Annotated in this window: 56 protein-coding genes (2 of these 56 only partly in view); 34 read left to right on the plus strand and 22 right to left on the minus strand. The window is 63.8% G+C overall.

Features of this window, described 5'->3' with window-relative positions; translation table 11 throughout:
• Both ACVJGD_RS03740 and ACVJGD_RS03745 read right to left on the minus strand, forming a co-directional pair.
• Positions 1–1146, minus strand: partial view of a DUF2865 domain-containing protein gene (locus tag ACVJGD_RS03740; RefSeq protein ID WP_456633096.1) — the 5' portion only. Its footprint begins 36 nt before the window's first position; the window shows 1146 of its 1182 coding nt (coding positions 1–1146); the start codon lies at positions 1144–1146; its stop codon lies beyond the left edge, outside the window.
• A gap of 158 nt (positions 1147–1304) precedes the next feature.
• Entirely contained in the window at positions 1305–1610 is a 306-nt protein-coding gene (locus tag ACVJGD_RS03745; RefSeq protein WP_456633097.1) for a hypothetical protein, read from the minus strand.
• 290 nt (positions 1611–1900) lie between these two features.
• Here ACVJGD_RS03745 and cysS point away from each other — a divergent pair, with 290 nt between their 5' ends.
• Genes cysS through ACVJGD_RS03765 form a run of 4 tightly spaced genes read left to right on the plus strand, consistent with a single transcriptional unit; the run spans position 1901 to position 6050 of the window.
• On the plus strand, positions 1901–3550 hold the full coding sequence (gene cysS / locus ACVJGD_RS03750) for a cysteine--tRNA ligase (RefSeq protein ID WP_456633098.1): 1650 nt from the start codon (positions 1901–1903) through the stop codon (positions 3548–3550).
• Positions 3550–4062 (plus strand): GNAT family N-acetyltransferase, encoded by a 513-nt coding sequence (locus tag ACVJGD_RS03755; RefSeq protein ID WP_456640154.1) that lies wholly within the window; start codon positions 3550–3552, stop codon positions 4060–4062. Before cysS ends, ACVJGD_RS03755 begins: the two co-directional genes overlap by 1 nt.
• Positions 4059–5657 (plus strand): citramalate synthase, encoded by a 1599-nt coding sequence (gene cimA, locus ACVJGD_RS03760; protein WP_456633099.1) that lies wholly within the window; start codon positions 4059–4061, stop codon positions 5655–5657. The genes ACVJGD_RS03755 and cimA overlap by 4 nt, the downstream gene beginning before the upstream one ends.
• 15 nt (positions 5658–5672) lie before the next feature.
• Positions 5673–6050: a VOC family protein gene (locus ACVJGD_RS03765; protein WP_456633100.1), complete on the plus strand. Its 378-nt coding sequence runs from the start codon at positions 5673–5675 to the stop codon at positions 6048–6050.
• A gap of 4 nt (positions 6051–6054) precedes the next feature.
• Here the strand turns inward: ACVJGD_RS03765 and ACVJGD_RS03770 are convergent, their stop codons facing one another.
• Positions 6055–6660: an LOG family protein gene (locus ACVJGD_RS03770; RefSeq protein ID WP_028166512.1), complete on the minus strand. Its 606-nt coding sequence runs from the start codon at positions 6658–6660 to the stop codon at positions 6055–6057.
• Between the two features lie 212 nt (positions 6661–6872).
• Here ACVJGD_RS03770 and ACVJGD_RS03775 point away from each other — a divergent pair, with 212 nt between their 5' ends.
• The 4 genes from ACVJGD_RS03775 (at position 6873) to ACVJGD_RS03790 (ending at position 11504) form a co-directional block, all read left to right on the plus strand.
• Positions 6873–8846 carry an ABCB family ABC transporter ATP-binding protein/permease gene (locus tag ACVJGD_RS03775; protein ID WP_456633101.1) on the plus strand — a complete coding sequence of 658 codons (1974 nt, stop codon included), beginning with the start codon at positions 6873–6875 and terminating at the stop codon, positions 8844–8846.
• Positions 8847–8889: 43 nt separating this feature from the next.
• A complete protein-coding gene (locus ACVJGD_RS03780; protein ID WP_456633102.1) occupies positions 8890–9588 on the plus strand; it encodes a phosphatidylserine decarboxylase in 699 nt (232 codons plus the stop codon).
• Between the two features lie 76 nt (positions 9589–9664).
• On the plus strand, positions 9665–10546 hold the full coding sequence (locus ACVJGD_RS03785) for a CDP-alcohol phosphatidyltransferase family protein (protein WP_456640155.1): 882 nt from the start codon (positions 9665–9667) through the stop codon (positions 10544–10546).
• A gap of 238 nt (positions 10547–10784) precedes the next feature.
• Positions 10785–11504 (plus strand): RraA family protein, encoded by a 720-nt coding sequence (locus tag ACVJGD_RS03790; protein WP_456633103.1) that lies wholly within the window; start codon positions 10785–10787, stop codon positions 11502–11504.
• Between the two features lie 11 nt (positions 11505–11515).
• Here the strand turns inward: ACVJGD_RS03790 and ACVJGD_RS03795 are convergent, their stop codons facing one another.
• Positions 11516–12136 carry a TerC family protein gene (locus ACVJGD_RS03795; protein ID WP_456633104.1) on the minus strand — a complete coding sequence of 207 codons (621 nt, stop codon included), beginning with the start codon at positions 12134–12136 and terminating at the stop codon, positions 11516–11518.
• 270 nt (positions 12137–12406) lie between these two features.
• Entirely contained in the window at positions 12407–12700 is a 294-nt protein-coding gene (locus ACVJGD_RS03800) for a hypothetical protein (RefSeq protein ID WP_456633105.1), read from the minus strand.
• 252 nt (positions 12701–12952) lie between these two features.
• On the opposite strand from ACVJGD_RS03800, the gene ACVJGD_RS03805 reads away from it, so the two are divergent.
• The 10 genes from ACVJGD_RS03805 (at position 12953) to ACVJGD_RS03850 (ending at position 23345) form a co-directional block, all read left to right on the plus strand.
• Positions 12953–13783, plus strand: coding sequence for an SDR family NAD(P)-dependent oxidoreductase (locus ACVJGD_RS03805; protein WP_456633106.1), 831 nt, complete (start codon positions 12953–12955; stop codon positions 13781–13783).
• Between the two features lie 206 nt (positions 13784–13989).
• Entirely contained in the window at positions 13990–14763 is a 774-nt protein-coding gene (locus tag ACVJGD_RS03810; RefSeq protein ID WP_456633107.1) for a motility protein A, read from the plus strand.
• Between the two features lie 33 nt (positions 14764–14796).
• A complete protein-coding gene (locus tag ACVJGD_RS03815; RefSeq protein ID WP_456633108.1) occupies positions 14797–15627 on the plus strand; it encodes a flagellar motor protein MotB in 831 nt (276 codons plus the stop codon).
• A gap of 131 nt (positions 15628–15758) precedes the next feature.
• A complete protein-coding gene (locus tag ACVJGD_RS03820) occupies positions 15759–17657 on the plus strand; it encodes a potassium transporter Kup (protein WP_456633109.1) in 1899 nt (632 codons plus the stop codon).
• A gap of 148 nt (positions 17658–17805) precedes the next feature.
• On the plus strand, positions 17806–19731 hold the full coding sequence (locus tag ACVJGD_RS03825) for a potassium transporter Kup (protein WP_456633110.1): 1926 nt from the start codon (positions 17806–17808) through the stop codon (positions 19729–19731).
• A 162-nt stretch (positions 19732–19893) separates the two neighbouring features.
• Complete coding sequence (locus ACVJGD_RS03830) at positions 19894–20136, plus strand: hypothetical protein (protein ID WP_456633111.1); 243 nt, start codon at positions 19894–19896, stop codon at positions 20134–20136.
• 7 nt (positions 20137–20143) lie between these two features.
• Positions 20144–20614 carry a hypothetical protein gene (locus ACVJGD_RS03835; protein WP_456633112.1) on the plus strand — a complete coding sequence of 157 codons (471 nt, stop codon included), beginning with the start codon at positions 20144–20146 and terminating at the stop codon, positions 20612–20614.
• Positions 20615–20724: 110 nt separating this feature from the next.
• Positions 20725–21054 (plus strand): rhodanese-like domain-containing protein, encoded by a 330-nt coding sequence (locus ACVJGD_RS03840; protein ID WP_456633113.1) that lies wholly within the window; start codon positions 20725–20727, stop codon positions 21052–21054.
• Positions 21055–21061: 7 nt separating this feature from the next.
• Entirely contained in the window at positions 21062–22231 is a 1170-nt protein-coding gene (locus ACVJGD_RS03845) for an aminotransferase (RefSeq protein WP_456633114.1), read from the plus strand.
• 4 nt (positions 22232–22235) lie between these two features.
• Positions 22236–23345: a polyamine ABC transporter substrate-binding protein gene (locus ACVJGD_RS03850; RefSeq protein WP_456633115.1), complete on the plus strand. Its 1110-nt coding sequence runs from the start codon at positions 22236–22238 to the stop codon at positions 23343–23345.
• Between the two features lie 119 nt (positions 23346–23464).
• Here the strand turns inward: ACVJGD_RS03850 and ACVJGD_RS03855 are convergent, their stop codons facing one another.
• The 6 genes from ACVJGD_RS03855 to ACVJGD_RS03880 form a co-directional block, all read right to left on the minus strand.
• Positions 23465–24400, minus strand: coding sequence for a lipid A biosynthesis lauroyl acyltransferase (locus ACVJGD_RS03855; RefSeq protein WP_456633116.1), 936 nt, complete (start codon positions 24398–24400; stop codon positions 23465–23467).
• A gap of 74 nt (positions 24401–24474) precedes the next feature.
• Entirely contained in the window at positions 24475–25752 is a 1278-nt protein-coding gene (locus ACVJGD_RS03860; RefSeq protein ID WP_456633117.1) for a beta-ketoacyl-ACP synthase, read from the minus strand.
• Positions 25753–25866: 114 nt separating this feature from the next.
• On the minus strand, positions 25867–27054 hold the full coding sequence (locus tag ACVJGD_RS03865) for a beta-ketoacyl-ACP synthase (protein WP_456633118.1): 1188 nt from the start codon (positions 27052–27054) through the stop codon (positions 25867–25869).
• Positions 27047–27520 carry a 3-hydroxyacyl-ACP dehydratase FabZ family protein gene (locus ACVJGD_RS03870; protein ID WP_456633119.1) on the minus strand — a complete coding sequence of 158 codons (474 nt, stop codon included), beginning with the start codon at positions 27518–27520 and terminating at the stop codon, positions 27047–27049. Before ACVJGD_RS03870 ends, ACVJGD_RS03865 begins: the two co-directional genes overlap by 8 nt.
• A gap of 11 nt (positions 27521–27531) precedes the next feature.
• Complete coding sequence (locus tag ACVJGD_RS03875) at positions 27532–27837, minus strand: acyl carrier protein (protein ID WP_456633120.1); 306 nt, start codon at positions 27835–27837, stop codon at positions 27532–27534.
• 193 nt (positions 27838–28030) lie between these two features.
• On the minus strand, positions 28031–28372 hold the full coding sequence (locus tag ACVJGD_RS03880; RefSeq protein ID WP_456640156.1) for a hypothetical protein: 342 nt from the start codon (positions 28370–28372) through the stop codon (positions 28031–28033).
• Between the two features lie 294 nt (positions 28373–28666).
• On the opposite strand from ACVJGD_RS03880, the gene ACVJGD_RS03885 reads away from it, so the two are divergent.
• Positions 28667–29293, plus strand: a complete 627-nt coding sequence (locus ACVJGD_RS03885; RefSeq protein WP_456633121.1) for a ParB-like protein — start codon at positions 28667–28669, stop codon at positions 29291–29293.
• 98 nt (positions 29294–29391) lie between these two features.
• On the opposite strand, the gene ACVJGD_RS03890 is transcribed toward ACVJGD_RS03885, so the two are convergent.
• From ACVJGD_RS03890 to ACVJGD_RS03905, 4 genes are all read right to left on the minus strand, one after another.
• The gene (locus ACVJGD_RS03890) at positions 29392–29892 is read right to left on the minus strand and encodes an MgtC/SapB family protein (protein ID WP_456633122.1); all 501 of its coding nucleotides are present in this window, start codon (positions 29890–29892) and stop codon (positions 29392–29394) included.
• 21 nt (positions 29893–29913) lie between these two features.
• A complete protein-coding gene (locus ACVJGD_RS03895; RefSeq protein ID WP_456633123.1) occupies positions 29914–30492 on the minus strand; it encodes a peroxidase-related enzyme in 579 nt (192 codons plus the stop codon).
• Positions 30493–30577: 85 nt separating this feature from the next.
• Positions 30578–32314 carry an ATP-binding protein gene (locus ACVJGD_RS03900; protein ID WP_456633124.1) on the minus strand — a complete coding sequence of 579 codons (1737 nt, stop codon included), beginning with the start codon at positions 32312–32314 and terminating at the stop codon, positions 30578–30580.
• Positions 32315–32543: 229 nt separating this feature from the next.
• Positions 32544–33044: an SRPBCC family protein gene (locus ACVJGD_RS03905; RefSeq protein ID WP_456633125.1), complete on the minus strand. Its 501-nt coding sequence runs from the start codon at positions 33042–33044 to the stop codon at positions 32544–32546.
• A 173-nt stretch (positions 33045–33217) separates the two neighbouring features.
• Here ACVJGD_RS03905 and ACVJGD_RS03910 point away from each other — a divergent pair, with 173 nt between their 5' ends.
• The 4 genes from ACVJGD_RS03910 to ACVJGD_RS03925 all read left to right on the plus strand — a co-directional run bounded on the left by ACVJGD_RS03910 (position 33218) and on the right by ACVJGD_RS03925 (position 37896).
• Positions 33218–34426 carry a cytochrome P450 gene (locus tag ACVJGD_RS03910; RefSeq protein WP_456633126.1) on the plus strand — a complete coding sequence of 403 codons (1209 nt, stop codon included), beginning with the start codon at positions 33218–33220 and terminating at the stop codon, positions 34424–34426.
• Between the two features lie 66 nt (positions 34427–34492).
• A complete protein-coding gene (locus ACVJGD_RS03915; protein WP_456633127.1) occupies positions 34493–35980 on the plus strand; it encodes an amino acid permease in 1488 nt (495 codons plus the stop codon).
• 106 nt (positions 35981–36086) lie between these two features.
• Entirely contained in the window at positions 36087–37370 is a 1284-nt protein-coding gene (gene soxC / locus ACVJGD_RS03920; RefSeq protein ID WP_456633128.1) for a sulfite dehydrogenase, read from the plus strand.
• On the plus strand, positions 37357–37896 hold the full coding sequence (locus ACVJGD_RS03925; protein ID WP_456633129.1) for a c-type cytochrome: 540 nt from the start codon (positions 37357–37359) through the stop codon (positions 37894–37896). The genes soxC and ACVJGD_RS03925 overlap by 14 nt, the downstream gene beginning before the upstream one ends.
• Before the next feature lie 10 nt (positions 37897–37906).
• On the opposite strand, the gene ACVJGD_RS03930 is transcribed toward ACVJGD_RS03925, so the two are convergent.
• Entirely contained in the window at positions 37907–39169 is a 1263-nt protein-coding gene (locus ACVJGD_RS03930) for an acyltransferase family protein (RefSeq protein WP_456633130.1), read from the minus strand.
• Between the two features lie 226 nt (positions 39170–39395).
• Here ACVJGD_RS03930 and ACVJGD_RS03935 point away from each other — a divergent pair, with 226 nt between their 5' ends.
• Positions 39396–40571, plus strand: a complete 1176-nt coding sequence (locus ACVJGD_RS03935; protein WP_456632918.1) for an IS110 family RNA-guided transposase — start codon at positions 39396–39398, stop codon at positions 40569–40571.
• A 1285-nt stretch (positions 40572–41856) separates the two neighbouring features.
• Here the strand turns inward: ACVJGD_RS03935 and ACVJGD_RS03940 are convergent.
• The gene (locus ACVJGD_RS03940; RefSeq protein ID WP_456633131.1) at positions 41857–42816 is read right to left on the minus strand and encodes a LysR family transcriptional regulator; all 960 of its coding nucleotides are present in this window, start codon (positions 42814–42816) and stop codon (positions 41857–41859) included.
• 103 nt (positions 42817–42919) lie between these two features.
• Here ACVJGD_RS03940 and ACVJGD_RS03945 point away from each other — a divergent pair, with 103 nt between their 5' ends.
• Positions 42920–44101: an MFS transporter gene (locus tag ACVJGD_RS03945; protein WP_456633132.1), complete on the plus strand. Its 1182-nt coding sequence runs from the start codon at positions 42920–42922 to the stop codon at positions 44099–44101.
• Positions 44102–44132: 31 nt separating this feature from the next.
• On the opposite strand, the gene ACVJGD_RS03950 is transcribed toward ACVJGD_RS03945, so the two are convergent.
• The 5 genes from ACVJGD_RS03950 to ACVJGD_RS03970 form a co-directional block, all read right to left on the minus strand.
• A complete protein-coding gene (locus ACVJGD_RS03950; protein ID WP_456633133.1) occupies positions 44133–44408 on the minus strand; it encodes a DUF2158 domain-containing protein in 276 nt (91 codons plus the stop codon).
• Positions 44409–44469: 61 nt separating this feature from the next.
• Positions 44470–45390: an RNA polymerase factor sigma-32 gene (locus ACVJGD_RS03955; RefSeq protein WP_456633134.1), complete on the minus strand. Its 921-nt coding sequence runs from the start codon at positions 45388–45390 to the stop codon at positions 44470–44472.
• A 144-nt stretch (positions 45391–45534) separates the two neighbouring features.
• On the minus strand, positions 45535–45966 hold the full coding sequence (locus ACVJGD_RS03960; protein ID WP_456633135.1) for a cupin domain-containing protein: 432 nt from the start codon (positions 45964–45966) through the stop codon (positions 45535–45537).
• A 315-nt stretch (positions 45967–46281) separates the two neighbouring features.
• A complete protein-coding gene (locus ACVJGD_RS03965) occupies positions 46282–47595 on the minus strand; it encodes a PQQ-dependent sugar dehydrogenase (protein ID WP_456640157.1) in 1314 nt (437 codons plus the stop codon).
• 50 nt (positions 47596–47645) lie between these two features.
• Positions 47646–48116, minus strand: a complete 471-nt coding sequence (locus ACVJGD_RS03970; RefSeq protein WP_456633136.1) for a DUF2231 domain-containing protein — start codon at positions 48114–48116, stop codon at positions 47646–47648.
• Between the two features lie 573 nt (positions 48117–48689).
• Here ACVJGD_RS03970 and ACVJGD_RS03975 point away from each other — a divergent pair.
• The 9 genes from ACVJGD_RS03975 to ACVJGD_RS04015 form a co-directional block, all read left to right on the plus strand.
• Positions 48690–49289 carry an STN domain-containing protein gene (locus ACVJGD_RS03975; protein ID WP_456633137.1) on the plus strand — a complete coding sequence of 200 codons (600 nt, stop codon included), beginning with the start codon at positions 48690–48692 and terminating at the stop codon, positions 49287–49289.
• Positions 49290–49568: 279 nt separating this feature from the next.
• A complete protein-coding gene (locus ACVJGD_RS03980) occupies positions 49569–50120 on the plus strand; it encodes an RNA polymerase sigma factor (protein WP_456633138.1) in 552 nt (183 codons plus the stop codon).
• Positions 50121–50386: 266 nt separating this feature from the next.
• Entirely contained in the window at positions 50387–51385 is a 999-nt protein-coding gene (locus ACVJGD_RS03985) for a FecR family protein (protein WP_456633139.1), read from the plus strand.
• Between the two features lie 93 nt (positions 51386–51478).
• The gene (locus tag ACVJGD_RS03990) at positions 51479–52237 is read left to right on the plus strand and encodes a S1 family peptidase (RefSeq protein WP_456633140.1); all 759 of its coding nucleotides are present in this window, start codon (positions 51479–51481) and stop codon (positions 52235–52237) included.
• A gap of 10 nt (positions 52238–52247) precedes the next feature.
• Entirely contained in the window at positions 52248–52694 is a 447-nt protein-coding gene (locus ACVJGD_RS03995; RefSeq protein ID WP_456633141.1) for a hypothetical protein, read from the plus strand.
• 173 nt (positions 52695–52867) lie between these two features.
• Positions 52868–54595 (plus strand): ShlB/FhaC/HecB family hemolysin secretion/activation protein, encoded by a 1728-nt coding sequence (locus tag ACVJGD_RS04000; RefSeq protein WP_456633142.1) that lies wholly within the window; start codon positions 52868–52870, stop codon positions 54593–54595.
• Positions 54595–56631 (plus strand): DUF2341 domain-containing protein, encoded by a 2037-nt coding sequence (locus ACVJGD_RS04005; protein WP_456633143.1) that lies wholly within the window; start codon positions 54595–54597, stop codon positions 56629–56631. Before ACVJGD_RS04000 ends, ACVJGD_RS04005 begins: the two co-directional genes overlap by 1 nt.
• Positions 56632–56636: 5 nt before the next feature.
• Positions 56637–57041 (plus strand): ExbD/TolR family protein, encoded by a 405-nt coding sequence (locus ACVJGD_RS04010; protein WP_456633144.1) that lies wholly within the window; start codon positions 56637–56639, stop codon positions 57039–57041.
• Between the two features lie 167 nt (positions 57042–57208).
• Positions 57209–57244, plus strand: the beginning of a protein-coding gene (locus ACVJGD_RS04015) for a hypothetical protein (protein ID WP_456633145.1). 297 nt of this gene lie beyond the right edge of the window; the window shows 36 of its 333 coding nt (coding positions 1–36); its start codon is at positions 57209–57211; its stop codon lies off the right edge, out of view.

A 57244-nucleotide genomic window follows, 5' to 3' on the forward strand; every position in this document is an offset into this window, starting at 1 on the left:
GGTGCGGATCGGCCGATCTCCCGGCGGGGTTTGATCAAGCGGCGGCGCCGGTGCGTCGGGTGCAGGCGCCGCATTCGCCGACGTCGCGCCCTTCTTGCCGGCCGGCGCCTGTTTCGTCGCCTGCTGCTGCGCGCGTTGCTGCATCCTCCGCGCGCTCTCCTCGGTGACGATGATGTCGCCCTGCTGCTCGACGGCGGCCTTGTCGTCGACCGATTTCAGCGCCTCCGACCAGGTCTGCCCCGCCGGCTTGCAGGAGCAGGACGGGTTGAACTCGGTACGGAACTTGAACGCGTTCGGCAGCGACGTATAGGGCTGGCCGTTGATCGACACCGCCTGGTTGATGTCCTCGCCGGGATTGCGATAGGCGAACAGGGTCGCTTCCGCTGCCGGACACTGCGCCTTGCAGGTCCTCTCGTCATCGGCAAAGCGCCCCTGCACCGTCGCGAACGAGATCGGGAAATAGGCGCCGTCGCAGCTTCGCACGCAGACCGTGCGGTAGGTGCCGGATTGCGGGCCGAGCTCGGCGGCCGGCGGCGCAATGGTCACGTTGCTGTCGTTGTGGTTGCCGAAGAGATTGTCGAGGAAATTGCCGGGACCCCGCACGGCATTGGCATATTGCGGGCCGCAATTGTTCTGCGCCAGCGCTGTCAACACCGAGCGGCGCTGGTTCTCGCGGTCGGCACCGCCGAGCCCACCGCTGCGCATCCGCTCCAGGCTCGTCGTCATCTGATCGAGATTGCCGCGCATCTGCTGGATCTGGGTGTTGATCGGACCGCATTGCGCCGAGTTGTTGTTGAACAGCGAGAAGAAGCCGGAAGAGTCGCAGCCCATGCGCCGTGCCTGCGCGGTCACGCGGTCCAGTTCGGCCTGCTGTCTCGAGGCGGCGTCCTGGTAGCGGCGGATCTGCTCGTCCCTGATCGAATCGCCGCCGCCGCCGCGATCGATGGTCGCAAGCTGGCCCTCGAGCCGGATGCAGATCGGGTTGGACGACCCGTCCTGTTGCGGAGGCGGCGCCTCCTGAGACATCTGCGCGTAGGCATCGTCGGGCGTCTGCGCCAAGGCTTCAGCGCCCGGCACGGCAGCGCCGAGCAGGAGGGCGCACGTCAAAATCCACGGGGAGAAGCAAGAGTTCAGGCGATCGGGCATGTCCAGTCACAGAATGACGCCGCGCGGCGGGCAAGCCCAAGAGGCGCAGCCAAGGCCCGCTGCAATAGCCGTTTCTCGGGGCAGCGTCACGTCGTTTCCGGGGCCCGGATGTGGCAAAAGCCCGTGAGAATACCGGCCCTTGGAGAGTGCAGACCGGGTCAGCGCTGGCAGGTGATGGCGATATATTCGCCGCAGGCGCCGCCGCTGCAGTTCTCCCCGGCCTTCGGAACGGCGCCGGTAATTTCGTCGGGGTCGACGCGGCGATAGGCGGTGGCCTGCGCAAAATCGCGTGACTGGCAATAGGAGCGGGCGGCGTGCGCCCCGCATTTGTCGCCTCGCGCGAGGCATTCGTCGACACCATAGCCGTCGTCGTGGTTGGCGATGATGAAGACGCGGCTGTCGGCCAATGCAGCGGAGGCGGCGAAAAGGAATGTGCAGGCAAGAAATGCGGATCGAAATAGCATGGAGCACCAAGCGGGGAAGGGAACCAGTGCCTATCCGATTACGCCCAAGGCGTTAATAATGATTAACCATGCCATCCTTGGAATCATCACAGTGGCCAAAATCGCCCTCAAAACGGGCGCAAACAGGCCTTGACGGCGTCCCCCGGATGGCGCCATGGTGGAACCATGAACGGCCACCTCGCCATCTGCAGCATTTGCCGCGAGATTATTAGCTAGCGATTCGCTGGCTGAGGCCGTCTTTTCTCACATCGAGATCACGCGACGCCCCGGCCACAAGGGACGGGTATTCCATGCAATTGCGTCTGTACGATACGTTGACCCGGGAAAAGCGGCCCTTCGTGCCGCTCGATCCCAACAATGTGCGCATGTATGTCTGCGGGCCGACGGTCTATGACTTCGCCCATATCGGCAACGCGCGCCCGGTGATCGTCTTCGACGTGCTGTTCCGCCTGTTGCGGCACGTCTATGGCGAAAACCGCGTCAAATATGTCCGCAACGTCACCGACGTCGACGACAAGATCAACGACCGCGCCGCGCGAGATTATCCCGGCCTGCCGCTGAACGATGCGATCCGTAAGGTCACCGAGCAGACGGAGCGCCAGTTTCACGAGGACGTCGACGCGCTCGGCGCGCTGCGCCCCACGGTCGAGCCGCGCGCGACCGAGCACATCGCGGAGATGCGCGTGCTCATCGAAAAGCTGGTCACGGATGGTTTTGCCTACGTCGCCGAAGACCACGTGCTGTTCTCGCCGCAGGCGATGAACGCGGCCAACGGCGTGCTGCCGCGCTACGGCGCACTCGCCAACCGCTCGCTGGACGAGATGATCGCAGGCGCCCGCGTCGACGTCGCTCCCTACAAGCGCGACAACACCGATTTCGTGCTGTGGAAGCCGTCGAAGCCCGGCGAGCCGTCCTGGCCGTCGCCATCAGGCATCGCGGTGCCGGGGCGTCCGGGCTGGCACATCGAATGCTCGGCGATGGCCTGGAAACACCTTGGCGAGCAGTTCGACATTCATGGCGGCGGCATCGACCTCGTGTTCCCGCATCACGAGAACGAGCTCGCGCAAAGCTGCTGCGCCTTCCATGAAGCGCGCATGGCGAACACCTGGATGCACAACGGCTTCCTGCAGGTCGAAGGCGAGAAGATGTCGAAGTCACTCGGCAACTTCGTCACGATCAGGGAATTGCTGCGAGGATGGAAGGGGCAATCATGGTCGGGAGACGTCGTCAAATGGGCGATGTTGCAAACACACTATCGTCAGCCAATTGATTGGACATTTGACAACTTGCGCGCGGCCGCGAGTGAACTTGCTGAAATGTATCTATACTTTCGGATGCTCGAATATGATCACGTGAATTTCGGTGAAAATTTATGGAACAAAGCCTCTCAGCTAGAACCCACCCATGATTTGGTTGAAGCGCTAAGTGATGATCTAAACTTTCCGGGCGCAATCGCGGTGTTGAGAGGAAGCAAGGCAAATTGGAGCAAGCGTCAAGATGCGCAACTTCAACTGCTTCGTGACCTGCAATTCCTAGGAGTCGTTCGAAATGAAACTAGATACGTCTTCAGATTGGATTCGGTCGGCGCCAATTGGCCGGCAGAGTTGGCTCCGCAAATCGCGAAGATCACTCATGATTTCCGGGTCGGAAAAGCCAACGGCGATGAAGCATTCGTTGAGCAAGTCTTGAGCGAGGCGGCCGGTTTGGGGATGGCCATCGAAAGCCGCGGGCCGCTGTCGCTGCAACTGAATTTCTTGTCGGAATGGAAGGTGCCCGGGAAAACCGTGGAGGAACTGGTTGCCGCCCGCACGGCAGCCCGCGCGCGTAAGGACTTTAAGGAATCCGATCGCATCCGCGATGAACTCGCAGCGAAAGGTATTGTGCTTAAGGATGGTAAGGATGCTGACGGCAAACCGGTAACCACGTGGGAACTGGCATGATGGCACAGGCACTCCCGCAATCCGCGCTGCGACCGTTCCTGCCGGCGGATACGCCGATGCTGGCGGCGATCTTCGTGGCTGCGATCCAGGAACTGACCGGAGACGACTACAGCGAGAACCAGCAGGAAGCCTGGGCAGCCGTGGCCGATGACGAGGTGGCCTTCGGCAACAAGCTCGCGGGCGAGTTGACGCTGATCGCGACCATCCAGAATTCACCGGTCGGCTTTGCTTCGCTGAAGAACAACAACTACATCGACATGCTGTATGTGCATCCGAGCGTGGCGGGGCAGGGCGTCGGCGCGATGCTGTGCGATGCGCTGGAAAAGCTCGCCGGTGCGCGCGGCACCAAGACGCTTTCGGTCGATGCCAGCGACAACGCGCTCGATTTCTTCCGCAAGCGCGGCTACGTCGCCCAGCAGCGCAACAGCGTGACAATCCAGGACGAGTGGCTGGCCAACACCACGATGCAGAAAAGCCTGGCCAATGGCACTGCCGCGGGGGGCGCATCGTGAGCCGCGAGCGCCTCTATCTTTTCGACACCACCTTGCGCGACGGCGCACAGACCAATGGCGTCGATTTCACCCTGCAGGACAAGCAGGTCATCGCGCAGATGCTGGACGAACTCGGCATCGACTATGTCGAGGGCGGTTATCCCGGCGCCAACCCGACCGACACGGAATTCTTCTCGACAAAGCCGAAATTCGACCACGCGCGCTTCACCGCCTTCGGCATGACGCGGCGTCCGGGCCGCTCGGTGTCCAACGATCCCGGATTGGTGGCGATCCTGGAGGCGAAGGCGGACGCGATCTGCTTCGTCGCCAAATCGAGCGCCTATCAGGTGCGTGTCGCGCTGGAGACCACGAATGAGGAGAACCTCGCTTCAATCCGTGAGAGCGTCGCCGCGGCGAAGGCTGCCGGGCGCGAGGTAATGGTCGATTGCGAGCATTTCTTCGACGGTTACAAGGAGAATGCCGAGTTCGCGCTGTCGTGCGCCAAGGCCGCCTATGAGGCCGGCGCGCGCTGGGTGGTGTTGTGCGACACCAACGGCGGCACCATGCCGCACGAGGTTGAGACCATCGTCGGCGATGTCGTGCGGCACATTCCCGGCAGCCACGTCGGCATCCACGCCCATAACGATACCGAGCAGGCGGTGGCGAACTCGCTTGCCGCGGTGCGCGCCGGCGCCCGCCAGATCCAGGGCACGCTGAACGGGTTAGGGGAACGCTGCGGCAACGCCAATCTCTGCTCGCTGATCCCGACGCTGCGGCTGAAGCAGGAGTTCTCCGAGAATTTCGAGATCGGCGTCACGCCGGAGAAGATGACGACGCTCATGAAGGTGTCGCGCACGCTCGACGACATGCTCAACCGCGCGCCGAACCGACACGCAGCTTATGTCGGCGAGAGTGCCTTCGTCACCAAGACCGGCATCCATGCTTCCGCCGTGCTGAAGGATCCGCAGACCTACGAGCACGTGCCGCCGGAAGCCGTCGGCAATCATCGCAAGGTGCTGGTGTCAGACCAGGCCGGACGCTCCAACGTCATTGCCGAACTCGACCGGGCCGGCATCCCCTATGAGAAGAATGATCCGAAGCTCACGCGGCTCGTTGCTGAGCTGAAGGAGCGCGAGGCCGCAGGATTCGCCTATGAATCCGCCAACGCCTCGTTCGAACTGCTGGCGCGGCGCACGCTCGGAAAGGTGCCGGAATATTTCAAGGTCGAGCAGTTCGACGTCAATGTCGAGCAGCGCTACAACGCGGTCGGCCAGCGCGTCACGGTCGCGCTCGCGGTGGTGAAGGTCGACGTCGCCGGCGAGCGGCTGATTTCGGCTGCCGAAGGCAACGGCCCGGTGAACGCGCTCGACGTCGCCTTGCGCAAGGATCTCGGCAAGTATCAGAAGTACATCGAGGGACTGAAGCTGATCGATTACCGCGTGCGTATCCTCAATGGAGGTACGGAGGCGGTGACGCGTGTGCTGATCGAGAGCGAGGATGAGACCGGTGAAAGCTGGACCACGGTCGGCGTGTCGCCGAACATCATCGATGCCTCGTTCCAGGCACTGATGGATTCGGTGTTCTACAAACTGGTGAAATCAGGCGCTCCGGGTTGAAGAGAGCGGCAACGCATGATCGACCATATCTCCGTCGGTGTCAGCGATCTCGAACGTTCTGCGCGCTTCTATGAGGCAACGCTGGCGCCGCTTGGCCTGTCGCGCCTCGTCACCCGTCCGGCCACGATCGGGTTCGGCAAGAGCTATCCCGAGTTCTGGATCAACCTGCGCGTTGGCTTAAAGCCGGTCGCGTCCGACAGCGGTAACCACATCTGCCTGCGGGCAAAATCAACCGCCGACGTCGATGCCTTCCATGCCGCGGCTCTGAGCGCGGGCGGCCGTTCCGACGGCGCGCCTGGTTTGCGTCCGCACGACCGTATCAGGTACTACGCGGCCTTCGTCACCGATCCCGACGGCAATCGTATCGAGGCGGTGACGTTTCCGGGCGAATGAATCTTTACAGCCGCCGCGCCACGTCAGGCGCGAGTTCCTTGCCGGCCTCGGGCGCACGGGCGGCAGCGGCGCGCAGGCGTGGCACGATGTCCTCCACGCGGTCGGCCGTCAGCACCTCGAGCGGCAGCGTCGGGCGGATGAAGGCCGTCGAGCGCATGTGGTCGAGCAGCGCGAGCAGCGGCTCCCAGAAACCGTCGATATTGGCGAGCAGCACCGGCTTCGTGTGCCGGCCGAGCTGCTGCCAGGTGAGCTGCTCGACCAGCTCCTCCAGCGTGCCGATGCCGCCAGGCAGCGCCACGAAAGCATCCGAACGCTCGAACATCAGCCGTTTGCGCTCGTGCATGTCCGGTGTGACGATCATCTCCTGGACGCGGGTAAGCGCGTTCTCGCGGGCGCGGAGGAAATCCGGGATGATGCCGGTGACCTTGCCGCCGTGGTCAAGCGTGGAGGTTGCGACCGCGCCCATCAGCCCGATCGAGCCGCCGCCATAGACGAGGCGGATATCGCTCTCGGCGAAAATCCTTCCGAGCGCGTTGGCTGCTTCGACAAAGCTGGGGCTGGTGCCGGGTCCGGAGCCGCAGTAGACGCAGACGGTCTTGATCTGGTTCATAGGTCTGATTTGGTGCATTCGCTCATGTGGCACTGCAACGAAAAAAACGTCAAGCCCGGCATTTCACCTGGCGTGGCGTAAAAGTGGCGTAAATCGCTGAAAATCGTGAAAGATCCACTCCATGAGGGTTTCCGCGAGATCAAAATCGCCTATATGACGGGCAGAATGCGGATCCATGCAAATCACGTGACAGCGAACCGGCGCGCGGGTCAATGTCGTCCCAACCCGAGCTACGCCTGAGCGATATGTCATCTCCCGACAGAAGCGGGGCCGAGAAGGCGACCCTGATCGGCACGCTCGCGCATCTGTGGCCCTATATCTGGCCTGGCGACCGCGCCGACCTGAAGATGCGCGTACTGTGGTCGATGGTGCTCCTGCTCATCGCCAAGCTCTCGACGTTGTCCGTGCCCTTCACCTTCAAATGGGCGATCGACGCGCTGAACGGCACGCCCAGCGCGCCGGTGCAACCATCGAACTGGACGATGTGGCTGATCGCCTCGCCGCTCCTGATGACGGCGGGCTACGGCGCCGTGCGTGTCCTGATGGCGGTGCTGACGCAATGGCGCGACGGCATCTTTGCCCGCGTCGCGATGCACGCGGTGCGGCGGCTCGCTTATCTCACCTTCGTGCACATGCACGAATTGTCGCTGCGCTTTCACCTGGAACGCAAGACCGGCGGGCTGACGCGTATCCTCGAACGCGGCCGCACCGGCATCGAGACCATCGTGCGGATGGTGATCCTGCAATTGATCCCGACCGTGGTCGAGGTTGCGCTGCTGACGGCCGTGCTGCTGTGGCAGTTCGACTGGCGCTATGTCGGCGTCGTCCTGATCACCGTCGCCGCGTTCATGTACTACACCTATGTCGCGACCGAATGGCGGATCGAGATCCGCCGCAAGATGAACGACTCCGACACCGAGGCGAACACCAAGGCGATCGACTCGCTGCTCAACTACGAGACCGTGAAATATTTCGGCGCCGAGGCGCGCGAGGCCGAGCGTTACGACCGCTCGATGGAGCGCTACGAGCACGCCAGCATCAAGACCTATACGTCGCTGGCGATCCTCAACGCCGGGCAGGCGGTCATCTTCACTGCCGGCCTGACGGCGATCATGCTGCTGTGCGCGATCGGCATACGCAACGGCAGCAACACGGTCGGCGATTTCGTGCTGGTCAACGCCATGATGATCCAGCTCTACCAGCCGCTCAACTTCATGGGCATGGTCTATCGGGAGATCAAGCAGGCGATCATCGACATCGAGAAGATGTTTGGCGTGCTGGCGCGCAAGCCGGAGGTCAAGGACGCGGCCGACGCCAGGCCGCTGGTGGTGACGGCGGGCGGCGTGCGCTTCGAGGATGTGCGGTTCGCCTATGAGCCTGATCGCCCGATCCTGAAAGGCCTCTCCTTCGAGGTGCCGGCCGGCAAGACGGTCGCGATCGTCGGCCCCTCCGGCGCCGGCAAGTCGACGATCTCGCGATTGTTGTTCCGTCTCTACGACGTCTCCGGCGGCAGGATCCTGGTCGACGGCCAGGACGTCCGCAACGTCACGCAGGCCTCGTTGCGCGCCTCGATCGGCATGGTGCCGCAGGACACCGTGCTGTTCAACGACACCATCCGCTACAACATCCGATATGGCCGCTGGGATGCCGATGATACCGAGGTGGAGGAGGCGGCCAAGCTCGCGCAGATCGATGCCTTCATCCGGATGTCGCCGAAGGGCTACGAGACCCAGGTGGGTGAGCGCGGCCTGAAACTGTCGGGCGGCGAGAAGCAGCGGGTGGCGATCGCGCGCACCGTGCTGAAGGCGCCGCCGATCCTGGTGCTGGACGAGGCGACATCGGCGCTCGACAGCCACACCGAGCACGAGATCCAGGCCGCGCTCGAGCGCGTCTCGCGCAACCGCACCTCGCTGGTGATCGCACACCGGCTTTCGACCATCGTCGGCGCCGACGAGATCATCGTCCTCGACCAGGGCCGCATTGCCGAGCGCGGAACCCATCCGCGGCTTTTGGCGCAGGGCGGGCTTTATGCCAGTATGTGGAACAGGCAGCGCGAGGCGGAGGAGGCGCGGGAGAAGCTGGCGATGGTCGACGACGGCATGGAGGCGCCGAACCGCGAGCCGCCGCCGGTCGACGAACCCGAGCCTGAGCCGGTCGAGAAACCCTTGCCGACGGCTGCGGAATAGGCTCCATCTCCGTCCCCAGACGTGGGAAACCGAGTGAGATTCGATGTCGATCGCCAATTCCATCCGCGCGCAGATTCCGCCCATTCATCCCGAGGGCTACCCGTTCATCGGCGGCTTTGCGCTGGCGAGCCTGATCCTGTTCTGGATCTGGACGCCGCTGGGCTGGATCGGCACCGTGCTGACGATCTGGTGCGCGCTGTTCTTCCGCGATCCCGTGCGGGTGACGCCGGTGCGGGACGGGCTCGTGGTCGCGCCCGCCGACGGGCGTGTCTCGATGATCATCCAAGCCCTGCCGCCGGCCGAACTCGGGCTCGGCGACAGGCCGCTGCCGCGGGTCTCGATCTTCATGAGCGTGTTCAACTGCCACGTGAACCGCAGCCCGGTCGCCGGACGGATCGACCGCATCGCCTACCGGCCGGGCGCCTTCATCAATGCCGAACTCGACAAGGCCAGCGAGGACAATGAGCGCAACTCGCTCGTGATCTCGACGCCCAACGGCCGCATCGGCGTGGTCCAGATCGCGGGCCTGGTGGCGCGGCGCATCGTCTCGTTCGTGCGCGAAGGCCAGTCGATCGGCGCCGGGGAGCGGTTTGGCCTGATCCGGTTCGGCTCGCGGCTCGATGTCTACCTGCCCGAGGGCACCAGGCCGCTGGTTTCCGAGGGCCAGACCGCGATCGCCGGCGAGACAGTCCTGGCCGATTTCCGTACCCCCGAACCGGGGTGGACCTACCGGGCCGATTAACCACTCGGCATGGCCAGTTGCGGCGCCTTGCCGCTATAATGGCGGAGAGGGCCCGCGCTTGTTATATTCGCGAGACATGATGCCGATCGATTCCAAATATCCGGAACTGCGCCGCCGGCGGTTTCGCCAGATTCCGGTGCGGATGCTGGTGCCCAACGTCATCACGCTGCTCGCGATCTGCGCCGGCCTGACCGCGATCCGCCTGTCGACCGAAGGGCGGATGGAGCTTGCGGTCGCCGCGATCGTGTTTGCCGCGGCGCTTGACGGCATCGACGGCCGTATTGCGCGCCTGATCAAGGGCCAGTCGAAATTCGGCGCCGAGCTCGACAGCCTCGCGGACTTCGTCAATTTCGGCGTTGCGCCGGGTCTGATCCTCTATTTCTGGCAGCTCCACGAATTGGGCAATGGCGGCTGGATCGCGGCCATGGTGTTCGCGATCAGCGGCGGGCTGCGGCTCGCGCGCTTCAACGCTTCGATCGACGATCCGAGCAAGCCGGCGTTCGCGGCGAACTATTTCACTGGCGTACCGGCGCCGGCCGGCGCCATCACGGTGCTGCTGCCGGTCTATCTGGCGTTCCTGGGCGTCACCTCGCCGCCGGCAATGCTGACCGCGTTCTATACGCTTCTGATCGCGTTCCTGATGGTATCGCGCCTGCCGGTGTTTTCCGGCAAAACGGCGCGTATGCGCGTGCCGCCGGAAATGCTGCTGCCGGTGTTCGTCTCGGTGGTGTTCTTCATCGCGCTATTGGTCAGCTATCCCTGGCACATCCTCTCCGCGGGCTCGGTGCTCTACCTCATCAGCCTGCCATGGGGCTGGAAAACGTATCGCGACCATGCTCGCGCCGCCGACGTACTGGCGGCTGTGCCGGCCGAGGCCTCGACGTCGCCAACTCCGCCGCCGAGCTATCCGGGCGTCACCGACGCCGACCAGGGCAACCGTCCGGCCCGCCTTAATTGAATAATGCTCGCCCTCATGGTGAGGAGCGCGCAGCGCGTCTCGAACCATGAGGCCCCATCTGTGGCCTCATCCTTCGAGACGCGCTTCGCGCTCCTCACCATGAGGGTCCGATACCGAAACTCCAGGTCCCAAATATCAGCCATGAGCGGAAGCTTGGTTGGGTTCGCGGCCGATCTCGGCTATAGGCTTGGACCAAGATCGTCTCGCCAAGAAGCGTCCACCTGCCAGGAGAAACGCCGTGAACAAAGCCGTCACCGCCCCGCTGCCCGCGTCCGTGCTCGAAGCCTTGGCGCGCTATGACACGCCGACGATCTGCAACGCGATGGAGATCGTCGCCCCGGACCGGCGGTTGATCGGCTACACGACCAAGCCGCTGGTCTGCCCGTTCCCGGACCTGCCGCCGATCGTCGGCTATGCCCGCACTGTGACGATCCGCTCCGTCCTTCAATCCGGTCTGCCGGCGGCCGAGCAGGCCAAGCGCCGCATCGAATATTACGAATATGTCGGCACCGGCTTTGGTCCGCGCATCGCCGTGATCCAGGATATCGATGGCGCGGATGTCGGCTATGGCGCGTTCTGGGGCGAGGTGCAGAGCAACGTGCACAAGGCGCTCGGCTGTCTCGGCGTGATCACCGACGGCTCGATCCGCGACATCCCCCAATGGGCGCCGGGTTTCCAGGCGCTCGCCGGATCGATCGGTCCGTCACATGCCTGGGTGCATGCCGAGAGCTTTGGCAGCGAGGTGCGGGTTGCCGGCATGACCGTGCGCTCCGACGATCTCATCCACGCCGACCAACACGGCGCGATCGTGATCCCGATCGATATCGCCGCGAAGCTGCCGGATGCCGCCGAGCTCTGCGGTCGCCGCGAGACGCCGATCCTGGAGATCGCGCGCAGCCCGGACTTCTCGCTCGAGAAGCTGAAGGAGGCTCTGAAGCGCTCGGCCGAGATTCACTGATCGGGCCGCCGTCAGGTCGGCGCGACTTTGGCGACGTCGTGGGCGCCGCGAATGACCATGTCGACGGCGACATAGAGGATGACGGCCAGGCCGACATAGGCGATCCAGCGGTGCTTCTGCAGCAGCCGCGCGATGAAGGACGCGGCTGCTCCCATCAATGCGATGGAGAGGATCAGGCCGAAGATCAGCACCACCGGATGCTCGCGGGCGGCTCCCGCGACGGCCAGGACGTTATCGAGCGACATCGAGACGTCGGCGACGATGATCTGCGTCGTGGCCTGGAAGAGGGTCTTCCTGGGCGCGCTCTCGCCGTCAACCTCTGCGCCGCCCGCTTCCTCCTTCGCGGTGGCGCGCAGCTCGCGCCACATCTTCCAGCACACCCACAACAGCAGGATTCCGCCTGCGAGCAGCAGGCCGACGATCTGCATGATCTGGGTCGCCACCACGGCAAACAGGATGCGCAGCGCGGTGGCGGCGAGAATGCCGATCAGGATCGCCTTGCTGCGCTGCTTCTCGGGCAGGCCGGCTGCGGCGAGGCCGATCACGACAGCGTTGTCGCCGGCGAGCACCAGGTCGATCAGGACCACCTGCAACAGCGCGGCGAGGAATTCAAAACCGAGAAATTCGGACACGGGTCATGCTCCCCTTCTGGTCGGGAGAGTGACCCCGGATTAGATGCAGGCCTGATAGCGACGCACGTCCTCGGTGAGGAATTCACCGATACGTCCGCGATCCAATGCCGCAGATCAAAGCAGGGCCACTCCAACTTAACTCCAGTCCGACATCGCAGCCTATCGGCTGCCAGAGGGGCCCGGCCTGGTACGCTGGATCATGATCCGATTAGACGGAATCGGATCATGATCTCATCTCTTGGTTGAGCGCGATCTTTCTCGGATCATGCTCTAGGGTTGCGAATTCGAACGCGCGACAGCCTCTTCCTCGAAGAACAGCGCCGCTTGGTCCGGTTCGCCAAAAATTGCCGCCGCGCATCCCATAAAGGTGAATGCGCCGGCAAAATCCCACCACGTAATGTTCCGTAGGCTCTCCTGAGCCCGGATCAGGTGCGCCACGATGGCGGCCACCGCCGCCTCCGCGAACAGCAGGATGCTGAATGCGGGCAGCACGAGCTCGGGCTCGAGCACACGGATCATCAGGATTGCGGGGAACAAGGTCAGGGCGCCGAACAGGGCAAACATGCCGAAAGGCTCCAACGAAGGAGCATTTCGCATGATCCAGTTTGAACTGGAGGCCAACATCTGTTTCCCTGAATGACTACACGCCGATAGCAGCCGCGCAGTATCCGCCAGCAGCACGCTATCGACGGTGATTCATAGCAAAACGCATTCGCGTGCGGGAGGTTTCTGACCCGTGGCGCAGCGCCGCAGACGGGTGTAGTTGTCCTCCGACCGCCATGCGGAACCCTCGCGGGCAGGGACGGAAGGTGCGCGATGGAAATGCGCGACAAGACCGTGTTCATTACCGGCTCCACGGACGGCGTCGGCCGTTATGTTGCGACCAGGCTCGCCATCGGCGGCGCCAACGTGCTGGTCCATGGGCGCGACGAGGCGCGCGCGACATCGCTGATCGAAGAGATCAGGCGGGCAGGGGGCCGCGAGCCTGTTTTCTACCAGGCCGATCTGTCCTCGCTTGCCGAGACGCGAAAGCTTGCGGAGGCCGTGCTCGCCAATCACAAGCGGCTCGACGCCTTCGTCAGCAATGCCGGGATCGGTTCGCAGAACGAGGGACCGGCGCGGCAGACCAGCAAGGACGGCCACGAGCTGCGCTTTGCCGTGAACTACCTCGCCGGCTTCCTCCTCGTGCATCTGTTGCTGCCCCTGCTCAAGGCGGGCGCGCCGTCGTGGATCGTCAATGTCGCCTCGCTCGGCCAGCATCCGATCGACTTCGACGACGTGATGATCACGAAGAACTACAGCGGCTCGCGCGCTTACGCCCAGAGCAAGCTTGCGCAGATCATGTTCACGGTAGATCTCGCGCAAGAGCTGAAAGGCTTCGGCGTCACCGCAAATTCGCTGCACCCGGCGACCTACATGAACACCACCATGGTGCGCGCCGGCGGCATCACCCCGATCTCCACCGTCGAGCAGGGCGGCGAAGCGATCCTGCATCTGGTGTCGGGCGATGATGTAGCCGACGAGAGCGGGCTGTTCTTCAACGGCATGAACGAGGCAAGGGCCAATCCACAAGCCTACGACGCGTCAGCGCGGAGACGGCTGCGCGCACTCAGTCTCCAACTCACGGGGCTCGCTGCCCGTCAGTGAGCCTCGCCGGCGATTATGGTTAGCGAAAGATTGAGATCGGCGCGGCGCTGAGGCTCTACTCGGCCGCTCGGGATTCTACGGGTTCCTCTTCGGCTTAACCTTTACGCGTCTTTAATGGCGGCCTCGTAGGGTTTGCCGGCGCGGTCCGGGGTTGGGTCGTGCACCGTCCAGGACAGGCGGTGTGTTGCGTACGCGTGGAGTCTCCCATGGATATTATGACGGGCGTCGGGCTCGTGACGGGCATCATCGTGATCTCGGCGATGATGCTGATGGGCGGCGACCTGCACATGTTCATTTCCGAACATGCGATGATCATCATTTTCGGCGGATCGATCGCGGCCACGATGATCCGCTTTCCATTGGGCGCGATCCTGCACGGCCTGCCGCTGGGGGCGAAATTCGCCTTCACGATGAGCCGGCTGTCGGCGCGCGATCTGGTCGACGAACTGGCGCGGATCGCCGAGATCGCCCGCAAGCAGGGCCCGGTCGGCCTGGAAAAGGTCGAGACCAACGAGCCGTTCCTTGCCAAGGGAATCCGCTACGTCGCCGACGGCTACGACCTCGAATTCATCCGCGACAATCTCGAGCGCGACCGCGACAATTTCCTGATGCATCTCGACGAAGGCAGCAAGATCTACCGCGCGATCGGCGACTGCGCGCCGGCCTTCGGCATGATCGGCACGCTGATCGGCATGGTGCAGATGTTCGCCAACATGACCGATCCCTCAAAGCTCGGTCCGTTCATGGCGACCGCGCTGCTGGCCACGCTCTATGGCGCGCTGGTTGCGAACCTGTTCTGCCTGCCGATCGCCGACAAGCTGCACGGCAAGCTCCTCGACGAGGAGACCAACCGCACGCTGATCATCGACGGCATCCTGATGATCCGCGATTCGAAGAGCCCGGCTTTGGTCCGCGAAATGCTGCTCGCCTATCTGCCGGAAAAACACCGCGAAGGAGAGGGCGAACCGGTTCCGGCCTGACCTTCGGCCTGGCAACGGTCCGGAGCTTAAGCGATGGCCAAGAAAAAGCGCGGCGATGCACATACCGGAGGGCACGGCTGGTTCGTGACCTTCGCCGACCTGATGGGGCTGATGATGAGCTTCTTCGTGATGCTCGTCGCCTTCTCCAGCATGGACAACAACAAGCTGAAGATCGTCGCGGGCTCGATGCGCGACGCCTTCGGCTCGCAGACCAATGTGCGCTATTCCGGCATCATCGAATCCGACGGCCTGCCGACGCGGCCGAAATTGAAGAACGTCGACCATATCTCGCCGGAGGAAACCTCGGACAAGCCGACGCCCGACGAGAAGGAACGCAACCAGGTCAACGGCGCCAAGCTGCACACCGACCGCGCTTTCGCGCTCGCGTCCGCTTCGCTCCGGCAGGCGCTACAGGACATGCCGGAATTGACCGAAATGTCCAAGCACATCATGTTCGAGGAAACCAAGGAGGGCCTCAACCTCGAGATCGTCGACCAGGACGGCCGCTCGATGTTCGCCGACGGCTCCAAGGTGCCCTACGACCGCACGCGGCGGCTGATCCAGAAGCTCGCCGGGCCGCTCAAGGCAACGCCGCTGCGCGTATCCATTGTCGGTCACACTGCCGCCGGTTTCGTGCCGGCGCGCAGCGACTATGGTGCGTTCGACCTGTCGGCGGATCGTGCCAATGCGGTGCGCCAGATCCTCGAGCGCGAAGGGCTGCCGCCGTCGCACATCTTTGCGGTCTCGGGCAAGGCCGACAGCCAGCCGTTGTTTCCGGACGATCCGTCGCTCGCGGCAAACCGCCGCGTCACCATCACCTTGATGCGTGAGGATCCGCCGCTGCCGCCCGGCTTGAAGCCGTAATCCGCCGAATTTACTATCTACCGCCTGTCCGCCTGCCACGGATACGCGTCCGGCGCAACCGTTGACAGGGAACGCGGAAGCGTGGATAGCCGCGCCGGATCAAACCAGCAGATAGGGCGTTCTCACCCGCCATGGCTGTCAGCGTCTCATCCAGCGAGGTCCAAGAGGGGCCGGTCACCTCCAACTTCTGGGCCCTGACGCTGGGCAGTATTGGCGTGGTGTTCGGCGATATCGGCACTTCGCCGCTCTATGCCTTTCGTGAAGCGGTCGCCGGAGCCACGCATGGACAGCCGGTATCCCGAATCATCGTCCTCGGCGTGCTGTCGCTGATCCTGTGGGCGCTCTTCATCGTCGTCACCTCGAAATATGTGCTGCTGCTCCTGCGCGCCGACAACAACGGCGAGGGCGGCACGCTCTCGCTGATGGCGCTGGGGCAGCGCGCGCTGGGACGGAGAAGCTGGCTGTTGCTGGCGCTCGGTGTGGTCGGCGCCTCGATGTTCATCGGCGATTCCATGATCACGCCGGCGATTTCCGTGCTGTCGGCGGTCGAAGGCCTCAAGCTCGCGACGCCTGCATTGCAGCATTATGTGGTGCCGGTTACGATCTTCATTCTGGTCGTACTGTTCTCGGTTCAGCGCATCGGCACCGCGCGGGTGGCTTCCGCCTTCGGGCCTGTGATGGTGATCTGGTTCGCCACGCTTGCCGTGATGGGGCTCGTCCACATCAGGGATGACCCGTCAGTGCTGGCGGCGATCAATCCCTATTACGCACTCCAGTTCCTGCTTACCCATGGCACCATCGGTCTGGTGACGCTGGGCGCGGTCTTCCTGGCCGTCACCGGCGGCGAGGCGCTCTATGCCGATCTCGGCCATTTCGGCCGCAAGCCGATCCAGTCCGGCTGGCTGTTCTTCGTGCTTCCGTCGCTTCTGCTCAATTATTTCGGGCAGGGGGCGCTGGTGCTCTCCGATCCGTCCGCGATCGAGAATTCCTTCTATCGTATGGTTCCCGACTACCTGCTGCTGCCGCTGGTGGCGCTCGCCACCGCAGCCACCGTGATCGCGAGCCAGGCCGTCATCACCGGCGCCTATTCGCTGGTCCGCCAGGCGGTGCAGCTCGGCCTGCTGCCGCGCTTCGAGGTCCGCTACACCTCGGAGTCCCACGCCGGGCAGATCTATCTGCCGCGGGTCAACCGGCTGCTGCTGATCGGCGTGGTCTTGCTGGTGCTGATGTTCCACACCTCGAGCGGATTGGCATCGGCCTACGGCATCGCCGTTTCCACCACCATGGTCGCCGACGGCATCATGGGCTTTGTCGTGATCTGGAAACTGTGGAACTGGCGCGTGGCGGCCGCGGCCGCGGTGATTGTGCCGCTCGTGGTGGTCGATATGACTTTCCTGAGCGCCAATCTCCTGAAACTGTTCGAAGGCGCCTGGGTGCCGCTGCTGTTCGGCGTTGCCATGGCGGTCATGATCTGGACCTGGCGGCGCGGTGTGGCCATCCTGCTCGCCAAGACCCGGCGCATCGAGGTGCCGCTCGATGACCTGATCAAGAGCCTGGAGAAGCGGCCGCCGCATATCGTCAAGGGCACCGCGGTGTTCCTCACCAGCGACCCCGGTTTCGTGCCGACCGCGCTGCTGCACAACCTCAAGCACAACAAGGTGCTGCACGAGCACAATGTCATCCTGACCATCGAGACGGCGCAGACGCCGCGCGTCGATGTCTCCGAGCGCGTCCACATGGAACGCGTCAGCGACAAGTTTTCCAAGGTGCGCCTCAGGTTCGGCTTCATGGAATCGCCGAACGTGCCGAAGGCGCTGGTGATTGCCCGCAAACTCGGTTGGCAGTTCGATATCATGGCGACGTCGTTCTTCGTGTCGCGACGCTCGCTCAAGCCCGCGGCGCAGTCGGGCATGCCGCTGTGGCAGGATCACCTGTTCATCGCCATGAGCCGCTCCGCCAACGACGCCACCGACTATTTTCAGATTCCCACCGGCCGGGTGGTTGAGGTCGGAACACAGGTAACTATCTGACGCGCGCAAGTTTCTGGCTGGTTAGACCATCGACCTATGTGTTAAATGCATGGCGGACGCCCAATTCTCGCCTAACCTATGCATTCGCGCGGGGATATAGGGCTACCACTCTGTTTCATTGTGCAGTGAACAATAGAGGCTCCCTCCCATGTCGTCCGAGAGTGCGGTCACCGCGGCGGAAACGCCCGCGGCCAATGGACATGGAGAGGCGCATTCTACGGCGGGGTTCGGGGCGCTGACGCTTGGCAGCATCGGCGTCGTCTACGGAGACATCGGCACCAGCCCGCTCTACGCCCTGCGCGAAGCCGTTGTGGCGGCCAGCGAGCATAGTGGCGTCGCCACGACGCAGGCTGTGCTCGGCGTGCTGTCCCTGATCCTGTGGGCGCTGATCGTCGTTGTCACGCTCAAATATGTGGTGATCCTGCTGCGTGCCGATAACCATGGCGAGGGCGGAACGCTGGCGCTGATGGCGCTGGCCGAGCGCGCCGTTACTAAGGGCGCCGGCGTGGTTGTGATGCTCGGCATCATCAGCGGCGCCTTGTTCTATGGCGACGCGGTGATCACGCCGGCGCTGTCGGTTCTATCGGCGATCGAAGGCATCAAGCTCGTCACGGCGACCTTCGAACATTATGTCGTGCCGATCACGGCGCTGATCCTGGTGGCGCTGTTTGCCGTGCAGTCCCACGGCACCGCTCGGGTTGCAGCGTTTTTCGGACCCATCATGTGCATCTGGTTCGCGGTGCTGGCGATCGCAGCGGTGCCGCAGATCATCGCCCATCCGCAGGTCCTGTTCGCGCTGAATCCGATCTATGCCGTCTCCTTCATGCTCCATCATGGCTTGATCGGTTTCATCACGCTCGGCGCGGTGTTTCTCGCCGTCACCGGCGCGGAAGCGCTCTATGCCGATCTCGGGCACTTCGGCAAACGGCCGATCCAGTTCGCCTGGCTGTTCATCGTGCTGCCGGCGCTGGCGCTCAATTATATGGGGCAGGCCGCACTCGTCATCGTCGATCCTAAGGCGATCGAGAATCCGTTCTTCCTGATGTTCCCGGATTGGGCGCTGATCCCGATGGTCGTGCTCGCCACCATCGCGACCGTCATTGCCAGCCAGGCCGTGATCACCGGCGCCTATTCGCTGACACGCCAGGCGATCCAACTCGGCCTCTTGCCGCGCTTCGAGATTCGCCACACCTCGGAAGCCCATTCCGGGCAGATCTTTATTCCCCGCATCAACCGGCTGCTACTCGTCGCGGTGTTATTGCTGGTGCTGATGTTCCGCTCCTCCAGCGCGCTGGCTTCGGCCTATGGCATCTCGGTGACCGGCACCATGGTGGTCACGGCCATGATGGGCTTTGTCGTGGTGTGGAAGGTCTGGCGATGGTCGCCGATCGCTGCCGCCGCGCTGATCGCGCCCTTCCTGTTTCTCGATGTCACCTTTCTCACCGCAAACCTATTGAAGGTGCTGGAAGGCGGCTGGGTGCCGCTGGCGCTCGGCGGCGCCGTGATGATGCTGATGATTACGTGGCGGCGCGGCAGCCGGCTGTTGTTCGAGAAGTCGCGCAAGTTGGAATTCCCGCTCGCCGACCTCGTCGCGATGCTGGAGAAGCGGCCGCCGCAGCGGGTCTCCGGCACGGCGGTGTTCCTGACCAGCGATCCCGCCAGCGCGCCGACCGCGCTGATGCATAGTCTAAAACACTACAAAGTGCTGCATGAGAAGAATGTCATTCTCACCATCGAAACGGCGCCGACGCCGCGGATCGACCCGTCCGAGCGGGTGCGGATGGAGCAGATCAGTCCAACCTTCTCCAAGGTGACATTGCGCTTCGGTTTCATGGAATCGCCGAACGTGCCGAAGACGCTGGCGATCGCCCGCAAGCTCGGCTGGCAGTTCGACATCATGTCGACCTCGTTCTTCCTGTCGCGCCGCGCGCTCAAGCCCGCCGCGCATTCCGGCATGCCGCGCTGGCAGGACCATCTGTTCATCGCGCTCAGCCGCGCTTCCAACGACGCCACCGACTATTTCCAGATCCCGACCGGCCGTGTCGTCGAGGTGGGAACGCAGGTCACGATCTAGATGTCTCGGCTGCTGGGAATATCGCGTTGAAGCGCGAGTACCCATCCAAGGCAAATCCGAGACTATCATATCGAGCCGGCTTAATGGCCGCCTTTCATATTGCCGCAAGGCCGTTTATGTATCTAGGCAGCGAATTCAGCCATATGCGACAGGAAATCTGCCATGGCCGACATCACTGTGCATCTCGACGACGAACTCTACGACAAGGCTTCCCGGGTTGCCCGACTGGACAACGTGACCGTCAAAGAACTCGTCGAGGAAGTCATGCGCCGCCACTTGGACTACGTCGAGGTGGTGGAGGACTTTTCGAGAATGCCGCCGATCTCGCTTGAGAACTATGAGCTTCATCGCGATGCCGACGAAAGCGATGAGGACTACGCATTCAGGCGCTCACTTTTCCAGTGAGGCCTGAATGGTTCTGCCCTTCCGACGCGGCGACATGGTCTGGAGTTACTTTCCCTTCGCTGAAACTCCCGACATTCCTGCGCGGACGCGCCATGCTGCCATCATAATGGGCGCGTTCTCCGCAACCGAAGCCGCCAGGATGCTGGGACGTCCGGTGCCCACCTACGGGGCGACCGTTGCAGTTTACACCTCGTCCCAAGTTAAGAAATTCGCAGACAATCTGCCGATCGGAATCATCCGGGTGCCCCTGGAAAGGGCGCGCCAGAACAAGAACAACTCCGCGTTCTTTATCGATACGCGCGTCCGGGCATATCTTCCGATTCACAAGGATTATTTTCCTGATCTGGACGCGCCTGATCATGGACTGATCACGTCCATCGATCCGGGATTGTTCAGGCGGGTGATGGAGGAGTTCGCGCGGGTGAACGAGCGGGCAAGGGAGCAGATTGTGGCGGTAGGACCGCTCCGGCCCCGCTGAGCGCAGATATTCCAATCCTTTTGCGGTGCTTGATTTTCCCCGCGCGAGAGGCGACTTTGCGCCCGAAACAGGGGCTGGCTGAGCCCATCGAACTTGTCTGGAGAACGCGCGTGGCCGACCACAAGGTGCATGATCTAACGCCTGATGAGGTGTTCAAGGGAATAGCGGATGGACGCTATCTCCTGATCGATGTCCGCGAGCCCAACGAGGTCGCCGTCGAGGCCTATCCCGATGGCGCCGTGGTGCCGCTGTCCACATTCGATCCGGACGAGATTCCCGATCCGGAGGGGAAAGAGGTCGTGTTCGCCTGCCGCTCGGGCAAGCGCTCGGTGACGGCCTCGCTCGCGGCGCAGTCGGCGGGGTTGCCCTACGACAAGCATCTGGCAGGGGGCATGCTGGCCTGGAAGGCGGCGGGATTGCCGACCAAGACGGGCGGCTGACGTTTCCATGACTTCCATGAACAAGGTCTTCGCGGACCTTCCCGTCACCATTTTCGAAGCGATGTCGCAGCTCGCGCGCGACAACAACGCCATCAATCTCGGCCAGGGCTTTCCGGACGATCCCGGTCCGGAGGACATCCGTCGCGCGGCCGCGGACGCCTCGGTCAACGGCTACAACCAGTACCCGTCGATGATGGGCATCCCCGAGCTCAGGCAGGCGATCGCGAGCCATTACGCCCGCTGGCACGGGCTCAACCTCGATCCCATGACGGAAGTCATGGTGACCTCGGGCGGCACCGAAGCGCTGACATCATCGATCCTGGCCATGGTCGAACCGGGCGATGAAGTGGTCGCGTTCCAGCCGGTGTATGATTCCTATCTGCCGATCATCCGTCAGGCCGGCGGCATTCCGCGCCTGTTGCGGCTAGAGCCGCCGCACTGGCGGCTGAACGAGGAGATGCTGCGGAGCGTCTTCAACCACAAGACCAAGGCGGTGCTGTTCAACAATCCGCTCAATCCGTCCGCCGTGGTCTATCCGCGCGAAGACCTCGAACTGCTGGCGCGGTTCTGCCAGGAATTCGACGTGGTCGCGATCTGCGACGAGGTCTGGGAGCACGTGGTCTTCGATGGCCGCGAGCACATTCCGCTGATCACGCTGCCGGGCATGCGGGACCGCACCATCAAGGTCGGCAGTGCCGGCAAGATCTTTTCGCTTACCGGTTGGAAAGTCGGTTTCGTCTGCGCCGCGCCGCCGCTTCTGCGCGTCGCCGCCAAGGTGCATCAGTTCCTCACCTTCACCACGGCGCCCAATCTGCAGGCGGCGGTGGCGTATGGGCTCGGCAAGGCGGACGCGTATTTTCATGATATGCGCAAGGATCTGGCCCGGAGCAGGGACCGGTTGACACAGGGACTGGAGAGCCTCGGCTTTCCCGTCCTGAAATCCCAGGGCACCTATTTCCTCACGGTTGACCTGTCGCCGCTCGGCCTCAACGAGACCGACGAGGCGTTCTGCCGGCGCATCGTGACCGACTACAAAGTGGCTGCGATCCCCGTCTCGGCCTTCTACGAAAAGGATCCGGTGACGTCGGTCGTACGTTTTTGCTTTGCCAAGAAGGACGCAACCCTCGACACTGCGCTGGAGCGTCTGTCGGACGCGGTGCACCGTCGCAAGAGGTAGAGAGATGCACGAGCAGGGCCGTCATCCGATTCGTTTCGCTGCCTTCCTTGCCGCGGCTCTGCTCGTCTCTCCATCCGCCCGCGCCGAGGAGCGCACGGTCAATTTCTACAATTGGTCGAACTATATGGCGCCGGGGGTGCTGGAGGATTTTACGAAGGAGACCGGCATCAGGGTGGTCTACGATACCTTCGATGCCAACGAGACGCTGGAGACGCGGCTGCTCGCGGGCAAGTCGGGCTACGACGTCGTGGTGCCGACCGGCTATTTCCTGCAGCGCCAGATCACCGCAAAGGTCTTTCTCAAGCTCGACAAGTCGAAACTGCCGAACCTCGCCAATGCCTGGCCGGTGGTGACTAGCCAGCTTGCGACCTACGATCCCGGCAACAATTACGCCGCCAATTACATGTGGGGCACCACCGGCATCGGCTACAACGTCCAGATGGTGCAGAAGATTCTCGGCCCCGACGCCAGGATCGATAGCTGGGACATCGTCTTCAAGCCGGAGAATCTGGCGAAGTTCAGGGACTGCGGCATCCATATGCTGGACTCCGCCGACGACATCCTGCCGGCGGCCTTGAACTATCTCCGCATCGATCCGAACTCCACCAGGCAGGCCGATCTCGAAAAGGCGGCCGACCTCGTCGGCAAGGTCAGGCCTTATGTGCGCAAGTTTCATTCCTCCGAATATCTGAGCGCGCTCGCTTCCGGCGAGATCTGTTTCGTGGTGGGCTGGTCGGGCGACATCATGCAGGCGCGCAGCCGCGCGGTCGAAGCCAAGAACGGCATCGACATCGGCTACACCATCCCGAAAGAGGGCGCGCAGATGTTCTTCGACAATCTCGCGATACCCGCCGACGCCAAGAACGTTGCCGAGGCCTATGAGCTGATTAACTACCTCTACCGGCCGGACGTCGCTGCAAAGAACTCGAACTTCCTATCCTACGCCAACGGCAACCTGGCCAGCCAGAAACTGATCGACCCCAAGATCCTCGACGACAAGAACATCTATCCGGACGAAGCGACGCAGAAGAAACTGTTCGTCATCACCGCGCGCGACCCGGCAACCCAGCGGATCATCAACCGTCTCTGGACCAGGGTGAAGACGGGGAAGTGAGGCTCGCGGTCGCGACGCTTCCTGTCATTGCGAGCGCAGCGAAGCAATCCATAGCGCGGCAAGCGGAGGCGTGGATTGCTTCGCTGCGCTCGCAATGACGACGTAGGCGAGTTGTGAACTCACCGCCAGCGGCGGTGCAGCCACAGCCACTGCTCGGGATATTCGCGCACCCAGCCTTCGATCACGTTGGTGACGGCCTGCATCGTTCGCTGAATATCGATCTCGCCGGAGGCGTCGAACACCGGCTTTACTTCCTCGGAGAGCTCGCCCCGGAATCGGTTGTTGGGCAGGCGGATGATGCGGGCGCCGTGGATCGGGCATTCGACCTGGCGCCGAAGTCGCGCGAGCATCGGGTTGGCCCTGGTCTTGCGGCCGAAGAAGCTGACCTCGACGCCGTTGGTCAGATATTGGTCGACGAGCATGGCGACGTGCTGGCCGTTTTGCAGCGCCTGCGCTAGCCGGAGCGGCGCGTAGCGGCCGGCGGGAATCAGCGTGCCCATCTTGACCGCGCGGATCTTCTCGATCGCGCGGTCCGCAGCTTCGCTGTTCGGCCGTCGGAACAGGATCGCGGTGTCGAGCCCGTGTGCAACGGCCGCCAGCGCCGGCAATTCCCAATTGCCGAGATGGGCGGCAAAGATCAGCGCCGGCTTGCCGTCGTCCCTGATCTGGTCAAACAGCTCGATGGTCCGCGGCGACAATTCGATGCGGCTGTTTTCGGGATGGTCGCGATCGTAGTCCCAGACATGATCGAGATGGGCGAATTCGGCGCCGATGCGGCCGAGATTGTCCCAGACGCCGGCCAGGATCTTTTCGATCTCCTCAGGCGATTTTTCCGGAAACGCGGCCTTCAGATTCTCGCGACCGATCCGGTCCTCGCGCAGCCTGCGACCGATGAAATGCGCGGCGCGCCCGAAGAAATCTGCGGTCTTGAACGGATCGAAGCAGCGCGTGGTGCGCAATAGCGCGATCGTCAGCGCGCCCACCGCCGCGTCGCCCACGGGCCTGGCGGCGTCGCGAAGGCGCGCGCGGGCACGAAGGAGCTGCAGGCGGTTCATCGCGACAGGCGGCGCGGCGTCTGGTTGAGCATGATCTCTTCAGAAAATTGGAGATCAGTTCTTCGGATCATGCTCTAGGCCGGCTCGCGCGTCAGGATCAATGAGGCGTTCTGCCCGCCAAAGCCGAACGAGTTGGACATCACGGCAGTGACGCGGGCGTCGCGCGCTTTGTTGCCGACCACGTCGAAATGAATGGTCGGATCCGGCACGTCATAGTTGATGGTCGGCGGAATCCGCTGATGCTCCAGCGTGAGCAGCGAGAATACCGCCTCGACCGCACCGGCCGCGGAGATCGTGTGGCCGACCATCGACTTGTTCGACGACACCGGAATCTTCGATATCTGCTCGCCGAAGACCGCCGAGGTCGTCAGATATTCCATCTTGTCGTTCTCGGGCGTCGCCGTCCCATGCGCGTTGATGTGGTCGATCTGGTCCGGCTCCATGCCGGCGTCGGCCAGCGTCTTGCGCATGCAGCCGATGATCGGCTTGCCGTCCGGGCTCGAGCGGGTGCGGTGGAACGAATCGGTCAGTTCGCCGCAGCCGGCGACGACGCCCAGGATCGTCGCGCCGCGCGCGGTGGCCGCCTCATAGCTCTCCAGCACCAGCGCACCGGCGCCTTCGGCCATCACGAAGCCATCGCGGTTCTTGGAGAACGGCTTCGACGCTGCCTGCGGCGGATCGTTCTGCGTCGACAGGGCCGAGAGCAGGGAGAAGCGGACCACAGCCTCCGGATTCACCGAGCCGTCGGTCGCAACACACAAGGCCGCATCCGCCTCGCCGCGACGGATCGCCTCCACGCCGAGCTGGATCGCCGTTGCGCCGGAGGCGCAGGCAGTCGACAGCGAGATCGGCGAGCCTTTGGTACCAAAGTTCTCGGCGAGGTATTTCGCGACCGAACCGAACATGAAGCGATCGTGATAGGGCGCGAACCTGCCGCCGCCGCTCGCGCGCAGCATGTCGTAGTAGTCGAACTCCTTCTTGTCGATCATGCGCCCGAGTTCGAGGCGCTGCGGCCACTCGGTCTCGACCGGTGCGACTGCGAGGAAGAGGGGGCCTGGAAAGTCACCCTTGCTGCCGATGCCGGATTGCGCCAGCGCCTCTTCGGTGGCGATTTCGGCGATGCGCTCGGAAAGACTCGTGGAAGTGAAGGGATCGACGGCGATGAAATCGACCGTCCCCGCCATCGTGGTCCTCAAGCCGTCGATCGGGAAACGGGTGACCGTCTTGATCCCGGATTCTCCGGCAACGAGCTTGGCCCAATTGTCCGTTTTGCCGGCGCCGAGCGAAGTAACGATGCCCATGCCGGTCACGACAACGATCGGCCTGCCGAATTTATCGCGTGGTGTCGCCATGCTTCCCCCGTCGATGCTGCGCCTGATCATGATCCGATTCGAGGGCGGATCATGATCTCATCTCTTTGGTTTGAGTATGACCTTCCGGATCATGCTCTGGCGCGCGAACGCGCCCTACTTGACGGCCTCAATCAGGGCCATCCCTTCGCCCTGCCAGTGACCGGTTCCCATCACCACAATCTGGGTCGGCGAGTCGGACTTTTCAACCTCAAAGCCGGTCGGATCGTTCGGCGGAAACAGCGCGCCGCGCGAGATCGAGAGCGCCGCCAGCGCCACGCCGAGCGGGAATTGGGCTTCGACGGTGTGGCCGAACATCGTTCCGGTGGCACGCACAGCAAGGCCTTGGTGGTGGCCGAGGAACGCTCGCTCCTCCGAGGTGACGGGCTCGGCGCCGGTCGCGCCCGTGACGACCACGCCGACATCGTCGCCAACGCCGAGTTTCGACCACAGCGCCTCCAGTGACTTCGTCACCGCGCCCGGCTGCTTGCGTTGTGCGAGGTCGGCGACCACCTTGGTGAGCCTGGCGTAGGGCTTGGCGCCGCGCGCCTCGGCGTGCTCGCGGGATTCCAGCACCAGGAACGCGCCGGCCGAGCCGAGCGCGAATCCGCTGTTGTTCTCGCGTGCCCAGACCGGGGCGAACTCGCCGGTCAGGTTGAAGTCGCCGAATTCAAAGAGGACGAGCAGGTCGAGGCGTTCGCCATTATAGGCGCCGCCGACGAGGGCAATATCGCTCTGGCCGGCCTCGATGCGCGCCAGCGCAATCCGCGCCGCATCGATGCTGGACGCTTCCTCGCCCATGAAAGTGCGCGAGGTGCCACGGACACCGTGAACGATGGCGATATTGCCGGCGAGCAGGTTGGAGAGTTGCGCCAGGAACAGCGTTGGGCGCAGCTCGCTCATCAGGCGCTCGTTGAGGAAGCCGGGACTGAAATTGCCGCGCGCGTCGGCGTTCAGGATCGCGGTGTCGACCGCGAGGTCGCGCTCGCCGCCGCCGGCGGCGACGATCATGTCCATGCGGGACAGGATTTCCTGATTGCCTTTGACGCCGGCCGAGTCCAGCGCGAGCCCCGCAGCGTAGGTGCCGATGCGCTGCCAGGCTTCCATCTGGCGCTGGTCGCCCTTCTTGGGGATCTGCGCGTCGAAGCTGACGGGGGCGAGCGGATGGACGATATAGGGCGCGAACCGCTTGTCGTCGATATTGATGCGCTTGGCGTTGAGCGCGTCCCAATGCGCATCCGGCCCTTCGCCGAGCGAGGACAGGATGCCAATGCCGGTGATCCAGACTTCCTTCCGCTCAGTCATGCGTCATTGCCTGCTGCGGAAAGCCGATCTTCTTGGCCATCGCGTCCATGTGCACGCGCAGATCGGGATGGGGGAAGGGGATGTGGCGGAAGGTCAGGTCGGCGCTGCATTTCAATTCCTTGCCCACCCGAACCTTGGCCGACGTCACCGCAAAGCCCGAACCTTCATGCTCGACCTTGGCGTCGATCGTCAGCACCTCGCCCGGGTTGACGAAGCCACGCATCTTGGCTTCCTTGATCATTGCGAGAAAAGGCATCCGTTCGAACTTCATCAGCCCGAGCAGAAGCCAGCCGGACGACTGCGCCATCGCTTCCGTCAGGAGCACGCCGGGCATGATCGGGTAACCCGGGAAATGGCCTTCGAAGATCGTGCTGGTCTGCGGAACGTCAGCCTCCACCACGATCGTCTTGTCGACGATGTTGAGATCGACGATGCGATCGATGAGCTGAAAATATTCGAGCTGCATGGGGCGCTCGATTACGCGCCCGACGCCGTGCCCGTGCCTGCGTTCTTGGCCGCGACCAGTTCGTCGATGCGGTCAGCGAGGTTCTTCAGCACGAAGTACTGCTCGGTCGTGGCCTTGCCGTCGTTGACTTCCTGGGTCCACTTCTCGAGCGGCATCTTGATCCCGAACGCCTTGTCGATCGCAAAGGCGATGTCGAGGAAGTCGAGGCTGTCGATCCCCAGATCGTCGATGGCGTGGCTTTCCGGCTTGATCGTGTCGCGCGGGATATCGCAGGTCTCGGCGATAATGTTGGCGATCTGCTCGAATGTGGAAGACATCACTAAGCCTTTGATATATTGGCGATAAATTCCGGGACGGTCGGGAGGTGGCGGGCGGCGTTGTCCCGGAATGCCCTGTTCCCCCGGGCGGACTCGAGTGCCCGTATATCGGAGCGGGGCCGCGAGTTCAATGGAGCTTGGCCCTGTCTGTGGGCCGCCTCGTTGGGCAGGAGCTACCGTTGCGGTTCCCGCGCTAGCCCCTCGGCACCACCGAAATCCGCGCACAGTCACGCCGCCCCATCAGGACGCAATCCTGGGTCTTACGCAGGTCGGCGATGCTCACGGCCAGCCAGATGCCAATTGCAGTAAGCGCCACCGTGAAAGCGAAGGCCGCGATATTGGCCAGCATGCGCTGTCGGAAGTCATCAGGTTCATCGCGCGGGCGCTCGTAACGAGAAAGGTCTTGGGCGACTTGCCCGGGCTTTCCCGTCTCGCGCGGTTGCTCGTGGCGGGCGGGCGGATGGGCGGAGGTGCGCGGCCGGAATTTGAGCACCACGTGCTCGCCGTCCGAGCTGATAGGCCGCTGGGTTTTCACTGCCGTTCGTCCGCAGAAGTTGTCATCCTGTTTAGCACGTCGCGCGCGCTTCTCACGTAAAATGTTGGTGCGCGCTCGCGCAACGTGCTCCTGTGGCGTTTCATGGAACTGATGGTGGGTCGACAGGCGCAAGGCATCGCGGTGATGTGTGCGATGCACCCGCACGCGATGTCGAGGACTTCCCGTTCACAGCTCGTCGAGACCGGAGGCCAAGGAATTCAATCCCTGGTGGCGCCGTGCCATAGTGGAACCAGCCTTCGATGATGTCCGTGGGCAGGAATAGGGAGTTGAACCATGGCGAATACGCGCGAGCCGATTCTCAGGCCGGTCGCGATCATGTCCCTGCGCCCGACCCAGATGACGGTCGGCATGCGGGAGGTCAAGGAGAAGCGCAAGCGCTGGCGCGAGCATAAGTCCGCGAAGAAGCGCGCCGAGCTCCTCGGCAAGCACATGATCCCGGTGGTGCTCGGGCCTGACGAGCGCTACTACGTCGTCGACCATCATCATCTCGCCCGCGCGCTGCACGATGAGGGCGTCAAGGATGTGCTGGTCACGGTGATCGGCGACCTCACCATGGTCGAGCGTGATGCGTTCTGGGGCGTGATGGACAACAAGCGCTGGGCCTATCCCTATGATGCCAAGGGTGAGCGCAAGCATTTTCGCGATCTGCCGCGATCGGTGGCCGACCTGAAGGACGATCCGTTCCGCAGCCTCGCCGGAGAACTGCGCCGTACCGGCGGCTTTGCCAAGGACACCACGCCGTTCAGTGAGTTCTTGTGGGCGGATTTCCTGCGCCGCAAGGTGGCGCGCAAGCTCGTGGAAGCTGATTTCGGCACCGCGATGGAGAAGGCGCTCGCCTTCGCAAAGAGCAAGGACGCGATCTATCTGCCGGGCTGGTGCGGACCGGCCGCGGATGACTAGTGCGCTTTCGAGCGAAATGGATCCGGCTCGCGTGAAGAAAACGCGTCAAAATAAAAATCTACAGCCTCGGTTCTGATTCAATCAGAACCGAAGATGCTCTAGTGGCTTGTCGGCGGCTGCGGTGGCGTGACGGTCGTGTCGTGTTCGGCCGGATCGTCGTGGCCGCCCAGTGCGCGATGCAGGAAGCGCTCGGTGCGTCGGCCGATGGTCAGGAGTAGGAGCGCGATCACCAAGGCTGTCGCCACGATCCGCCACTCTCCCGCGCCGGCGACGATCCCGATGCAGGCTGCGAGAAAGGCGCAGGCGGCGCTCGTCAATCCATGGACGCGGAAGGGCTCCCTCTCGCGGACGATGACGCCGGCGCCGAGAAAGCCGATGCCGGTCAGGATGCCCTGGATCACGCGGCTGGTCGCATCGGTGATCCTGCCGATTTCGGTGAACTGCACGGCGACTACCACGACCGTCGCGGTGGACAGTCCGACAATGCCGAGCGTCTTCAAGCCGATCGGCTTGCCGCGCAGGTCGCGATTGAGGCCGATCAGGCCGCCCGCGAGCGTGGCGACGCCAAGACGCAGGATGATGTCGCTCCATTCAAGCACGCGGCATACCTCGGCGGTCGGCTATTTCGGCAGCCGTCCCATCATGTAGAACTCGTCGTTCGGGCGCATCGCGGTGAAATTCGCCATCCGGTTCGACAGCGCAAAGAAGGCGGCGATCGCCGCGATGTCCCAGATGTCGTCATCGCTGAACCCGTGCGCAGTGAGTGCGCTGAAATCGGCTTCCGAGATCGTGCTCGCCTCGCGGCTCACTCTCATCGCGAAATCGAGCATGGCGCGCTGGCGCGGCGTGATGTCGGCCTTGCGATAGTTGACGGCGATCTGGTCGGCGATCAGCGGATTCTTGGCGCGGATACGCAGGATCGCGCCGTGCGCGATCACGCAGTAGTGGCACTGGTTGGCGGCGCTTGTTGCCACCACGATCATTTCCCGCTCGGCCTTGGAGAGTCCGCTGTCCTTCTCCATCAACGCGTCATGATAGGCAAAGAAGGCGCGAAACTCGTCGGGGCGATAGGCGAACGCCAGGAAGACGTTCGGGACGAACCCGGACTTCTCCTGCACCGCGAGGATACGGGCGCGGATGTCCTCGGGCATCTTGTCGAGGGGAGGCGTGGGAAAACGTGTGGCGATCGGTTCAGTCATGGGCAGGTTCCGGCTCAAGGCAGTGCAGCTTGGCCGGAACCATAATCGATGACGGCGCGAGCGCAAGCGCCCGGCCGCAGGACGCTCAGCGCAACGGCTTCTTCAGGAGCGAGAAGCGATCGGGATCGAGTCCCATCGAGGGCTGCAGCATTGGCGCATCCAGCGTCGTGGTGCGCGCGGCGGGCCGCTCGCTGATTGCGGGGTCGTTGGGCACGTCGCGGTGCGAGGTGGCGCCGCGCCAGCGCTCCAGGACGGCCGAGACGAAGTGCATGTCGTGGCCGGCGGCAATCGACGGCACGGTCGCGATGGTCGCTTCGCTGCGCGGAAGCTGATGCGGCGGCACCTCCTTGAAGCGCAGCCGGGTCGGTAGCGCCACGCCTTCGCCGAACGCCAGCACTTCGCGCGTGCCGAGCGAGGGTACGAACGACAGCAGGTTGGCCGCGGCGTCGGAGACCGCCGAGCGCAACAGCGCCTGGTCGCGGTCGTTGGCGAGCCGCATCGTGAACAGCGTGTTGCACTGGGAGATGATGGTGGCATCCAGCTCCGCCGGCCGCTGCGTGACGAGGCCGAGATAGACGCCGTATTTGCGCCCCTCCTTGGCGATGCGCGAAACCGCCTTGCGGGTCGGGCCGAAGCCGATGTTGCGGTCGGCGGACGCGTAGCGGTGCGCCTCCTCGCAGACGAACAATAGCGGTGAGACTCCGTCGCTCCACAGCCCGAAGTCGAATGCCATCCGGCAGAGCACGCTCACGACGGAATCGATGACTTCGGCCGGGAAGCCGGCGAGCTGCATCACGGTCATCGGCTTGCCGTTGGCGGGCAGGCGGAAGAGGTGGCTGATGACCTCCGCCATGGTGTCGCCGCCGACATTGGCGTTGTCGAACATGAAGGCGTAGCGCGGATCGTTGCGCACGGTCTCGATGCGAGAGATCAGCTTGTGATAGATGATGCGCGAGGAGCGGTTCTCGAGCTTGCCCATGCGCTCGTCGATCAGCGAGATCAGGTCGACCAGACGATACGGCACCGGCGTATCGACGGTGTAGCCGATCTGCTTGGGATCGATGCGCTTCAGGCCGATGCGGTCAGCGTTCTGATATTGGGTGTAGATGCCCTTCGCCATCGGGATGACTTCGGCGAGGATGTCGAGTTCTTCCGGGACGCCGGGGCGTCCGCCGAACAGCACGTCGACGATCTCTTCGAAGTTGAACAGCCAGAACGGCAGTTTCAGGTTGCGCGGGTTCAGCACCTGGGCCCGCTCGCCGAAGCAGCGGCCGTATTCGTTGTGCACGTCGAGCAGGAAGATGCGCAGGTTCGGCCGCGACTTCAGGATCTCGTTCAGCAGCAGCGACACGCCGGTGGACTTGCCGACGCCGGTCGAACCGAGCACGGCGAAGTGCTTGGACAGCATTTCCTCGATATCGACATAGGCCGTGACCGAGCGGTCCTGCTGCAGGGTGCCGACATTGATCTGGTCCGAGCCGCTCGGCGCATAGATCGTGCGCAGCTCCTGGGCGTTGATCAGGTCGACGGTGTCGCCGATGGTCGGGTAGTTGGTGACGCCGCGCTGGAATTTGGCACGGTCGCCGCCGAGGATTTCGCCGAGCAGGTCGACGGAAGCGCTCGCGATATAATTGTCGGAAGTCGGCAAGTCCTCGCAACTCACCTCCGTGATCATGGCGACGATCACGGAAGACGCACTCCGGATGCTGACGAAGCGGCCGACGGTAGCGCGCACTTCCGAAAACGGCATCTGGCTGGTTGCCAGGAGTCCGACGCGGGCTTGTGAGCCGCGCACCGAAATCACACGTCCAAAGGATGTCACAGTTCCGGGCCCGGATGTTGGGAGATTGAGCTGGATTCTCACTATGGGAAGCGGGGCTGGACAAAGGGTTAAACCGACGCCTTTCCCAATTTGCTAAATCCGCATCATCCGAGTGAGGGGAGGCTTCATGACTGACGGTTGGTGAAGCCAGTTACGCGGGAAATCAGGGTTTTCCCGGCAGAACCTGGCCAATTCCCCGTCGGTTCCGATTTACGATCGATTTACCACTTCAGTAGAGCCCGATACCGGCGGCTGCGCCGTCAACCATTCGCCCGCGCCGGCCCGCATGAAGGGGATGATCACGCCGGAGGCCGCGGGTGTGGGTGCTGGCAAGATGGTCGAGACCTGCCTTCAGGAATGACTTGACGGCGTCCGTCGCACCGGATGCTTCGTCCGAGATCAGGTCGAAATGTGCAGACCATATGACCCTGCTGCTGTGGTCCGGCGCGTCCGCGATGCGGAACTCGCCGACATAGTTGCGGATCGGCATCGCGGTTGCCTCCATCCTGTAGCGATAGAAGCGCTCATTCGGAGCGAATTCGATCAGCCGTTCGGTCTGTCGCTTGCCGTCGCGCGTCTCCGCGACCCGCGCGCAGCCTTCGCGGTCTCCCTCGCTTTCCACCCTTGCCAGCATCGGGTGCCATCGGCCCACCGAGCCGAAAGAACCGATTTCTCGCCAGAGGTCTGTGGATTTCTCGCCGATCGGCACGGATACGATGATTTGCGGCATGCGTCAGTTCCCCATCATTCTGCTCGCCTCGTGGCGCAAACCATTTCGCGGCGCAGCGGTTCCGGGGATGCCCGAAAAAAGGCCGGGAAAACCGGCGCCTCATCCGACGCGCGATTGCGCCTTGCGCATGACGCGCGTCGCACCACTTGATCGGGGCAAGGCGGAGGGGACTGATGGCGACACGCATCGATTTCACCAGCGAAGAATTCTTCCGCGATCCGGCGACCGCTGTTGCGGCGCTGCGAGCCCGTGCGCCCGTGGTTGCCACGCGATTTCCGATCGTGGGCAAAGTCTGGGTCACCACGACCTATGAGACCACCGCAGAGATGCTGAAGGATTCCTCCACCTTCGCATTGCGCAGGGAGGACGGGGCGCTTGCAGGGCTTCAGTGGTGGATGCCGAAATCCATCGCAACGATCGCCAACAGCATGTTGACGAAGGACGAACCGGATCACAGCCGGTTGCGCGGCATTGTCGACGAGGCATTCCGCCGTCGTGCCGTGCTCGAAATGGAGCCGCACATCCGCGCGATCGCAGACGGCCTTGCGGGCGAACTGTTCGCATCAGGCAGCCCGGCCGATCTGGTACAGCGCTATGCGCGCATATTGCCGCTCTCCGTCATCTGCGAGCTGCTCGGTCTGCCAGCGGCCGACCGGCCGAAATTCATTGGCTGGGCGAATGCGATGGGGCAGATCGCGAGCGCCTTCGGCTTCCTGCGCATGCTGTTCCTCCTGGGGAAGATGCGGCGCTACCTGGAGGAGCGCTTGCAGGCCGCGCGCAAGGAAGGCGGCGAGGGGCTCATTGCCGAACTGGTGCAGGTCGAGAGGGAAGGCGGCCGCATCACGCCGGACGAGATGGTGTCGATGGTGATGCTGTTGCTCGGCGCCGGTTCCGAAACCACGACGCATCTGATCAGCGGGTCCGTCTTCGAGCTGTTGAAGACCCCCGAGCTGCGTGACTGGCTCGAGGCGGACTGGAACCGCGCGAGCCTGGCGGTCGAGGAATTCCTGCGCTTCGTCTCGCCGGTGCAGTTCTCAAAACCACGCTATGTGCGGCACGATGTCGAGCTCGGCGGCATCACCCTGAAGAGGAACGATCGCGTGATGGCCATGATCGTGGCGGCCAATTTCGATCCCGCATCGCACCCGCAACCCGAGCGAATGGACCTCGAGCGGCGGCCGAACCGCCATATTTCCTTCGGCACGGGCATCCATTTCTGCCTTGGTCACCAGCTCGCGCGGATCGAGGCGATCTGCGCGCTCAAGGCGCTGTTCACCCGCTGGCCCAGGCTTCAGCTTGCGGTTCAGCCGTCCGAGATCCGTTGGCGGCGTCGGCCAGGCATACGGATGATTGAGAAGCTGCCAGTGGTGCCGAATGCATGAGCGGCACGGCATATGCTAGCGTGTGCGATCGGCCGCCGGGGGGTCGACGTCGCGAGGAGGCGGTTGTTGGCAGACATCTGGGCAAGAAAATCGACAGCCGAACTGCTGCAGGAGGCGGCAGGGGTGGAAGGCGATGCGCGAACATCGCCGCTGCGGCGCTCGCTGTCGGCACTCAATCTCGTCGCGCTCGGCATCGGCGGCATCATCGGCGCCGGCATCTTCGTCCTGACCGGACACGCCGCTGCGGCGAATGCAGGACCTGCGGTCACGCTTTCCTTCGTGCTCGGCGCGATCGCCTGCGCCTTCGCGGGCCTCTGCTATGCGGAAATGTCGTCGACCGTGCCGGTCTGCGGCAGCGCCTATACCTTTGCCTATGCGACGCTGGGCGAGTTCGTGGCCTGGATCATCGGCTGGGACCTGATCCTGGAATATGCCGTCGGCGCCGTTGCGGTCTCGATCGGATGGTCGGGCTACGCCGTCAGCTTCGCCAGAGATTTTGGCCTGACGATACCGCCGGAGCTGGCGTCCGCGCCGCTGAGCTATGACGCGACCACGCATGCCTGGTCGTCGACGGGTGCGATCTTCAACGTGCCGGCGATGCTCATCATCGTCTTCATCACCGCCCTGCTGGTTGCAGGGATCAGGGAATCGGCGCGGTTCAACAATGTCATCGTTGCGGTGAAGCTGATCGTGATCCTGCTCTTCATTGCCTGCACGATTTCCTCGTTCACGACCGCGAACTGGGTCACCGCGAGCAATCCCGAAGGGGCCTTCATTCCGCCGAATGCGGGCGTCGGCGTCTACGGCTGGTCCGGCGTGTTCCGGGGCGCGGCCGTGGTGTTCTTCGCCTACATCGGTTTCGACGCAATCTCGACTGCCGCGCAGGAGGCGAAGTCGCCGGAGCGCGACATGCCGATCGGCATTCTCGGTTCGCTCGTGATCTGCGCGACACTCTATGTCGCCGTCGGCTTCGTGCTGACGGGCATCGTGCCGTTCGACCGGCTGAACGTTCCCGACCCGATCGCGGTCGGGATCGATGCGGCCGGCGTCGGGTGGCTGTCGCCGATCATCAAGCTCGGCATCCTGTTCGGCTTGACCTCGGTGATGCTGGTGATGCTGCTGGCGCAGCCCCGGATCTTCCGCGCCATGGCGTATGACGGCTTGCTGCCGCCGGCGATCGCAAGCATCCATCCGCGTTTCCGGACGCCTCATGTCGCCACCATCGGTTCCGGCATCGTCGTTGCGCTCCTCGCTGGATTGCTGCCGATCGGGCTGGTCGGCGAGCTCGTCAGCATCGGCACGCTGTTCGCGTTTGCGGTGGTCTCGATCGGCACGATGGTGCTGCGCATCGTCGATCCGGATCTGCCACGTCCGTTCCGGGCGCCGGCGATCTGGCTGGTGGGGCCGGCCGCAGCCGCAACATCGCTCGTCCTGATGCTCAGCCTGCCGGCCGATACCTGGATCCGGCTCGCGGTGTGGCTCCTGATCGGCCTTGCGATCTATGCCGCCTATGGCCGGACGCACAGCCGTCTGCGCGCGAGCGATCAGCGCTGACGCGGCGGAACGATTCGGGCGGGCGATTTTGTGGATGTGAAGGCGGGTGCTTAGCGTTCGGTGATAGCTTGGGATCGATCAACGAGAGCGGCAAGGGAAAGCGACAATGAGCGAGCAAACGACAACCAACCGCGAACAACGACGATCTCGCCGGCACTTTCTGCAAGCAGGCGCGGCGGTCGCGGGCGGCGCTGCGCTCGGCGCGACACCAGCCGCGCTGGCGGATGCGGCGACAGCGGACACCAGCAACCTTCCGCCCAACATTCCCGAATGGATGAAGGCGCCGGGCGCGCCGATGGGCGATCAGCCTTATGGCACACCGTCGATGTATGAGAAGGGCGTCGTCAAGAACGTATCGAAGACCCTGCAGCAATATCTGTCGGCCTCCGGCCGCACGCCGCTGCAGGAGCTCGACGGCATCATCACGCCGAACGGGCTGTTCTACGAACGCCATCACGGCGGCGTACCGACGATCGATCCGGCGCAGCATAGGTTGATGGTGCACGGCCTGGTCGATCGTGCGCTGATCTTCACGATGGACGACATCCGCCGCTTTCCGTCGCAATCGCGGATCCATTTCATCGAGTGCTCCGGCAATCCCGTCTACACCAAGCCCTATGGCAAGACGGCGTCCGATCTCGTCGGCCTCGTGAGCTGCGCCGAGTGGACCGGCGTGATGCTGAAGGACGTCTTGACCGAGGCCGGCCTGCAGGAGGAAGCGAAGTGGCTGGTGGCCGAGGGCGCGGATGCGGCGGCATTGACGCGCTCGATCCCGATCGAGAAATGCCTCGACGACGCCATGCTGGTCTACAGCCAGAACGGCGAGCGGCTGCGTCCCCAGCAGGGCTATCCGCTGCGCCTCTTGCTGCCGGGCTTCGAAGGCAACATGAACATCAAATGGTTGCGGCGGCTGAAGGCGGTGGCCGAGCCCGTCTATTCGCGCGAGGAGACCTCGAAATATACCGACCTGATGCCCGACGGCACGGCGCGCGAGTTCACCTTTTACATGGAGGCGAAGTCGATCATCCTGCGTCCCTCGGGCGGACAGAAACTGAACGGCACCGGCTTCCACGAGATATCCGGCATCGCCTGGAGCGGACACGGTAAGATCAGGCGCGTCGAGGTCTCCGTCGATGACGGCAAGAGCTGGCAGATCGCCGAGCTTCAGGAGCCGGTCCTGACCCGCGCGCTCACCCGCTTCCGCCTGCCATGGCAGTGGGACGGCACTCCCGCCGTGATCCAGAGCCGCGCGATCGACGAGACCGACTATGTGCAGCCGACGCTCGCCGAACTGCTCGCGGTTCGCGGCGTCAATCATTACTACCACAACAATGCGATCTGGCCCTGGCGCATCGCCGCGAACGGGGAGGTGAGCAATGCGCTGGCATAGATCGCATGTCGCGCTGCTCGCGGCGGTGATCGCCGGGCTCGGCGTTGCCGCGCAGGCCGAAGAGCGCTTTCATATCGGGCGTGCGGCGACTCCGGCGGAGATCAAGGGTTGGGACATCGACATCGGTCATGACGGAGCGAACCTGCCGCCGGGTAGCGGCGGCGTCGAGCGCGGCCGCGTGGTGTTCAGCGAGCAATGCGCCGCCTGCCACGGCGCCGACGGGCAGGGCGGTGTCAGCGATCGCCTGGTCGGCGGGCAGGGTACGCTTGCGAGCGCCAAGCCGGTGCGCACCGTCGGCAGCTACTGGCCCTATGCGCCGACGCTGTTCGACTATATCCGTCGCGCCATGCCGCAGAACGCGCCGCAGTCGCTCAGCGATGAGGATGTCTACGCGGTCTCCGCCTATGTCCTCCATCTCAACGGCCTCGTTGCGGCGGACGCCGTGCTCGATGCCAAGACGCTCGCCGCGATCAAGATGCCCAACCGCGACCGGTTTGTGTCCGACCCGCGGCCCGACGTGCCGTAGCGTTGCCGGACTACGGCAGCCGAACGGCACGGAAACCGGCCGCCGTGCGCATGGCTGCGGCACTGAACAGTTGCCGTATCGCCGCGCCGAAGCCCACGGCCGATGCCGGGCCGAGCGACGCTTCCGCGGGCGTCGTGGTCGAGAGCGCATGTCGGGCCGCATCCATTGCCGGCTTCTCGATCCAGCGATAGGTGAGCGCGGCGACGGGAACGACGAGGACGACGGAGAGAATGAGCGCGGCCACCAGCGCCTGCTCCGGCGTTCCCAGGACCACCAGCTTGTCGTCATTGTGCCAGGCTACCAGTTCGAGGTGGAGCTTGTGGCCGAGGAAGGACGCGGCGCTCCGCATGATCTGGAAGACGAAGGTGTGGATCATGTAGATCGAATAGGACCATAGCCCGAGCTTCTGCAGCGCAGGCGAGCGCAGCATCGCCGAGATCCTGCCCTGATCGAACGAGAACACGCAGATCACGATCGCAGCGAGCAGTGGAAACAGATATTGCGGTCCGCCGGATGGCGTAACCAGCACGAAGACTGCAACCAGCACCGCGCACGAGACCTCCAACGTGTTCGGCATATCAAGCCGACCGTTGGAATAGAGGCGCAGGTCATAGACCAGGCATCCCGCGAAGAAGGAGAACATCGCGCGCAGCATGCCCCAATCGCTGGAGACGAACAGCGTGCCCGGCGAGCGCTCATAGAGGTGTATTCCGGCGGCAAGGCAGAGGCCGAGGAAGATCTCGCGCCGCCGCCGTGGGAACAGCACGACGATGACTGCAAACAGGATCGAGACGTAGAATTCGACCGCCGCGCTCCATGCGGGGCCATTCCAGGTCAGGCCGCCATGCAGGTTGAAGGACTGCAGGAACAGGATGTTGGTGACGACTTCATAGAGCGTGTGCCCGGCGCCGAACGGAACCGAATCCAGCGCGAACGAACCGTCGGTGCGCATGAAGACGATCTTGCTCACTTCGATCATCACGAACAGCGCCAGCATCACGATGTGCAGCGGCCAGAGCCGCGCGAACCGCATCGCCACGAAGCGGACGCCATCGCCGGCATGGTTAAGGCGCTGGCCATAGGCGTGACAGAGCACGAAGCCGGACAGGGCAAAGAACATGTCGACGCAGAATTGCAGGTTCACGAACGGCTGGGTGCCCTTCAGCGCATGGTAAACGGGAATGTGGAAGAGCACGACGAGCAGCGCGCAGATACCGCGCATTGCATCAAGTGCCTCAAACCGACCCGTGCCCGAAGATGTCTGTCCCGCCATGATACGCCTCGTTCGCTGGCTGTGCGCTTGGCTTGTCCCTGAGCAAGGCGGGGACCAGAGGTGATGGCGGTGTGGCTGGTGCTTGTGCTTCTGCAAGGTTTGGTAAATCGGTGCGGGGGCCGTGCCTCGTGATACCCGCACAATCCAGGCTGTAGATTCCATGGGGCGGTGAGCGCGCCCTTTCCGGTAGGTTTGGGTTTCCACACTCGAACCATCGGAGAGTCTGATGCAAGCATTGACCAAGAACACGCCCACCGCCGGGCATTGTGGCACGATTTTCGTTGCGATCGAACTGAGTCAGAAGACGTGGCTGGTGACGCTGCACAGTCCGGATCGGGACCGGATATCGCGCCACAAGCTGGAAGGCGGCGATCACGCCGGGCTGCTGGCGCTGATCGAGCAGGTCAAGGCCCGGGCGACTGCGAAGCTTGGAGCGGCGCCGCGGGTGGTGAGCTGCTACGAGGCTGGCTATGACGGCTTCTGGCTGCACCGGCTGCTCGCGGCGGCTGGGATCACCAACTTCATCTTCGACCCGGCGAGCATCGCGGTGGAGCAACGGGCGCGGCGGGCGAAGACAGACCGGATCGATGGCGAGCTTCTGCTGCGCACCTTGATGGCTCATTTGCGAGGCGAGCCGCGGGTGGTGCGGATCGTCCGGGTGCCGAGCGTGGCCGAGGAGGACGCCCGGCGCGCCAGCCGCGAACGCGAACGACTGGTGAAGGAGCAGACGGGGCACACCAACCGGATCAAGGCGCTGCTGCGCCTGTTGGGCATGGCGGCCGGCACCTTGCGACGACGGACCTGGCTCGCCTGGCTGGAGCAGCAGCGGGACTGGCAAGGGCAGCCGCTGCCGCCGCAGCTTCTGGCCGAAGTGAAGCGCGAGCATGCCCGGCTGATGCTGGTGCGCGACCAGCTCAAGGCGCTGGAGCAGGCCCAAGTCGCTACAGAAGTCGCGGCAGAAGTCGCGGCGGAAGCCGCCGCGGCGCCGGCGCCGATGGCGAAGCGACGGGATCAGTTGCAGCAGCTCAAGGCGCTCGGCCCGGCGTTTGCCGCGACGCTGGTGAACGAGGTGTTCTACAAGGACTTCCGCAACCGGCGCGAGGTCGCCAGCTATTGCGGATTGGCGCCCAGTCCCTGGCAAAGCGGCAGCATCGATCGCGAGCAGGGGATCAGCAAGGCCGGCAACCGGCGCGCCCGCCACAAGACGATCGAACTGGCCTGGCTCTGGCTGCGCCATCAGCCGGACAGCGCGCTCAGCCGCTGGTTCCGCACCCGCACCGAAAACGCCGGCAAGCGCGCCAAGCGCATCGCCATCGTCGCGCTGGCGCGCAAGCTGATCGTGGCGCTGTGGCGCTATCTCACCACCGGCCTTGTTCCGGAGCAGGCCGTGATGAAGGCCTAGCACCGGACCACGCCACCAGGGCGAGGCGGCTCCGCGCCGCGCGCCCCGTACAGGATGGATGATGACCGTGCCACCCAGGGGCCCAACCAGGCCGCTTTGTAGATGGGTCTCATCCTCTTGGCTTCCTCGCCGCAAGCATGCGGAATGTGGGTACGGATCAGCCGATCCGACCGGATATGAGGTGATGCAGTGAGCTGCAGAAATCTTCGGAAGCCAATCCTCGCCCGGGGCCCGGTCGTCGCGCTGCGCTACGCATGGCTCCGCGCGCCGCCCTCTCACTGCAAAAACCCAACCCGCACCGGTTCAAGAGCCTTGACTCACAAAGCCCCATATGAGGGTGGGCAAAGGCGCACTTGCGCCGTGCCCACCATCCAGCACCACGCTCGCGAGGGTGGGCACGCTTCGCTTTGCCCACCCTACAACGTCGTCGTGAGTTCCGATTCAAATTTCAAACAGCTACCCGCTGTCATCGTCCGCGAAGGCGGACGATCTAGTATTCCAGAGGCGGCAGTGCTTACGTTCAGATGCCGCGGGATACTGGATGCCCGCCTTCGCGGGCATGACGGTGGAGTATAGTGAGAGGACGTGAGTCTGCATTCTCGCGGCATGTGCTGCCCGAGGTTTGCGTCATCTCCACCCTCCTCGATAGCAGAGGGCGCAGGGAAAGCCGGGTGCCGGTTGCACCCGTGGGCCCCGTGCAACAAAAAGCACGGGGGTAGGACCACAGGTCAACCGAAGCAACTCCGGCTTTCCCTGCGCAGTGGCTTTACGGTTTACTTCGTGCTCTTCCCGGTGACCGGGCTTTCTTGCCACCGTCACTTCGTTAGAAGCTTAGCGCCAGCGTCGGGGCGCCAGAACCACACGACTTCGCCGTCCGTGATACCTGCGCTCGTCAGTCGCACGCATCGCGTCCACCGCATCTCACCGCAACGTTCGTGACGATCGCGACCCGCCCCTCATTCGGGTGAGACGCGCGGAGTTAAATCACTGATTTGCCCGACGACGGAAGCGGAATGTTTTTTGCGGAAGGGCTGGACAGACTTTTGGTGATTTGCCCGACGGGCACTTTTTGCATAGCTCGCGCCACAACACACGCTGTCATTCCGGGGCGATGCGACAGCATCGAGCCCGGAATCCATTTCTCCGCTCGCGCCTGGGCCCGATGGATTCCGGGCTCGCGCTTCGCGCGCCCCGGAATGACAGCGGAGGTTGAGGCGCGCTGAACGGCGGATTGCGCTATTCGCCTGCGCTCGCTGATTTAATGGAGCGTGGGACGCTAATCCCCCTACGATTTCTTCGCCAGCTTCCACTTGCCGTCCGCTGTGCGCTTGAGTGCGGGGTCATCGAGGCGGATGTGCTTTGACAGAAAATCGATGAAGGCGCGCACGCGGGCGGGAAGGGGACCGGGGTGGCCGACATAGACCGCGTGAATATCTTCACGGTCGCCGGGATTGAGCGCTTGAAGCACCGGCACCAATCGTCCGGCCTCAATGTCCGGACCGATATGGAATAAAGCGAGCCGTGCCAATCCGGCGCCGCCCAAAGCGAGCCGGCGGACGGCTTCGCCGTCGCTGGCGCGGACGATCGGCGGCGGCAGCACCTCTTCAATCCGCTCGCCCTTGCGGAACGGCCAGCCGCGGATCGTGCGTGGAAAGGTCCAGCCGATGCCGCGGTGATCGGCGAGTTCGGCCGGTGTCTTCGGCATGCCATGGCGCGCGAGGTAATCCGGCGAGGCCACGACGACCATGCGGCTGGTTGCGAGCTTGCGCGCGATCAGCCGCGACACCTGCAGCGGCCCGACCCGGATCGCAACGTCCGCGCGCTCCTGCATCAGGTCGATCACCGTGTCGGTGAGCACGATATCGAGCGTGATCCCGGGATGCTCGGCGAGGAAGCGCGGCGCCAAAGGAAGGACATGCAACGTGCCGAACGGGATGTTGCTGTTGACGGTGAGATGGCCTCGCGGCGTCGCGCCGGCGGCTGCTTCGTGTTCGGCTTCCTGGATCTCGGCGAGGATCCGGGTTGCCCGCTGATAGAAGGCTTCGCCCTCCGGCGTGAGCTGCAGCTTGCGGGTGGAGCGGTTGATCAGCCTGGCGCCGAGGCGGGCCTCCATCCGCGACACCAGCTTGCTGACGCCCGAGGGCGTGAGCCGCAGGCTCCGCGCCGCGGCGGTAAAGCCCGCGCGATCGACGACGCGGACGAACACTTCCATTTCGCCGGAGCGGTTGGTGTCTGATCGAACCATGTTGAATTGGTGTCACAAATGATTGGACTTGTCGCCCTCTAATTCTCGTAAAGCCACGACGCTATTTGCGCACATGCCGTCCTTCCAGTCCGGAGCCATGTCCTTGCCCATCGCTGTCCTTGCGCTCACCGCCGGTGCCTTCGGTATCGGCACCACTGAATTCGTCATCATGGGCCTTCTGCTGCAGGTCGCGGCCGACATGCAGGTGTCGGTATCGGCGGCAGGCCTGCTCATCTCCGGCTATGCGTTTGGCGTGTTCGTCGGCGCGCCGATCCTGACGCTGGCGACGCGGCGGATGCCGCGCAAGGCCGTGCTGCTGGGGCTGATGGCCATCTTCACGCTTGGCAATGCCGCCTGCGCGCTGGCGCCGAGCTATGGGCTGCTGATGGCCGCGCGGGTCCTGACCTCGCTGGCACATGGCACGTTCTTCGGCGTCGGCTCGGTGGTCGCGACAAGCCTCGTCGCCGAGGACAAGCGCGCGTCCGCGATCGCGACGATGTTCGTCGGCCTCACGGTTGCAACCATTCTCGGCGTGCCGTTCGGCGCCTGGATCGGGCTGTCGCTCGGATGGCGCGCGGCGTTCTGGGCGGTCACCGCGATCGGCATCGCCGCCCTTGCCGTCGTGGCGCTGTTCGTGCCTGATAACGTCGGGGAGGACGGCAACGCGGTGAAGATCCGCGACGAACTGGCGGTGCTGGCCCGTCCGCAGGTCCAGCTTTGCCTGGCCATGACGGTGCTCGGCTTTGCCGGGCTGTTCACGGTCTTCACCTATATCCAGCCGATCCTCACCCGCGTCACCGGATTTTCCGACGCGGCGGTGTCGCCGATCCTTCTGGTGTTCGGGCTCGGGCTCTCGATCGGCAATGTCGCCGGCGGACGGCTGGCCGATCGAGGCCTGCCGCGCGCGCTGATCGGAACGCTGGCGGCGCTCGCGGTCGTGCTGGTTGCAATGGCCGCTGTGCTTCCGCTGAAGGCCATGACCATTGTGCTGGTCGGCCTGCTAGGCATCGCGGCGTTCGCCACCGTGGCGCCGCTGCAGCTCCGGGTGCTCGAGACCGCGGGCGAAACCGGGCGAACGCTTGCGTCGAGCCTCAACATTGCCGCCTTCAATCTCGGCAATGCGTTCGGCGCCTGGGCCGGCGGCATCACCATCGATCATGGCCTCGGTCTCACCGCGCTGCCGCTGGTTGCGGCGGCGATCACCTCGGTCGGTCTTGCCCTGGCGCTGTGGAGCCTGCGCCTCGACCGGCCGCGGGCTCGGGCAGCGACATGTCCGGCGGAGTAGCGCGATGGCTGGAATAGCAAGATGTCTCCGGTCAGAACTTTCGGAGGACCTGGACGGGGAAGGTCGCGTTGTTGGTCTGGCCACTGCCGTCGGTCCAGAAGCAATCGACCTGATCGTCCTTGACCGTGTCGACCGTCATCAATGATCCACCCGAACGCAGGCGAACAAGATCGCCGGGGCGCAGTTGGGGCGTCGCAGGTCCGGTGGTCGAGATGCCCTGCGAAGCGGAGGCTGCAGATGCCTGAGTGAAGAACGGTGCGTTGAGTGACAGGATCAACCCGGCGCCGATCGCGAAGCGCTTCGCCATTGGGAGCATATCAGAGCCTCCGTGTCTTCAGAGACGATGAGGTGAGATCCTCAGCGCGTCACTAGATCTGCATCTGGTATTCCGCGCGCACTCCCTCCATGGCCGACTCGTTCCTTTGCAGGCGATACGCTCGGTCGCGCTTGGTGAGCGGCACGCTCGTCGCGGAATCGGACGCCGATCGATCGGTCCTCAGATAGCCGACGGCTGCGCGTTTCACTTTTTCAAAGGCGTGGTTCTCGATTTGCCGCACGCGCTCCGGCGAAATGTCCATCCGGTTGGCGAGCTCTGCGAGCGTGGGCGGATTGTCGGTGAGACGCCGTGCCTCGAAGACCTGCCGCTCACGCGGTGTCAGCACCTCCAGGGCAGCCGAGAGCGCGCTCGTCTGCTGGCTGGTTTCATCCCGCTCCGCCAGCATCACTTCGGCATCCGGGGAATCGTCGACCAGCATGGTCTCCCATTCCGCCGTTTGTCCATCGTCGTCCATCGGCTTGTTCAGGGAGAAGTCGCCGCGCAGCCGACCATCCATCTCGATCACATCGGCGGGGGTGACGCCCAAGTGCTCGGCGACCACATTGGCAATCTCCGGCGTGAGCGAGGTCTGATTGTTCGAGACCTTTCTGATTTCGCTCCTGAGGCGAAAGAACAGCTTCTTCTGCGCGGCAGTCGTTCCGATCTTGACCAGCGACCAGGAGCGCAGGATGTATTCGTGAATACTGGCCTTGATCCACCATAATGCATAAGTCGAAAAACGTGAGCCGCGGTTCGGCTCGAATCGTTGTGCGGCAACGACCAGGCCGACATTGGCTTCGGCGATGATATCAGGGAGGGGGAGGCCATATCCGCGGTAATGCCGCGCTACTTTTGCCGCAAGCCTGAGGTGACTCTTGACGAGAGCATGCAGCGCGGCCTGATCGCCGAATTCATGCCAACGGCGTGCAAACTGTTGTTCCTGTTCCGCGTCCAATAGGCAGTATTGTTCCATCGTAAAGGTTCCGTCAGTTATTGCGCTCGACGTATTTGCGTCGAGTGCCGATCGGGGCTCGAGCTGTGCCGAGGCACTACAATCATTAGGGGCAGGCGCTGCCGCGGTCTTTCGAGAGCGACGGTTTTTGCTGAAACGCACATTTCAGATCACGTCGGTCGGCCGCAGGGTGTCTGCGTCGGGCCAGACCGCGTCCGGAAGATTGACAACGAGTGGCGTTGGCGTGCTGCGCGCGACGACCCAGCGGAACGGCTGGTCGTTCGAGAGATTGCTTTCCATGTGCGGCAGGAAGGCCGGAACGTGGATGAAATCGCCAGCCTTTGCGTAGGCAACGAATTCTCCTCTCACACCCCAGCGGATCTCGCAGGCGCCGGAAAGGACGAATGCGATCGTTTCCTGCGCGCCATGATGATGGATACCGGTTCGTGCTCCGGGCTTGACCTCGAAAAGCCCGCCCCAGATGGCTGAGGAGATACCAAGCGCGGGATCGATCGCGGCACGACGTTCGGAACCCGGAGTTTGGCTTGTCCCGAGGTCGAAGCGATCGGGGCTGACGACGTGGACTGAGTTGCTCATGGCGATCACGCTCACGTTGCGAGTTGGCTGCCCGCTGAACGTAGGACCGGCGTGGTCGGCAGAGCCACTAAACAGGCGTTTAATCAGTTCACGTCCGATTGAGGGACGCTGCGGTCTCGCAAATCGGTGAGCTTGCTGAGCTCACAGGCAAGCGAGCTCACGCTGCTGCTATCTTGCAGTCGTAAAGAGTAACGTTCGATTGAGGAAGGCGCCGTGCGAATCCGAAAAGGCGCGTAACCCGAAATGATGGCTGAGCCGGGCGTCGCGATACGAACGACACCCGGCTCTGCCACGCTCCTTGGGCTCCTCTAGCACTTAAGTAGCTGGCTTGGGTTGAGCGGGCGGGCTCGTAGCGGACACCCGCCAAACCGTGTTTCCAACATCGTCGGCGATCAGCAGTGCACCCGCTCGATCGATCGCGAGGCCGACCGGCCTGCCGCGCGCACGGTCATCCGCATTGAGGAATCCCGTGACCACGTCCTGCGCAGCACCGGATGGCTTGCCATTGCTAAACGGCACGAACACTACCTTGTAGCCGTTGAGCGGGGTTCGATTCCAGCTTCCATGCTCGGCGACGAACGCGCCTCCATGGTATTGCGCTGGAAGGTTGTTGCCCGTGTACATGGCGAGGCCGAGCGGCGCCACATGCGAACTCAGGGCATAATCCGGCGCGATCGCCTTGGCGACGAGATCGGGGCGTTGCGGCTCGACGCGTGGGTCGAGATGCCGGCCGTAGTAGCTGTAAGGCCAGCCATAGAAGCCGCCGTCCTGCACCGAGGTCAGGTAGTCGGGCACGAGATCGGGGCCGATCTCATCCCGTTCGTTGGCGATGGCCCAGAGCTTGCCGGTCTCCGGCTCCCATTGCAGCCCGGTGGGATTGCGCACGCCGCTGGCGAAGATGCGATGGGCGCCGCTCGCGCGGTCGATCTCCCAGATCGCGGCTCTCTCATACTCGGCCTGGATGCCATTTTCGGTGATGTTGCTGTTCGAGCCCACACCGACATAGAGCTTTGTGCCATCGGGGCTCGCCAGCAACGTCTTGGTCCAGTGATGATCGATTGGTCCACCTGGAAGATCGGTCAGCTTGGTGCCTGTTGCGGTGATGCTGGTTTGTCCGTCCTGGTAGGGATAACGGACGATCGCATCCGTATTTGCGACGTAGAGATCATGGCCGACCAGCGCAACGCCAAATGGCGAGTTGAGGTGGTCAAGGAAGACGGTGCGCATGTCGGGAATGCCGTCGCCATCGGTGTCGCGCAGCAGCGTGATGCGATTTGCATCCTGCGCCTTGGCGCCGGCGAACCATTGCACCCAGCCAGTGATAAGATCCTTGGGCCGGAACACCGGGGCCTTCGGGCCATTGCTTTCGACCACCAGCACGTCGCCGTTCGGCAGCACGTAAAGCGATCGCGGATGCACGAACCCCGTGGCCAGTGCATGGATCTGCAATCCTTCCGCCACCTTCGGCGTTTCGCCGCCCCACGGCACCGGCCGCGCGATCCTGATCGGCGGCAACAGATATTGCTGCAGCTCCGGCAAGTACGGATGGGCGCCGATCTGCCTTGCAGGGCTACCGCCAACGTCGTCACAGGCCGCAAGACTCAAGGTAGCGGCGGCAACGACAGCCATCGTGGCAAGGCGCGGCAGCTTCGCCGCACGTCCAAGATCGTGCAAGCGGGTCATTGGGCTGCTCCCATGCCTTCGCTATAGGTCAAGTTCCAGCCTCCCGCCAACAGGAAGAGCAGGAGGATCGTGACGAGCCCCGAGAGCACGAGGCCGGTCGGCACGACGGCGGTATAACCGTCGCGGCTGTGAACGAGGACGTTCACGACCGAGAGCACGATCGCGACAACATAGGTGAGTGCACGAAACCAGGCCGGCCTCTGCCGGCCACTCAGGAGGTCGATCACGGCAGCGATGGCCGCAAGCGCCGCGATCACGAGGCCGGCGGCAATCAGCCAGACCGAAAATCTCTCCCACATCACGAGCGCGGTTCGCCAATAGGCGAGGTCGGTGAGGAAGGCGCCGATCAAGTAGGCGACCGAAAACGGCACCAGCATTTGATGAATGGCGTGGCGGCGGGAAACAATCACCGGTGCTGCTTCGGTTTCGACTGTGGAACTGCTGTAGGCCACCGCGATCTGCGTCATGCTTCGATCCTGACGATAATATGCGCGTGCGCGGCAACGCTTTGCCGACGCCTGCTTTGCGAGGCAACTTTCGATCTGTTCGATGTGTTGGAGCGCTTCGTGGCTTCCATAGGTGCAGATGGGAAAGTGCGCGGCGCTTTCAAAAGCACGCGTTCGAAACTGACGGTAAATCCTATGTGACCTTGCAGAGGTTGCGCTGCGCTCGGCCCGCGAAGCGTATCCGGTCGCCTCCCGCATTCGACGGACGTGCCAAGGTCAGGCAGGTGACGCCATCAGGTCGATCTGTCATATGGTTGACATAGGAAGGTACGATCTGAGGGCCGAGGGATGGCGCGACCTCCGGGACCGCTGCGCGAAATCGAAGGCCCTCGCAAGGAAGCAGCCGACGAGACGGCTCAGTTGTCAGTGATGGTACGTGTTGGCCAAATCGCTTCGTCCCGCGGGCAAGTCCGGCAGAGGACGCGCTTGCCCCGCCTCGGCGTCTGGCCGTTGGCGAAGATCGCGGCGGTACTTGTGATTTTGGTGGGGGTTACCGTCGCATCCGGAAACGAGCGGACGTCGCCGATCGGCCTCATGACGTTTGACATCCCGGCGCAGCCGCTGATCGACGCCCTGCAGGCGTACAGCCAGCAGGCCGGCGTTCAGGTGATGTTCGAGACGACCTCGGCCGCCGGTTTCCGTTCGCAGCCGGTCAGCGGCGAGTTCACGCCGCAGGCGGCGTTGCTGATGCTCTTGGCCGATACCGACCTGAGGATTCGCTACAGCCGATCCAACGCTGTGACACTCGCACCGGCGTCCACGCCGGACCCGGACGAGCCGCCCATCTATCCTCCGGTCTCCGCGGACATAACGCTTGGAACGCTGCGTGTTCGCGGCGCGAGCGATGCTTCCGATCGCAATCTGGGTGAGTATATCGGCCTTATGCAATCGGACATCCAGAAGGCACTGAAGAAGGGCGGGCGGAATAGGCGGGGCGAATATCGGGTCGCGGTCAAACTATGGGTGACGCCGTCCTCGCGAATCGTTGATAGGGCCGAGCTTGACGGATCGACAGGCGACGTTGATCGGGATAGTTCGATCACCGAGGCGTTGCGCGGCCTGGTGTTGAGCCAGCAGGCGCCGCCCAACATGCCGCTCCCGATCCGCTTCATGATCTCGATCCATGCGCTCTAGGCAACAAATACTATAAAGGGTTGCCGCGAGCTCCGGCGCCGCGTTACTCGGTGCTGCGGCGATCAAACGATTCTCGGGGCGTGCAGCCGTTGCCATGGATTCCGGCAATGGCCGCGGTACCTCAATATTCTCGCGCCTGTGGTTGGATTGTCGCGATCGCCGACCAGCTTGCGAGTGACTATGATCCGTCACGCGAGTGTCATCCTCGGTCGATAGGGAAAATACTGGGACTGACCATGGTCTGCGACAATGCAGGACGTGGGGGTGCGGGGCTGGTAAGTGTCTGATTCCAACAGTAAATCTCTGCGAGAGACAGTCGCAGCCGATTACGAGGGTTTGGCCAAACGTCTGACGCGTTGCCTTGGCTCCTCGGATTTCGCGCGCGAGGCACTGCACGAAGCGTTTCTGCGGGTCGATCGCGTGTCGGATGCGGTGCCTATCCATAGCCCGGTCGACTATCTCTTTCGCACCGCGCTGAACGTCGCCAAGGATCGGCGCAAAAGCGATCGGCACTTGCTGAACTCTGCGGAAATCGCTGACATCATGGACATCCCCGACGACCGTCCGGATCCGGCGATGGTGACGGAGGCGCGGATCGAACTGACGGAGTTTCAGAAGGCGCTCGCAGAATTGCCCGCCCGCCGGCGCGATGTATTTGTCGCAGCCCATCTTGATCATCTCCCCCATCGCGAGATCGCCGCTCGGTTTGGCATCAATGTGCGCACCGTCGATTTCGACCTGCAGCATGCCATGGAGCATCTCAGCCGCCGGCTCGGCCGCAACGTTCTCCGGCGCCTCGGGCCGCGTCCAAAGGCGAAATCCAGCGAGTAGCTTGCGTCTCGGCCGAGGATGTGTTTGTCAGGCCGTCTGGAATGATTTTCCCGACGCACACGCCCGGTGCTCGCACGGGGCGGGGAATCTTCAAGAAAAATTTTGGAAGATGCACTTTCTATAGCGACAAGCAGCTTGAAAGTGCGGATAGCTTGCATTTTCGATTCAGTCTTCCTTTGCGTCAATCGTCTATAGAGCAAGAGGGCGCGGCATCTTCGACTACGCCGGAGTCATTCGGCGGGAGAGACAACAAAGAGCGACTGGCCTTGACCGCAGGCGACGATATTCCTTCCGAGCTGGACCCGCTGCTGCGGCAGGCGCTTGCGTGGGTTATTCGCCTGCACTCGGGCTCGGCGACATCGGACGATGCTGCCGCTTTGGCACTTTGGCGGCAGCGCAGCGCTGAACACGAGGCTGCCTTCCGTGATGCCGTGCGGCTGTGGCGCAGTTTCGGCGAGGCGACACGCAAGCTCGCGAGCGAAGAGCTTGTGAATGTCGAACGCTGGAGGCCGCCTCTCGCGCGCGACAGACTCAGTCGCCGGGCGCTGATCGGGGGCGCGATGGCTGCCGCCGCATCCGTGGCCGCCGGATACGTGGTCGTTCGTCCGCCGATGGGGCTATGGCCGTCGTTCGAAGAACTGTCGGCGGACTATCGGACCGCCAAGGGCGAGCGGCGCAACATCGCCTTGTCTGACAACGTCTCGCTGACGCTCAACACCCAGACGAGCATCGCTGTACGATCCGAGCAGGGGGCGCCGCGCATCGAACTGATTTCGGGCGAGGCTGCCGTGCAGGCCGAGCGCGACGCGCCCGTACCACTTGTCATTGATGCCGCCGGAGGCCGTGTTACGACGCGTCGTGCCAGTTTCAACGTGCGATGTCTCGATCGTACCGTCTCGGTGTCGTGTATTGAAGGCGATGTCGAAGTCGAATGGAAAGGACAGCGCGTCGCGATTTCGGGGGAGCAGCAGATATCCTATTCGGCGGAGACAGGGCTGGGGCGCGCAGCGCAGGCGGATCTGGAGCAGGCGAACGCCTGGCAAAAGGGGCTTCTGATCGTCCGCGACTGGCCGGTCGGCCGGCTGGTCGAAGAGATCAACCGCTACCGGCCGGGCAGGATTGTCGTCATGGACGAGCAGCTTGGGCGCCGCATGATTTCGGGCACGTTCCATCTCGATCACCTGGACGACTTCATCGCTCAGGCCCACGGCCTGTTCGGCGCCACGGCGCGGTCCCTGCCGGGCGGCATCGTGTTGCTGAGCTAGCGTCTTGAACAGGCTCTGCTGGACGAACTGCAAGACAACGAGGACTCAATGATCAGGCCGCGACATGCGGAGGGCGTGCACCGGTGTCGCAGGTTGGCCACCGTCATCCAAGGCGTTGCGGTCGGTTTCGGATTGCTGTGGCTGACGACGTCGGCAGGCTGGCGCGCCGAGGCTCATGATATCGGCTGGGCGGTTGGGCAACTCGCGCCGCATCAGCAGTGGTCTGAGGCTTCGCCGCTGGCGCGCACGCAGGAGCCTGCGGTGCCTAGCCGCCAGAAGAGCGGCACCGGATTCTTTGTCGACGACAAGGGCCATATGTTGACCGCCCGTCACGCGGCGGAAGATTGCTCGCGGCTCATTGTCGCCAAGGAAGGCCGGGCCCTGGCGGCGCAGCTCGTGGCCTTGTCGCCCGGCACGGATCTCGCGCTGATCAAGGTGACGAAGACCCTGGGGCTGGCGGCGGTTTTCCCGAGCACGGTCGGCGTGAACACCAACGACATGGTATTTGCCTCCGCTTACGACAAGCTGGCGACAAACCGCGGTCTGCTTGCAAACGCGACCGTCGCTGGCGGCCCAGGCAGCCAGTCGGGTGCGCTGATGATTGATACGGATGTCACCTTCGGCGCCAGCGGCGCGCCCGTGCTGGACAGTCGTGGCCTGGTGCAGGGGATCATAAGCCGCAGGACCGGATCGAGCCGCGTGGTCGCGGTCGGGGCAGGGGACGCCAAGAGTTTCCTCGCCGCCAACGGCGTTCGTGTCGCGATCGACGATCGATCCCAGATCGTCGCCGCCACGTCGCGGGGCAGCCGGGCGGCCTCGATTTCGGCGCGGGTCACGTGTTTGCAGAATTGAGGCGAGACGCATGTGGCAGATGAGTTTGTCCAAGATAGCCGGTTGGGTGGCGGCGACGGCTATCGTCGCGATGTTTTCGCCGGCGCTGGTTTCCACATCGGCGCGGTCGCAAGAGTATCGCGAGGCAGGCAAGGCGCCGCCGCATTGGACCCAGTTCGCGAAGCTGGTCAGGTATCGCTTTGAAGACTGGATGGGAGCGGATGACGAGGTCGGAAATCGTTTCCGGGCCTATCTTCGCGAGCACCGGGGAAAAGAGGACGGGCCGCCGCAGATGCTCGAGGTGCGCGCGTGGCTGAATCCCGACGGCACGGTTGAAAAGGTGACGTTCCCCCCGCTCAACAATGCACAGGCCGACGCCGATCTGCGGAAGATCCTCACGCGGGGCAATGTCGGGGAGGCACCGCCACCGGAAATGCTGCAGCCCCTGCGCCTGCGCCTCTTGCTGAATCTGAAATAGCCGCGCGATCTGCAGGATCGCAGGCGCTCCGCGAATCGCGGGGCGTACGCAAAAATTTCTTAAGACTTCGATTCAGTCTCGTTCCGGCTCGATCGTCTGTTGAAGTGAGGCACCATGAACGCGGCATTCCGCCGTGCCGTCATGCGCGTGCCCCAGGAGACGAGCGAGCACCCGTGCAATCTGAGATCGGCTACAAGCGCGGCGGGCTTGCGTCCGCCCGAACGGTGTTGCTCGGCCTGAGGCCTGTCGTGTCGGTGATCGTCGGCGGTCTCTGCGCGCTGGCGTGGGGGGAGGCAGCCGCCGCGCCGCAAGGCGCGAATGCGTCCGCTGCGACTGCAACTGCGCCGCAGCCGCAGAGCGCCGCGCCGGTGCAACGCTTCGACATCGACGACTTCGCGGTGCAGGGCGCCGACAAGCTGCCGCAGATCGAGATCGAGGAGGCGATCTACCCGTTCCTCGGCCCGAACAAGAGCGCCGACGACGTCGAGAAGGCGCGGGCCGCGCTCGAGAAGGCCTATCGCGACAAGGGCTATCAGACCGTCAGCGTCTCGGTGCCGACGCAGAATGCGCTGCGCGGGGTGGTCATCCTCAAGGTCACGGAGATGAAGGTCGGGCGGCTGCGGGTCAAGAACTCGCGCTACTTCGATCTCGACCAGATCAAGGACAAGGCCAAATCGCTGAAAGAAGGCACGGTGCCGAACTTCAACGACGTCACCAAGGACATCGTCGCGCTCAACCAGTGGCCCGACCGGCGGGTGACCCCGGCGCTGCGCGCCGGGGTCACCCCGGGCACCGTCGACGTCGATCTCAATGTCGAGGACAAGCCGCCGCTGCACGGCACGGTCGAGGTCAACAACCGCAACTCGCCGAACACCACGCCGACCCGCCTCAGCGCCACCGTGCACTACGACAATCTGTGGCAGCTCGGGCATTCCTTCAGCTTCACCTATCAGGTGGCGCCGCAGCGGCCGGAGGATGCCGAGGTGTTCTCCGGCTCGTATCTGGCGCGGATTCCCGATCTCGACTGGCTCAGCCTCTTGGTCTACGCCGTGAAGTCGAGCAGCAACGTCGCCACCGTCGGCGGCACCAACATCGTCGGCCCCGGCGAGATCGTCGGCGGCCGCGCGGTGATGACGCTGCCGGGCCGGGAGAATTTCTTCCAGACGCTGTCGGTGGGGGTGGACTACAAGCACTTCGACCAGACCGTGGGGCTCGGCACCGACAGCTTCGCTTCGCCGGTGACCTATTATCCGGTGGTCGCCAGCTACGGCGCCACGTTCCAGCACGAGACCTTCATCACCCAGTTCAACGCCGGGCTGACCTACAGCCTGCGTCCGTTCGGCAGCGACTGGACCGAGTTCGACGCCAAGCGCTACTACGCCTCGCCGAGCTTCACGCATTTCAACGTCGACGTGGCGCACACCCAGGAGCTGCCGGAGAATTTCCAGCTCTGGGGCAAGGTGCAGGCGCAGGTCGCCGACGGCCCCCTGGTGTCGAGCGAGCAGCTCAGCGCCGGCGGGCTCGACACCGTGCGCGGCTATCTGGAATCCGAAGTGCTCGGCGATGACGGCGTGATCGGCAATGTCGAGCTCCGCAGCCCGAATCTCGGCGAGATGCTGCAGAAGGAGATGAAGGACGAGACCGGCCAGGGCGCGCCGCGCTTTGTCACCTTCAACGACTGGCGCCTGTTCGCCTTTGCCGACGCCGCGCATGTCAGCATCCAGCGGCCGCTGCCGGAACAGCAGTCGACGTTCGATCTGTGGAGCTACGGCGTCGGCACGCGCTTTCGGGTGTTCAACAGCTTCAACGGCCTGTTCGCGCTGTCGATGCCGATGATCAGCCAAACCTATACCCGCGCGGGCGATCCGCGCTTCAACGTTCGGATCTGGGGTGAATTCTGATGACAATGGGATGGGACAAGATGCGGGCGGTGCACCGCGGTGTGACGCGCGCGGCCGCGAATGCGGCGGCGATGCTGCTGCTGGCCGTGGTCGCGGCGCTGGCTGTCGTCTCGCCGGCGAACGCCTGGTGGAACGATGAATGGCAACTGCGCAAGAAGATCACGATCGATGCCAGCGCCACGGGGGCCAACATCACCGACCCGGTCGGCACCACGCCGGTGTTGGTGCGGCTGCACACCGGCAACTTCCGCTTTGCCGCCGCCAAGGACGACGGCGCCGACCTGCGGTTTGTCGCCGGCGACGACAAGACGCCGCTGAAGTACCACGTCGAAAAATACGACTCGCTTCTGAGCGAGGCATTGGTGTGGGTTTCGGTGCCCAACCTGCAGCCGGGGGCCAAGGCCGAGATCTGGCTCTACTACGGCAACAAGAAGGCGGTGGCCGCCGCTGACGCCAAGGCGACCTACGATCCCGATACGCTGCTCGTCTATCACTTCAACGAGCGCGGCACGCCGTCGCTGGATTCCTCGGTCTGGAGCAACAACGCCCAGAGCGTCGGCCAGCCCGCCGAAGGCGCGATCATTGGCAATGGCGTCCGGCTGACCGGCCAAAACCCGGTGACGCTTCCGGCGTCGCCGTCGCTGACGCTAGCCGCCGGTAGCGCGTTCACCTGGTCGGCCTGGATCCGGCCGGCGGCCGCGCAGCCGAATGCGGCGCTCTACAGCCGCCGCGATGGTGCGACCGGCAATGCGCTCGTGATCGGTCTGGACAATGGCGCGCCGTTCGTCGAGGTGACGGATGCCGGCACGGTCCAGCGCAGCGGCGCCGGCGCGGCGGTGGCGCCGGGCACCTGGCATCACCTGGCCGTGGTCGCGAGCAACGGCCAGGTCACCTTGATGCTCGACGGCAATCCCTATGCGTCGGTCGCCGCTTCGTTGCCGGCGCTGAACACGGTGGCCCTGATCGGAGGTGGCACGGCTGCAACCTCCAGTGCAGCTCCGATCGCCCAGGCCGCCCCGTCCGCAGCCGCGCAGTCCCCTGCTGCGCCGGCTGCGGACGGCACCGCGGCCCCCGCCGCCGACGATGCGGCCGCCGCTGCTGCTGCGCCGACGCCCGTCGCGGTCCCGGCGCTGGCCGGCTTTGCCGGCGACGTCGACGAACTGCAGATATCGAAGCTCGCGCGGCCGGCCGGCTTCATCAAATTCGCCGCGATCGGGCAGGGCCCCGACCAGGCCAAGCTGATCGCCTTCAGCGTCGATGAGGAAACCGGAAGCTGGCTGTCGGGCTACTTCGCGGTGATCCTGAAGTCGGTGACGCTCGACGGCTGGGTGGTGATCGGCCTGCTCGTGATCATGGCGGCCTTGAGCTGGGTCGTGATGGTCGACCGCGCCTCCTATCTGAACCGCCAGGCCAAGGCCAACGCGGTGTTCATGACGCACTTCCGCGCGGTCGCCGACGACCTCACGATGCTCGACCGCGGCGAGGACGCCGACGTCGCCAGCCTCGGCGGGCGGCTGTCGGCGGCGGAGGCTAAGGCGATGAAGGCCTCCTCGCTCTACCGCATCTACCACATCGGCGCCGAGGAGATCCGCCACCGCTTCCGCGGCGGCGCCGCGCCGGTGCTGTCCGGCGCCTCGATCGCGGCGATCCGCGCCGCGCTCGACGGCGGCGTGGTCAAGGAGATCCAGCGGCTGAACCGGCTGATGGTGATCCTGACGATCGCGATCTCCGGCGGTCCGTTCCTCGGCCTGCTCGGCACCGTAGTCGGCGTCATGATCACCTTTGCGGCGATCGCGGCCTCCGGCGACGTCAACGTCAATGCGATCGCGCCCGGCATCGCGGCGGCGCTGGTCGCCACTGTGGCCGGCCTCGGCGTCGCGATCCCGGCGCTGTTCGGCTACAACTACCTGATCTCCAAGATCAAGGATCTGACCTCTGACATCCAGGTCTTCGTCGACGAGTTCGTGACCAAGATGGCGGAGTTCTATTCCGCTGACCGGCCGGATCCGATCGAGCACCGCATGGCCGCGGAGTAACGGTCATGCAGGTCCAGAGCGACTCCAAGCCGTATGACGACATCAACATCACCCCGATGTTGGACCTCGCCTACGTGCTGCTGGTGATCTTCATCATCATGACCACGGCGACGGTGCAGGGCCAGAAGGTCAATTTGCCGAAGGCCTCGGCGGCGCCGTCGCTGGCGACCCAGACCACCAAGGCGATCACCGTCGCCAACGACGGCAAGATCTTCCTCGACACCATTCCGGTGACGCTGCCCGAGCTCGAGCAGCGGCTGGTGCAGCAGAAGGCGCTGACGCCGGAGTTTCCCGTGGTGCTGCGCGGCGACGCCCAGGCCCAGTACCAAAGCGTGATGGACGTGCTCGACCTGCTCGGCCGCATCGGCCTCACCCAGGTCGGACTCGCCACCAAGCCGCTCGTGAAGTGATGCGCTCGTCGATCCCGCTGCCAACGCCATTCCCGCAGACGCCCGTTCGGCGCAAACGCGCCTATGAACGAGCGCTCGATGCGCTGCTGCGAGCGCTCGTCCGGCTGCGGCTGGTCGGGCCGGCTCTCGATAGTCCTGCTTCCGGGGCTGTGAAGGGAGGGGAGTGCGTGAGTTCTGTCGTTCTGCCTTTTCCCATCCGGGGC

The sequence above is a fragment of the Bradyrhizobium sp. USDA 10063 genome (assembly GCF_054063735.1).

Bases quoted from the DNA above. Each gene is read 5' to 3' on its own strand.
- ACVJGD_RS03830 (WP_456633111.1), top strand. From the start codon at position 19,894: ATGGCCGACATCACTGTGCATCTCGACGACGAACTCTACGACAAGGCT.
- cysS (WP_456633098.1), top strand. From the start codon at position 1,901: ATGCAATTGCGTCTGTACGATACGTTGACCCGGGAAAAGCGGCCCTTC.
- ACVJGD_RS03965 (WP_456640157.1), bottom strand. From the start codon at position 47,595: ATGGCTGTCGTTGCCGCCGCTACCTTGAGTCTTGCGGCCTGTGACGAC.
- ACVJGD_RS03845 (WP_456633114.1), top strand. From the start codon at position 21,062: ATGACTTCCATGAACAAGGTCTTCGCGGACCTTCCCGTCACCATTTTC.
- ACVJGD_RS03940 (WP_456633131.1), bottom strand. From the start codon at position 42,816: ATGGTTCGATCAGACACCAACCGCTCCGGCGAAATGGAAGTGTTCGTC.
- ACVJGD_RS03770 (WP_028166512.1), bottom strand. From the start codon at position 6,660: ATGAACCAGATCAAGACCGTCTGCGTCTACTGCGGCTCCGGACCCGGC.
- ACVJGD_RS04005 (WP_456633143.1), top strand. From the start codon at position 54,595: ATGACAATGGGATGGGACAAGATGCGGGCGGTGCACCGCGGTGTGACG.
- ACVJGD_RS04010 (WP_456633144.1), top strand. From the start codon at position 56,637: ATGCAGGTCCAGAGCGACTCCAAGCCGTATGACGACATCAACATCACC.
- ACVJGD_RS03875 (WP_456633120.1), bottom strand. From the start codon at position 27,837: ATGTCTTCCACATTCGAGCAGATCGCCAACATTATCGCCGAGACCTGC.
- ACVJGD_RS03865 (WP_456633118.1), bottom strand. From the start codon at position 27,054: ATGACTGAGCGGAAGGAAGTCTGGATCACCGGCATTGGCATCCTGTCC.
- ACVJGD_RS03895 (WP_456633123.1), bottom strand. From the start codon at position 30,492: ATGACTGAACCGATCGCCACACGTTTTCCCACGCCTCCCCTCGACAAG.
- ACVJGD_RS03835 (WP_456633112.1), top strand. From the start codon at position 20,144: ATGGTTCTGCCCTTCCGACGCGGCGACATGGTCTGGAGTTACTTTCCC.
- ACVJGD_RS03955 (WP_456633134.1), bottom strand. From the start codon at position 45,390: ATGGAACAATACTGCCTATTGGACGCGGAACAGGAACAACAGTTTGCA.
- ACVJGD_RS03850 (WP_456633115.1), top strand. From the start codon at position 22,236: ATGCACGAGCAGGGCCGTCATCCGATTCGTTTCGCTGCCTTCCTTGCC.
- ACVJGD_RS03765 (WP_456633100.1), top strand. From the start codon at position 5,673: ATGATCGACCATATCTCCGTCGGTGTCAGCGATCTCGAACGTTCTGCG.
- ACVJGD_RS03860 (WP_456633117.1), bottom strand. From the start codon at position 25,752: ATGGCGACACCACGCGATAAATTCGGCAGGCCGATCGTTGTCGTGACC.
- ACVJGD_RS03885 (WP_456633121.1), top strand. From the start codon at position 28,667: ATGGCGAATACGCGCGAGCCGATTCTCAGGCCGGTCGCGATCATGTCC.
- ACVJGD_RS03995 (WP_456633141.1), top strand. From the start codon at position 52,248: ATGTGGCAGATGAGTTTGTCCAAGATAGCCGGTTGGGTGGCGGCGACG.
- ACVJGD_RS03785 (WP_456640155.1), top strand. From the start codon at position 9,665: ATGATGCCGATCGATTCCAAATATCCGGAACTGCGCCGCCGGCGGTTT.
- ACVJGD_RS03870 (WP_456633119.1), bottom strand. From the start codon at position 27,520: ATGCAGCTCGAATATTTTCAGCTCATCGATCGCATCGTCGATCTCAAC.
- ACVJGD_RS03800 (WP_456633105.1), bottom strand. From the start codon at position 12,700: ATGTTTGCCCTGTTCGGCGCCCTGACCTTGTTCCCCGCAATCCTGATG.
- ACVJGD_RS03755 (WP_456640154.1), top strand. From the start codon at position 3,550: ATGGCACAGGCACTCCCGCAATCCGCGCTGCGACCGTTCCTGCCGGCG.
- ACVJGD_RS03745 (WP_456633097.1), bottom strand. From the start codon at position 1,610: ATGCTATTTCGATCCGCATTTCTTGCCTGCACATTCCTTTTCGCCGCC.
- ACVJGD_RS03905 (WP_456633125.1), bottom strand. From the start codon at position 33,044: ATGCCGCAAATCATCGTATCCGTGCCGATCGGCGAGAAATCCACAGAC.
- soxC (WP_456633128.1), top strand. From the start codon at position 36,087: ATGAGCGAGCAAACGACAACCAACCGCGAACAACGACGATCTCGCCGG.
- ACVJGD_RS03910 (WP_456633126.1), top strand. From the start codon at position 33,218: ATGGCGACACGCATCGATTTCACCAGCGAAGAATTCTTCCGCGATCCG.
- ACVJGD_RS03815 (WP_456633108.1), top strand. From the start codon at position 14,797: ATGGCCAAGAAAAAGCGCGGCGATGCACATACCGGAGGGCACGGCTGG.
- ACVJGD_RS03825 (WP_456633110.1), top strand. From the start codon at position 17,806: ATGTCGTCCGAGAGTGCGGTCACCGCGGCGGAAACGCCCGCGGCCAAT.
- ACVJGD_RS03970 (WP_456633136.1), bottom strand. From the start codon at position 48,116: ATGACGCAGATCGCGGTGGCCTACAGCAGTTCCACAGTCGAAACCGAA.
- ACVJGD_RS03935 (WP_456632918.1), top strand. From the start codon at position 39,396: ATGCAAGCATTGACCAAGAACACGCCCACCGCCGGGCATTGTGGCACG.
- ACVJGD_RS03960 (WP_456633135.1), bottom strand. From the start codon at position 45,966: ATGAGCAACTCAGTCCACGTCGTCAGCCCCGATCGCTTCGACCTCGGG.
- ACVJGD_RS03930 (WP_456633130.1), bottom strand. From the start codon at position 39,169: ATGGCGGGACAGACATCTTCGGGCACGGGTCGGTTTGAGGCACTTGAT.
- ACVJGD_RS03775 (WP_456633101.1), top strand. From the start codon at position 6,873: ATGTCGTCCCAACCCGAGCTACGCCTGAGCGATATGTCATCTCCCGAC.
- ACVJGD_RS03925 (WP_456633129.1), top strand. From the start codon at position 37,357: ATGCGCTGGCATAGATCGCATGTCGCGCTGCTCGCGGCGGTGATCGCC.
- ACVJGD_RS03820 (WP_456633109.1), top strand. From the start codon at position 15,759: ATGGCTGTCAGCGTCTCATCCAGCGAGGTCCAAGAGGGGCCGGTCACC.
- ACVJGD_RS03950 (WP_456633133.1), bottom strand. From the start codon at position 44,408: ATGGCGAAGCGCTTCGCGATCGGCGCCGGGTTGATCCTGTCACTCAAC.
- ACVJGD_RS03975 (WP_456633137.1), top strand. From the start codon at position 48,690: ATGACGTTTGACATCCCGGCGCAGCCGCTGATCGACGCCCTGCAGGCG.
- ACVJGD_RS03780 (WP_456633102.1), top strand. From the start codon at position 8,890: ATGTCGATCGCCAATTCCATCCGCGCGCAGATTCCGCCCATTCATCCC.
- ACVJGD_RS03805 (WP_456633106.1), top strand. From the start codon at position 12,953: ATGGAAATGCGCGACAAGACCGTGTTCATTACCGGCTCCACGGACGGC.
- ACVJGD_RS03855 (WP_456633116.1), bottom strand. From the start codon at position 24,400: ATGAACCGCCTGCAGCTCCTTCGTGCCCGCGCGCGCCTTCGCGACGCC.
- ACVJGD_RS03810 (WP_456633107.1), top strand. From the start codon at position 13,990: ATGGATATTATGACGGGCGTCGGGCTCGTGACGGGCATCATCGTGATC.